Origin of the sequence: Aquimarina aggregata (assembly GCF_001632745.1) — a bacterium.
GTDB classification, from domain to species: Bacteria; Bacteroidota; Bacteroidia; order Flavobacteriales; family Flavobacteriaceae; genus Aquimarina; species Aquimarina aggregata.
Map to the genome: position 1 here is coordinate 57,672 of NZ_LQRT01000001.1, position 57,671 is coordinate 115,342.

Genomic DNA, 57,671 nt, shown 5'->3' on the forward strand with positions numbered 1-57,671 from the left:
TGGTGTTTTGGGGCGCAGCGGTACTCCTATCGCATCATGGTTTATGAATGAAAGCGATTTACTAATCGTATTTGGTGCATCATTTTCTAATCATACCGGGATCACTCCTAAAAAACCTATTATTCAAGTTGATTACGACCCCACAGCACTAAGCAAGTTTCATAAAATAGATGCCGCTTTATGGGGTGAAATTTCTGAAACCTTATCTAGTATAAAAGAACAAATAACCGATAAGATTAACACTATAGATAGACGTCCCGAAATTGCAAAACGTTGGGAAATTTGGCAAGAAGAAAAACAAAGTAGATTACACGACACAAGTAACAAAGGAGTAAGCTCTATTGCAGTTTTTGATGCGATGAACAAAGTTGTACCCGAAAATGCGGTAATCGCTGTAGACGTTGGAAACAACACTTATTCTTTTGGCCGCTATTTTGAACCTAAAAATCAGTCCATTTTAATGTCTGGATATTTGGGGTCAATTGGCTTTTCTCTTCCTGCTGCTATGGGCGCTTGGGCCGCACAAGGTAATGAAAGACCTGTCTGGTCTGTATCTGGTGATGGTGGTTTTGGACAATACTTAGGGGAAATGATGACCTTAGTCAAATACAATATGAATATAAAACACGTATTACTAAACAATTCTGAACTAGGAAAAATATCTAAAGAACAAAAAGCTGCAGAATTAGACGTGTGGAAAACCTCCTTGCATAACGTAAGTTTTGCCAAATACGCAGAAAACTGCGGCGCATTAGGTATTCAAGTTACAAAACAAGAAGAATTAATCCCTGCTTTAGAAAAACTTAAAGCTCACAATGGCCCTGCTTTATTAGAAATCATTACCGATGTTACATTAATATAAAATTAAAATGATTCGACATTTAACAAATGAAGTTTCAACTCTTCAATCTTAATCAATAAGACTAGTTCTGAATATTGGGCATTTTTATTTGACAATGGTAATTGGTTTATCTGCAGGAAAATATATCAATGTAAAATCTTAGAAATTATGTTACAATCCTTTAGTATTATTTTTGCTATTGCTACTTTTTTCAATTTCATAAACTATAAATGGATTAAGTTACCCACAACAATTGGTCTCATGTTAATGAGTCTAGTAACGGTAATATTTATTACGCTTAGCAAAGGTATTTTCCCTCAATTCTACATGTTTTTTTGTGATATTGTCACTAATTCTGATTTTAAAACTTTATTACTAGACGGAATTCTAAGTTTTTTACTTTTTGCAGGTGCACTTCATGTTAATATTGATGCACTAGCCAAAGAAAAATGGTCTATCTTACTATTTGCTACCATAGGAGTTCTTTTATCAACTTTTATAGTAGGAACGTTAACTTTCGGAACTGCAAAACTCATTAGCCTTGACCTTCCATTTTTAGATGCATTACTTTTTGGGGCATTAATATCACCAACTGATCCTATTGCAGTAATGGCGATTCTTAAAAAAGCAAATATTGCCACTAGTCTAGGCATAAAAATAGAAGGTGAATCTTTATTTAATGACGGTATAGGAGTAGTCGTTTTTTCGGGTATCCTAATTCTATCTGGTATGGGTGAACATCATAACGAAACTTCAATTGGGTTAGAGATTGGAAAATTATTTCTTGAAGAAGCTATAGGAGGTATTTTATATGGAGGACTACTAGGTTTTATTGGATATAGGTGTATAAAATCTGTAACAGAAAACCCTCAACTATCTGTCATGATTAGCTTAGCAATTGTAATGGCAGGGTATGCCATAGCGTCACTCATTCATGTTTCTGGTCCACTTGCAATGGTAGTGTCAGGAATGATTATTGGTCATAAATTAAATATTACAACCAATAAAGGAGCCGCTAGGAAAATGATTAACGAAATTTGGGAAGTGCTTGATGATGTATTCAACGGTATTTTATTCGTCCTTATTGGATTAGCTATTCATCTTCTAAAGTTTGATAGCAAACACTTAACACTAGGGATTACAGCTATTTTTATTGTTCTTATCGCTAGGTTTGTTTCAGTTTTTATGCCTTATTCACTTTTAAAACATAAAGAAAATAGTCCTATTAAAACAGTTTCTGTTTTAACATGGGGAGGGCTTCGAGGAGGTATTTCAATTGCATTAGCACTAAGTCTAGCAAACAATTCTTCTTCAGAAATTATTCTTTATATTACCTATGTTGTTGTCATATTTTCAATAATCATTCAAGGGCTTAGTATAGGGAGCTTTGTTAAAAAACTATATCGTTAAACTACATTTCATTTTAAAATAACCTAAACCTAACTTTTGACTTTATCTTCTAGTGTAGATTATTCACAAATTCAATACATTTAACCAAGAACTTATATTTAAAAAAATGGCTTTAATCTCCAAAAAATATTATAACAGGGATCTTTCCTGGCTTCGTTTTAATCATAGAGTACTCCAAGAAGCAGCAGACAAAAGTAATCCACTTTATGATCGAATCAAGTTCCTAGCTATTTTCTCATCAAATCTTGATGAGTTTTTTAAAGTTCGTGTTTCTGATATCAGAAAAATTAAAGATTTAGATAAATCTTTACGAAAAAAGTTAATTACTAAACCAAATAAGCTTTTAAAAAAGATAAAAAAACAGGTTCTGCTTCAACAAGAAGAATTTGGAGAGCTTTTTAATCAACAGATCATTCCTGATTTAAAAAAAGAAGGAATACAATTAGTGTATTGCGAAGATTTTTCTGTAAGTCAAAAAAAAATAGCGCAAGAATACTATAAAGAACATCTTGAAAGTAAACTTACATTAGGAATTATTACCGATGGAGATCATGAAAACATCTTTATAGAAAATGAAGAGCTTTATTTAACTACTTTACTCGATACTAATGAATTGATTGTAGTTAAAATCCCTTCCGAAACACCTAGGTTTATATCTTTCCCAATAGAAGAAGGTATACATTACATTACCTTTGTAGACGATATTCTAAAATATAATTTATCTAAGTTTTATGCTCAAAGTGATATTTCTTCATTTCATTCTATTAAAATTTCTCGTGATGCAGAATTGTATATCGACAATGAATATTCTGGAGATCTGCTCACTAAAATCAAAGATTCTCTTAGTAATCGAGATACTGGCCAAGTAACTAGAGTATTAATAGATAATACAATGCCTTTAGAATTACTAAATGCCATAAAAAAGATATTAGATGTAAATGAAACTGATATTTCTGAAGGAGGTAGATATCATAATTTTAAGGACTTCTTCGGTTTTCCAAATCCAACAAATAAAAAATTAGTTGAAGATGCTATTGCGCCTATTCGAGATCAAAGTCTATTAGGTTTCTCGAATATGTTTGATGCTATTTCAAAAAAGGATCGACTGTTTTATTATCCTTACGAATCTTTTCAAGATGTAATTCGTTTAGCGCAAGAAGCCGCAACAGATAAAAACGTTACTAAAATAAAAGTCACACTATACCGCATAGCGAAACAATCAGGAATCGCTGATGCATTACTCTTGGCTGCAAAAAACGGAAAAGAAGTTTTTGTTTTTATTGAAACAAAAGCTCGATTTGATGAAGAAAATAATATACGATGGGGTAAAATTTTAGAAAATCATGGGGCAAAAGTAACCTATAGTTATGCGGGCATAAAAGTACATTCTAAAATACTGTTAATAGAACGTTTAGAAAATAAGCAAACCGTAAGATACAGCTACATTAGCACCGGTAATTTTAATGAAAAAACTGCTAAAATATATACCGATTTTGGGCTAATGACAGCTAATAAAGACATTACTTCAGAATTAAGTCAAGTTTTTCAATTATTAGAACGAACCATTATTATTCCGAAAACTAAAAAACTATTAATATCACCATTCACAACTAGAAATACGTTTAAAAAACTAATAGAGACCGAAATCGAGAACGCCAAGAAAGGGCAAGAAGCCTATATCATACTAAAGATGAATAGCCTACAAGATCCAAAGATGATAGATTTACTATATGATGCAAATAATGCCGGTGTAAAGATTAGATTAATAGTTCGCGGTATTTGTTGTTTAGTTCCAGGAATTCCAGGCCAAAGTGAACATATATATATCACTAGTATTGTAGATCGATTTTTAGAACATGGACGTGTTTACATTTTTGCTAACTCAGGAAAAGAAAAAATGTATATAGGCTCTGCCGATTGGATGACACGTAACTTAGATCATAGAATCGAAGTGATAACACCAATTTTAGATATTGATGTGTATTCTAAAATTAGAGCTATGATACAACTACAATTAGACGATACCGTAAAAGCAAGAGTTATAAATGAAGATCAAAACAACATATATGTTAATTCTACGCAAGTACTCAGGTCTCAATTAGAAACTATAGAAAAAATCAAAAACCTTACAGTAACTACTGATTAACAACTACTTATGTTAAAATTATTTTAAATAAATATTGACCATCTGGTTTGGTTCTGTTTTAAATTATCTTAGTAATAACTTAAAACCTCACCACATGAAATCTTCTAAAAATAATACACTAAAAGCTCATTTTTTGGTGTGCCTTACTATATGTATTTGCACAGTTTGCACATCACTATCAGGTCAATCTATTTTTAAAAATGCCTCTAATCAAATCCCACAAGTTACACCAACAGGTGCAGACTCTTTTGATTCGGATCTTGTAGATGTTGATGGCGATGGAGATTTGGATATTTTTATTGCTGAAGGTACTGCTGGATTCTCTGGTCGTGCCAATCGACTTTTGATAAACAATCAAGGATTTTTTACAGATGTTTCAGAAAGTAATTTACCCATATCCCTTAATCCTGCAAATAGTATAAGTGCAGATTATGGTGATATTGATAATGATGGAGATGTGGATATTGTAGTAACTAATCTAGGACCAACACAATTACTACTAAATCAAGGTAATGGTATATTTTCTGATGAGAGTATCAACTTATTACCACCTCCTCCTATCAATATATTTGAAGATATTTCTACCGAAATAGGTTTTGAAGATGTAAATAAAGATGGACTTCTAGATATTTTTATTGCTAATGAAATACCTCCGATACCAGATATAGGACCAGCAGGAGCGCAGAATTTTCTATACATCCAAAATACAGATGGAACTTTTTCTAACGAATCTTTAAGTCGTTTACCAAATGTAAAAAATCAAACAGGAAGCTTTGTCTTTGGCGACATTGATAGCGATGGCGATAATGATCTTATTATAGCTAATGTTGGTCAAAATCAAGTTTTGATCAATGATGGAAATGGTTTTTTTACTAATGAGACCGAATTGAGAATCTCTCAACAAAATACAGCTAGCCGCGCTATGGTGTTAGCAGACATTGACAATGACACAGATCTTGATCTCATTATTGCAAACAGTAATTCAGAACAAAATCAGGTTTTTATAAATGATTCAAAAGGTTTTTTTCAAGAAAACACGACAAATGCATTACCAGAAAAAATAGATACAAGTACCGACGTAAAACTTTTTGACTTTAATTATGACGGTTACCTTGATATCATTTTTGCCAATTCTGCTCCTAATCCGATGGGGCCAGCTGGAGGTGGTCACCCTTTAGCTCCTGCCCCAGATATACTCTACATAAATGATGGTTCAGGAATCTTTACTGACGCTTCTTCTATTTTCTTACCGCAAAACAATGATATTAGTTTTGATATTGAAATTGCCGATGTTAATGGTGATTGTTTAGACGATATATTAGTATCAAATGCAAATGATGGGATCGAAAAATTATATTTACGAGATAGTACTCCTCAAACTCAATTTACCAATATAGTACCATTTACCACTTGTATTACTGATAATCATGATGGTACTTTAACAGCGACCTTTGGATACACTAATTCAACTCAAAACACAGTATATATCCCTAAAAGTAATAGAAACAAATTAATTGCTGCTACCAGAAACCCTCCGGTTATCTTTTTCCCTGGTACGCATACAGATGTATTTTCTGCAACTTTTAGAGTAAGTATGGCGTGGATAATTAATAAAGATATTGCGATCGCCACGAGAAGAAACTCAATGTGTGATACTGATATATTTACCAAGAATAATGACGAAGATTTTAATTTAGAGATCACGAATTACCCTAATCCATTTTCAGGATCCACAACAATTAAATATACTATTCCACAAGCAGATATGGTTGAAATACTATTATATGATCAATCAGGAAGAATTATTAAGATTATACAAAAATCACATCAAAGCAAAGGTTCACATAGCATACAACTTAATGCTACTACTCTTGGACTTAAAAATGGTATGTACTTTTATAAAATTACATCTGGACAAAGTAGCTCAATTAAATCTCTTATAAAAAATGGATAATAAATTCATTAATTTTGTACATGTTTTTAGTTCTTTAAAGCTGCTTTACTCTTTTTAATACCAAAATAAATAATAAAGCCTCCTGTAAAAAACATTAATAAACTATATACTGCGGGAGCTATTGCAAACGAACTGTTTTCTAAAATAACGACTGCTACCGTAATTGCTAAGGTTCCATTCTGAATTCCTGATTCTATTGCAATAGAAATAGCACTTTCATTTCTAAGCTTGAAAATTTTAGCAGAATAATACCCAATCATCATGGTACCAATATTCAAACATAAAGCAATAAGACCCGCTTGTTCAAAATATGAAATCATATTGTCTTTTTCTTTAATCGAAATACCTATAATTACCAGAGCAAGCACTATTCCAGAAGCTATACGAACCGGTTTTGCCATGTTTAAAGCAAATGACTCTTTGTAATGTCTTATTACCATTCCTATGATTACGGGGATAATTGTTATTATCATTATTCGAATTATAGTTCCCGGGATATCTAAGGCAATCGTTCTGGATTCATCCAAAAAATGTAATAATGCAATATTTACGATAAAAGGAATCGTAAAAATAGACACAAAACTACTTATCGCCGTGAGCGTTACTGATAAAGCTACATCACCTTTTGCTAAGTGAGAAATCAAATTTGACGTAGCTCCTCCGGGGCAAGCAGCCAAGATCATAATTCCGATAGCAATTTCTGGTCGTAAAGAAAATGTAGAAGCTAGCAAAAATCCTAATAAAGGCAGGATAATTAGCTGATTAGTTAACCCAATAACTATCGCTTTTGGATAAATTAAAATTCTTTTAAAATCATCAACAACAAGAGATAACCCCATCCCCAACATAATTATTATTAATGATGAAGCTAAAATAATTGTTGATACATTATCCATAATAAATAGTAGTTATTTTTAAAGCAATATAAAACATTTAATATAAATTTTAAGAATACCTCACTATTCACAAAAAAGAATGTTTAAAATTTTGATAAATAAAAGGATCTAAATGCATATTTTAAAGTAATATTTTTTAAGTTTGACAAATTATGCTACTCTGTGCTACATACAGGTAACTATTTTAATCCTGATTCTTTTAAAAAAGTATCACCTTAATACTCTTCGAAACTATGCTGGCTGTTTCTACATTTATACTATTCACCTTGCTTGTTGCGTATATATCTTATCGTAAAACCAAAGGAGAAGCTCTAAATACATCTGATGGATACTTTTTAGGAGGAAGAAGTCTCGGATGGTTCGTTATTGGTGGATCACTCTTTTTAACCAATATGAGTGCTAATAACTTTATCGGAGAAAATGAACAGGTATATAATGATAGTGTTGCTGTAATGGCTTGGGGGATGACCTCTATATTATCCTTAATTATAGTATCCGAATTTATTCTACCCATTTATCTCAAAAATGGATCTGTAACCACACCCGACTTTTTAGAAGATAGGTTTGATTCGAGTATAAAAAAATGGATATCTATTATATTTCTAGTTGGGTATGTTATTAATATGATGCCACCGGTTTTATATGCAGGTGCAGTAGCTTTTAATGGAATGTTTGATCTCTCTGGCGTTTTTGGATTAAGCAATTGGGCTACAATATGGATTCTTGTGTGGTCTATTGGTATCGTAGGAAGTATATATGCCATTTTTGGAGGATTAAAGGCAATTGCTGTTTCTGATGCAATCAATGGTATAGGCCTTGTTATTGGTGGTTTGTTAGTTCCGTTTTTTGGATTACTATACATAGGAGAAGGTAGTTTTTCTGTAGGTCTCGACATGATCTTAACACAAAACACAGAGCACCTTAATGCTATAGGCAAACCCGATTCTCCCGTTCCCTTTAGCACATTATTTACAGGTATGCTATTGGTTAACTTAAATTACTGGGGAACCGAACAATATATCATGCAACGTGTTTTAGGAGCCAAAAATTTAGCTGCAGGTCAAAAGGGTATTGCACTGGCAAGTGTGTTAAAAGTAATCTCTCCGATTTTATTAAATATTCCAGGACTTATAGCCTTGCATATCTATTTTAACGTAGAGAACACTGCAGAGATTTATCCGCGTTTAATTGGGGATGTAATGCCAGAATATTTAACAGGGTTTATGGCAGCCATCATTTTTGGGGCAGCACTTACTACATTTAATTCTGGTCTTAATAGTTCTAGTACTTTATTTATGTTAAATATTTACAAGCCATACCTAAAGGATAAAAACAAAGAAATTGGAGATTTAAAACTAATCAAGAAAAGTAAATATTTACAGGTATTTCTGGCTATGACCGCTATGTTTATCGCTCCTTTTATAGCTTTCGTAGATGGTGGTTTTTTTGACTATATCCAAAAAGTGGCCGGATTTTTTAGTGTACCTATATTCACAATTCTATTCGTAGGATTTGTCACTAAAAAAGTACCTCCAATTGGTGCTAAAGTAGCTCTGATATTTTTTATCACCTGTTACGGACTTACGCAATTGGTATTCGATACAGGTCTACATTTTCTTCATATAATGGCAATTTTGTTTCTAACAAGTACGGCAATCATGCTATTCTTTGGTAAATTCTATCCTATGAAAGTGCCGTATAAACCAATAGATAAAAAAATAGTAGATATTAAACCCTGGAAATATAGACACCTAATATCCTTATTACTTATCATTATTGTAATCGCAACTTATATTTTCTTTTCCCCATTAGGTGTGGCATCGTAACAAGAATAACTCAATATCATTATGGCTAACTTAACAACAAAAGGCTGGTGTTTTTTTCAAGAAATAGGCAAAGAACAACTTCCTTATGATGGAATATCACTATATACAAAGGAGGAATACTTTGATTTTAGCATATCATCTCAAATAAACCAATTAGAAAAAGAGCTATATGTTACAACTGTAAAACTAAGCTCATCTACTCCTAAAAATACAAAACCTGTTAAACTAGTATGGAAAATCCCTGCTATTAATCTTAAAGGAACCTGGTTATCAAATTATGAAAGTGATCGACGTGTGTTTGCAGAGTTTGATGCAGAACGCATGCTTGTTTCAAGAACTGCTTACGAGGCACCTATACTATGTCTTTATGGTCATAATGATCAAAACTTACATACATTTGCCTGTTCTGATGCTATTAACACCTTATCATTAGGTGCAGGACTTAGAGAAGAAGATGGGTGGGTATATTGTAATGTAATCTTGTTTACCGAAAATGTTCCTGATTTTAAAGATTATGAAATTAGCATCTTATTAGATTATAGAAAACATCGATATGAACACTCTTTAGGTAAAGTTTCTGATTGGTGGGAGTCTTTTACTAAATATACTCCCATGAGCGTTCCTGAAATAGCAAAACAACCCATGTATTCTACATGGTACTCCTATCATCAAGAAATTAGTAGTGACACCCTTCTAAAAGAATGTACAATAGCATCAGAAATGGGTTACCGTACTATAATCGTTGACGATGGTTGGCAAACAAATGATAATAATCGTGGGTATGCATATACCGGAGATTGGTTACCAGAACGTTTTCCGGAAATGTCAAATTTTGTTTCTGATATTCATGGTTTAGATATGAAAATAATGTTATGGTATTCTGTCCCCTTTTTTGGAAAATACTCTAAAGCATATGAGAAATTTAAAGGAAAGTTTCTTCATTTTTCTGAAGAGTTTCAAGCCGCTATTGTTGATCCCAGATATCCTGAAATAAGAGAATACCTCGTTACTATTTATTCAAATGCACTTAAAAACTGGAAACTAGATGGTTTTAAGCTTGATTTTATTGATCATTTTATACCGTATCCAGAAACCATTTTGACTTTAGAAGATGGCAGAGATTATGCAGCAATTGGTCCAGCAGTAGACCGATTAATGACAGATATAAAAGAGGCCTTAATAGCAATTAATCCTAATATTTTAATTGAATTTAGACAACATTACATAGGACCTGCATTACGAAAATGTGGTAATATGTTAAGAGCACATGATTGCCCCAATGATGCTGTTACTAACCGAAGACGTATAATTGATCTAAGGTTACTTTCTGGAGATACCGCTATACATTCGGATATGTTTATGTGGAATTATGATGAACCTGTGGCATTAGCTGCTTTGCAATTTGTAAATATTTTGTTTTCGGTTCCTCAGGTATCTGTTCGTCTTGGTGAAATTTTAGAATCTCATAAACAAATGGTTTTGTTCTACACTTCCTATTGGATACAAAACCAAGACATACTATTAAGTAGAAATTTAACGGCAATAGGGCCTTCAGAAAATTATCCTGTGGTGAGAACTATTACAGAAAAAAAGGAGATTATTGCAGTGTATGCAGATGTTGTAATTGACCTCTTTAGTGAAGCTCAATATATTGATATAATTAACGGAAAAACATCAGAAAAAATAATTCTTAATACTGTATCTAGTCAAAAATCTTATAAAATCTCCATCATAGATTGTCAAGGGAATATAATTAAAAACACTACAAATTCATTTCAAAAAGGACTCATATCCATAGAAGTACCTATTTCAGGAATGATAACTCTATCAGCAGTTTAACATGAAATCAGAAATCAATTTTGATAGCGCCCATTTTTGGGAAAACCCTAAAGTATTTGCCATTGGCCAAGAAAAACCACACGCCAATATGTTTCCCTATGAGGATTTTAGCTTTTCTAAAGAAAATAAAAAAGAATATTCCTCTAGATTTAAATCTTTAAATGGCCTATGGTATTTTAAATATTCTGATCGTCCAGATCGTCGACCTAGTAATTTTCAAAAGCAGTCTTTTGACACTTCTGCATGGGATCAAATTAATGTCCCCGCAAATTGGGAATTAGAAGGGTTTGGTGTCCCTATCTACGTCAATGATCGCTATCCTTTTCCTAAAAACCCTCCTTATATTCCACATGATGACAACCCTGTTGGTTCCTATAAAAAGACATTTACCGTTCCAGATAATTGGCAAGGACAGCAAGTTTTTATTCATTTTGGATCTGTAAAATCCGCAGCTCATTTTTGGATAAATGGGCAATGGATAGGCTATAATCAGGATTCGATGACTCCTATAGAATTTAACATTACAGAACACCTTATAAAAGGTGAAAATACTGTGGCCGTAGAAGTATATCGATGGTGTGATGGGTCGTATCTAGAATGTCAAGATTTTTGGCGTTTAAGCGGTATACAACGAGAAGTTTATTTGTTTTCAAGAAATGCAATATACATTCAGGACTATTTTGTGAAAGCAGACCTAACTTCAGATTATAATGATGGAATATTAGATCTTAATGTTTCAATCCAAAACACAAACAATCAATTATGGAACGGCACTGTTGAATGTGAGATATTCGACAATAATAATGATCTTTTCTTTACGAAAACAATAGGTATTCAATCTACTTCAGAAAATTCTCTCTTTTCTATTAAAGAACATCTTCCTAAACCATTAAAGTGGACTGCAGAAACACCAAACCTCTATCAATTTTCATTAAAATTAATAGATCAAGAAAAAAACATTTTAGAAGTTATACACTCCAAAATAGGATTTAGAAAAGTAGAAATAATGAATGCTCAACTCTTGATTAATGGAAAAGCAATAACCATAAAAGGTGTAAATCGTCATGAACATGACGAAGTGACTGGACGTGTTATCTCTGAAGAAAGTATGATTCTTGATATCAAATTGATGAAACAATATAACATCAATGCGGTACGAAATAGTCACTATCCAAATAAGGCTAGATGGTACGAGTTATGTGATGAGTATGGATTATATGTTATCGACGAGGCTAATATAGAAACTCATGGTATGGGGTCAAATTATTCAACCCCTTATGACACATCTGTTCACCCCTGTAATTTATCCGAGTGGAAATCTGCTCATTTGGATAGAGTATCTAGAATGTTTGAGCGTACAAAAAATCATCCTTCTATAATTATCTGGTCTTTGGGCAACGAAGCTGGAAATGGTCCAAATTTCAAAGCAGCATATCAATGGATAAAATCTAAAGACACTACCAGACCCGTGCAATATGAGCAAGCAGGAGATGAAGAAAATACGGATATCGTATGCCCTATGTATCCGACTATCGAAGAGATTGAGAAATATGCTAAAAAAAATCCAAAAAGACCCTTTATCATGTGTGAATATGCACATGCTATGGGAAATAGTGCAGGAAACCTAATAGACTATTGGAATTTGATTCAGAAATACCCCACTTTACAAGGTGGATTTATATGGGATTGGGTAGATCAAGGTATTGCAGCATATACAAAAGAAGGTGAAAAATATTGGAAATTTGGCGGAGACTTTGGCGCTACACATATTCCTAGTGATGGTAACTTTTGTATTAATGGATTGTTATTTCCAGATCGTACACCACATCCTGCCATTTGGGAAGTAAAGAAATGTTACCAATCTATTAATTTCAAAGTCATTGATTTAAAAAAAGGTATTATAGAAATTAGCAATGATTTTGATTTTATCTCTCTTTCAGACTTTCATATTAATTGGGAAGTATCTTCAGAAGAAGGGAATATTTGTTCTGGGTTACTTAAAGACCTTACAATTGATGCCGGTTACTCAAGTCAATTTCAAATTGATTATCAATTTGATCTTAATCCTAGTATAGAATATTTTTTAAATCTTCAGGCTATTTTTAGTAAAGAAGACGATAAGTCAATTCCCTTTGGTCATGAAGTAGCAAAAGAACAATTTTTACTCCAATCTCCTTCCAGAAAAGAATCTAACGACTTCTTTTCAGAAAAAGAACTTTCTATTTCAGAGATAAAAGAATCATACCAAATATCTGGTGAAAATTTTGTTATTCAGATAAGTTTAGCAACTGGATTACTAACCTCATTTTCCTATCGCGGGACACAGTACATTGATGAACCTATGCGCCCTAATTTCTGGAGAGCTCCTAATGACAACGACTTTGGCAATACTATGCCTGAACGTACAAAAATATGGAGATATGCTGGACAAAATCATACGTTAAAGGATATCAAACTTGTCAAACAATCTAAACATCAAGTTATTATCAATACCACTTTAATACTACCTGATGTCGATTGTTCTTTTAAAATGAAATATTCTATCACTAATAATGGCGTATTATCTATTGATTGTTATTTTGAACCAGGCTCTATGCAGTTGCCTGAGTTACCCCGATTAGGGTTATACTTTAAAACCAACAGCTCTTTTACTAAGATTAAATGGTTTGGCAGAGGTCCTTTTGAAAATTATATCGACAGAAAACATGCTGCACATATAGGTCTGTATGAAAAAGAGGTAGATCATATGTCACATGATTATATAAGTCCGCAAGAAACTGGTAATCGAGAAGATACTAGAAAACTAATTCTAAAAAACACTAATGGAGCACAATTAGAAATTTCAGGAAGCCCGAAATTCAGCTTTAGTACATTGTATTATAGTCCAGAGACATTAACCCAAGAGAAACGGGGAATTTTACATCATATTGAGCTTCAAAAAGAAAATGCAGTATCTGTATGTTTAGATCATTTTCAAATGGGTATTGGGGGTATCGATTCGTGGGGAGCCTTCCCTTTAGACAAATATCGATATTCATTAGATCATTACACTTTCTCTTTTACCTTAAAAGCAAGTAAAACGCTTTAGCCATCTTAGACTATTTTGTACAGGATACTGTTTTTCAAGTTAAGATAACCTTAAGAGTTACTGTTTTTTAATTTATTTATATTTAGGGACTAAATTAATTCAACATTCTCAGTCAATGAAATTTTACACTAATCAGCATAGGATTGTCTATGCCCTTTTTTTTCTAATCTCTTTTATTGGAATATCTCAGGAAAACAAAACGCAAAATGATACTATTAAAAAAGCTACAAAAGAGCTTCCTCTAGAACCTGAACGAACTATTTCTTTCACCACAGAGAAAGGAACTTGGATTTCTCTAGATGTAAGTCCCGACGGAAAAACTATTGTCTTTGATCTTATAGGTGATATTTACACCATACCCATTGCAGGAGGTAATGCTACACAAATAACAAAAGGAATGGCTTATGATGTACACCCTAGATATAGTCCTGACGGTAAATCATTAGTTTTTATTTCTGATAAAAGTGGATCAGATAATATTTGGACTTTAGACCTTTCTACCAAAGAGGATAAACAAATCACCAAAGAAAAAAAGCATAATTTCTATTCTGCAGAATGGACTCCTGATGGAGAATATATCGTTGGATCAAAAGGACGTGGTAGTATTAAATTACATGTTTATCATAAAGAAAGTGGTTCAGGAAGTCAATTGTTTGATAAGCCAGAAGATGTAAAAGCTATTGACCCGGCTATTAGCCCCGATGGTAAACTACTATATTTCTCAAGACGTAAAGGTTCCTGGGATTATAACGCCCAATTACCACAATATCAAATAGGAACTTATGACATGGAAGATGGAGATGTTGATATCATAACATCTCGATATGGATCTGCATTTACTCCAACACTCTCTAATGATGGCAATTGGTTGGTATATGGTTCTCGTTTTGAGGACGAAACAGGACTTATGCTTAGAAACTTAAAAACAGGAAAAGAACGTTGGTTAGCCTACCCTGTACAAAGAGATGAACAAGAATCTATAGCACCACTAGGCGTCTTACCAGCAATGTCTTTTACACCTGATAGTAAAAACCTTATCGCTTCGTATGGTGGTAAAATATATAAGATTTCTTTAGAGAATAATGCCGCAACAGAAATTCCTTTCAAAGTAGATGTTAAACTCAATCTAGGACCTAGATTAGATTTTAAATACCCTATAAAAGATGACAAAAATGCTTTAGTGACTCAGATACGTGATGCAAAACCGTCTCCAGATGGTTCTAAACTCGCGTTTACAGCATTAAATCGTTTATATCTTATGAATTTGCCTAACGGTACTCCTAAAAGGCTAACTACAAACAACTTTACCGAAGCGCAGCCAACATGGTCTCCTGACGGAAAATACATTGTATATACAACCTGGAAACAAGGAGGAGGGCATTTGTTTAAAGTTAATATCGAAGGGAGACCTAAACCAATACAGTTAACAAAAGAATCAGGTATATATACTAAACCATCTTGGTCTTATCGCTCTAATCGAATTGCATTTCATAAAGGATCAGCACAGGTCTATGATGATGCAATAAATCCATTTTCAAATGGAGTTCAGGAAGATTTAGTCTGGATACCCGCAGCAGGTGGTGATATTAAGATGATCGACAAAACTAAAGGAAGACAAAACCCTCACTTTACCAAAGTAGATGATCGTATTTACTTAACTAGCAATAAAAAAGGGCTAATTTCTATTCGATGGGATGGATCTGACGAAAAACAACACTTAGAATTAACTGGAATTACCACTTATGGTTTTCGTGATAGCTCTGGTAAAGACGATCATCATCATGTAATGGATGCTTGTTTTGCTTTGTTATCCAAACAATACGGTGCTGCAAATAAAAATGCTTCACGGCCATCTGAAATACAAATTTCTCCTGACGGAAAAACAGCCTTAGCACAAATAAATAATGATATTTATACCGTCATTATTCCAAGATATGGTAAAACACCATCTATATCCCTAGCAAAAGCTGATCAAGCAGCTTTTCCTGCTATGAAACTAACAGTTATGGGAGGAGAATTTCCTAGCTGGTCTACAGACAGTAAAAAAATTCATTGGTCTTTGGGAGCAAGTCACTTTAGATATGACATTGCAGCTGGAAAAAAGTTTGCCGATAGCTTAGCTGCTGCTAAAAAGAAAGAAAAAGAACTTAAGAAAACTGAAAAAAAATCTGATTCTACAAAAACCGACGATAAAGAAAAAAAGAAGGAACCTAAATTTGAAGCCCAAGAGTTTAAAGTAAAAGTCACGTATGAAAAAGACACTCCAAAAGGTAATTTATTATTAAAGGGAGGACGACTTATTACAATGAATGGTTCTGAAGTAATTGAAAACGGAGATATTTTAGTAGAAAATAATAGAATTAAAGCTATTGGAGTTTCAGGAAGCTTAACTGTACCTTCCAATACAAAAACTATAGATGTTTCTGGAAAAACTCTGGTGCCTGGATTTATTGATACCCATGCACATATGAGACCCACTTGGGGCATTCATAAAAATCAAGCTTGGACATATTCTGCTAATCTTGCTTACGGGGTAACTACAACCCGTGACCCTCAAACTGGCACTACAGATGTCCTTACCTACTCTGATATGGTAGAAGCTGGTACACTGCACGGACCACGTATATATAGTACTGGTCCAGGTGTCGGATTCTGGCAATATCAAATAGAGAGTCTGGATCATGCAAAAGATGTATTAAAGCAGTACAGCCACTATTACAATACCAAAAGTATCAAAATGTATATGGTTGGTAATCGTCAGCAAAGACAATGGATCATTATGGCGGCAAAAGAATTGAAATTAATACCTACAACAGAAGGAGCTCTTAATTTTAAATTAAATATGACGCAATTATTGGACGGATATCCAGGTCATGAGCACTCGTTACCTATCTATCCTATTTATAAAGATGTCGTAAAAACTATTGCCGATTCTAAAATGGCATTAACACCAACTCTATTAGTTTCTTATGGAGGGCCTTGGGCAGAAAACTATTATTACTCACGAGAAAATGTGTGGGGGGATCAAAAAATACAATACTTTACTCCCTACGAAGAATTAGCACGTAAATCTAGAAGAAGACCAGGATGGTTTATGGATGAAGAACATGTGTTTAAAAAGCATGCAGAATTTATGAAAGATTTAGTTGAAGCAGGAGGTCTTGCTGGTGTTGGAAGTCATGGACAATTACAAGGCCTAGGATTTCATTGGGAATTATGGTCTGTAGGTAGTGGCGGAATGAAAGATCATGATGCGCTTAAAGTCGCTACAATACTAGGAGCGCAGGCGTTAGGCCTAGATAATGACCTAGGAAGTCTTGAAAAAGGAAAGCTTGCCGATATATTGATTCTAGCAAAAAATCCATTAGAAAATATTCGTAATACAAATACACTTACGCGAGTTATAAAAAATGGTAGAGTATATAATGCCGATACGTTAGATGAAGTATGGCCTAAAGAACAAAAAGCTGAAGTTTTTCATTGGCAAACTAAAAAACCAAAGGGAATCCCAGGGATCAAAAAATAAGTGTTTAAATTATTCAAATAATACCGTTTATATAAAATAAATTAAAAGTGCTAGTATCTTGCTAGCACTTTTAGTTTTAAGAAAAAATAGAAACTTCAATTATAATTCTTTAATCTATTTTAAATGTTAAGGCTTTTTAATTACGGTACATTAAAATGCGAAATCTAGTTCATTACATTTTAATGGAGTATTAAGTGTATTTTAAACGGAAAAAGGCTATGCTTTCTCCGTATGTTTTAGCTTAAAAAACACACTAACCACTAACAATCAAGTAGTTGAATTCATATTACTCTATATAAATCTATTTGTGGTATTAAACAAAATCAACCAAATTCAATGTTTTTAAAATCTAGAAATGACTATTTTTGTACATTCTTACAACCAAAAATCACTTTTAGACCCCCTAACTAAAATGACCAATCATTTATTTAAAACACCAAAACACTTATTTTCACTCCTTTTATTTTCAATAATTTTTTCATGTTCACCAATCAAATTAGATACTACAAAAAATGAAGAAAGCAGTAGTCTAAAAGATCCTAAAGACATGATCATTTCAATCATTTTAAATGTCTATAAATCGTCCAGTACAAAGAAGGACTCACTCTCTCTTTATGAAATCAGTATTGTAGATGGTCTTTTAAAAAAAGACATTACGCCAGCTCCTAAACGTGTTTCAGGAAAATGGATGTTATCTTTTTTAAACGCAGAACATGAACTAATTAAAAACACGATACTCGACGATCCATTGACCATAGAACATGAATATGTTATTGGTAACGAAGATGACCTTAAATTTGAGCACGTAGAAATGCAACTTGAAAAGGCTACCTTAACCGTTCGGGCCAGATATTCACCAGACATGAAAGCTATTTTAATTGAAAAAACCGATTCTTTAGGAAACCCCGGCGCAGCTAAACTATTTAAAATTCGAGAATAATTCTCACTCATATTTTATCTTAAAACCTAAATCACATGAAAAAACAATTACTACACATTATTTTGTTACTATTTCCACTTTTGTTTGGATCTCTAGTAGTCAAAGCACAATCTTTTCCTTATGAATATATCATACGAAATGGCGCTCCATCGTCAAAAATAAATTTGGTATTTGTTGGTGATGGATATCTGCCTAGTCAAATGAATAGATATATTTCGGATGTAACTTCGGCGACAAACAAGATGTTTCAAATGGAACCTTTTAGATCACTTAAGGGTAATTTTAATGTAATTGCTGTTAAGGTGCCGTCAAATTCCCAAGGAGCGGCAAGTTCACCAAATAATCTAATTAATAATTATTTTGGTAGTACTTTTAATTATAGCGGAATACAACGGCTTCTAGTTGCAACAAGAAGTGGAAGAATATCCAGTGTAATTAATAATTCGTTTCCGCAGTCTGATCAAGGAATAATTATAGTTAATGATTCCAGATATGGCGGATCAGGAGGAGCTTATGCTACACTTTCAACCAATAGTGCGGCTCCTGATCTTCTTGTGCATGAACTAGGGCATAGTTATGCTGATTTGGCCGATGAATACTGGTTCAGAGCTCAAGAGAAAGCAAATCAGACTTCTAACGGAAGTTCTTCTACTAACAGATGGCGCCAATTTATTGGACGAGCTGGTGTAGGAATTTATCGCTATGAAAGCCCTGGGAGCAATTATTACAGACCTCATCAATCCTGTAAAATGCGTTATCTATCCAGTAATTTTTGCCTAGTTTGCCAAAATCATATCCGTAAGGTTACCAATAACCTAGGCGGAGATGGTGGTGGAGAAACCCTCGCTATTCCAGCAAATTTAGTAGCGCAAAATGTTGGAGCTACCTCATTTGGAATTACTTGGTCTAGTGTATCAAACGCATCTTCATATGACATACAATTATGGAATGGAAGCGATTGGATAAATAAAGGCAACACTAGTACTACTTCATTTTCATTTTCAGGTCTAGTGCCCAATGGTACAGAGTATGCAAGGGTTCGTGCAACTAATTCTACAAGTGCAAGTGAATGGACCAGCTATGTTACCGTTCAACTTAATGGTACCGATGTAGCGACCCCTGCCCGACCTACAGATTTAAAATCTTACAATATAAACCCTACTTATTTTGGGATTTATTGGACCACTGTAGACGAAGCTACATCTTATGATATTCAAAGATGGACTGGAAGTGAATGGGAATTTCATGGAAATACTAGTTCTTATTATTATTATTTAAATGACCTTCCTGCTGGCAGTACCCAGTATGTTAGAGTTAGGAGTAAAAATAGTGTAGGAACTAGTGACTATACAGAATATATTACTGTTGTACTTGGCAGTGCTGGATCTTCGGCTCTTAGACCAGAAGAAAATCTACCTAATTCAAAAGAAGTAAAAAACCAAATTGCCTTATTTCCAAACCCAGTAACTCGCGAACTGCATATACAAGGCCCACCAGATCAAAATACCGGAGTAATTTCTGTTTTCGCACTATCCGGAGAATTAATTTTAGAAGAAAAATTTAATACAGATACCCTAATGTTAGACGTGTCTGTATTACAATCAGGAACTTTTATTGTTATTGTAAAATATGACGATGGCTCTTCTATAGTCAAAAGATTTGTAAAAGAATAAAAAAAGAGGCAGTCTAAAAAGATAATTTTTCTGTCATTTCGAGCGGAGTCGAGAAATTGTATATCTTGATTTTCAACACATTTCGACTCCGCTCAATGGGACAGATTACAACTATCAATAATTTTCAGATATTTTTTTTAAAATCTATCAATTCGATATCCCAAAAAAGATTAGTTTTCTAAAACTCTTCAAATAAGTAATCCTGGTTTAAGTTAGATGTCATAAATTGAACTATTTGTAATTTGAACATTATATTTCTCTTTTTAACATGAATAAGAATCAATCTGAAGAAAGCTCGTATTGGACAAAACGATATGCCGAAAATCGAACTGGTTGGGATATTGGATATGCAGCAACGCCCTTTAAGAACTACATCGATCAATTAACTGACAAAAGCATTAAAATCTTAATTCCTGGAGCTGGAAATGCCTATGAAGCCGAATATTTATTTCAAAACGGGTTTTATAATGTATACGTACTAGACATTTCTCAAACCCCGTTAGACTCTTTTTCAGAAAGAGTTTCTAATTTTCCAAAGTCACAATTATTACTAGGTGATTTCTTTACCTTATCTGGAGACTACGATCTAATTTTAGAACAGACTTTCTTTTGCTCATTTGTTCCTACCCCTGAAAATAGGTTTGCCTATGTAAAACAAATGGCAAACCTCTTAACAACAAATGGTAAACTTGTAGGGCTTTGGTTCGACATACCACTTACAGGAGATATGGAGAAACGCCCTTTTGGCGGAGATAAACAGCTTTATCTTTCCTATTTAGAAACCTATTTTAATACCGTCACCTTTGAAAAATGTTACAATTCTATTCCTGAAAGACTAGGAAATGAATTCTTCGGAATTTTTTTAAAAAAATAGCTGTTCTAATATTTTAGTAATTCCTCGATTTTAATTTTTACTTTTTCTGTTGAAGGAATCATTGTTTGTTCTAACGTACTATTTAAAGGAATTGCAGGCATATTTTCTGATCCAATGGTTACTACTGGAGCATCTAAATACCTAAAACATTCTTCTTGAATTTTTCCTGCCAAGGCTCTTGCAAATGAATTATTACTTGGTTCTTCTGTAACAACAAGGCACTTTTTACTTTTCTTTACAGATTCCATTATTGTTTCCTCATCCAGAGGGTACAGCGTTCGCAAATCAATTATTTCTACTGTTTCTTTTCTGTCTTTTGTAGCATTTAAAGCCCAATGTACTCCCATACCATAAGTAACTACAGTAAGTGTTTCTTTTTCATCTTGTGGCCATATTTGTTGTACAATATTTGCTTTTCCAAAAGGTAAGACATAATCTTCTGAAGGTTCTATTGTTCTGGCAGCATCTGTTCCTTTAACTTTAGACCAATACAATCCTTTATGCTCTAAAATGACTACAGGATTAGGGTCGTAATAAGCAGCTTTCATTAACCCTTTTAGATCAGCACCATTACTAGGGTATGCAATTTTAATTCCGCGAATATTTGTAATTACCGACTCTACTGATGAAGAATGATATGGCCCACCACTACCGTATGCTCCAATAGGAACTCTTAATATCATTGAAACTGGCCATTTACCATTTGATAGGTAACAAGAGCGGCTCACTTCGGTAAATAATTGATTAAGACCTGGCCAAATATAATCGGCAAACTGCACCTCTACAATTGGTTTTAATCCTACAGCCGACATCCCAACGGTAGACCCAACAATAAATGCTTCTTGAATTGGAGTATTAAATACACGTTCATCACCAAACTTTTGAGCCAATGTAGCTGCCTCTCTAAACACACCTCCTAAACGTCCGCCTACGTCCTGACCATATAAAAGACATTCTTTATGTTTCTTCATTAATTCTTCTACCGCAAATAAAGCGCAATCAACCATAACAACTTCTTCTTTGTCAGATGGTGATCTTTCTCCTTTTTCTTCGGTAATTGGTGTTGGCGCAAAATCATGAGTAAACAGATCTTCAGGTTTTGGATCTTCTGCTTTAAGCGCTTCTTCAAGGTCTTTACTTACCTTATTTTTTGCATCTTCTTCTAACGCATTAATTTCATCTTCTGTAAATCCATTTGATAATAATTGATTTCTTAATACTGGATACGGATCACGAGAACGTGCTTCTTCTAAATCATCTCGATACCACTCCATTCGCACTCCTGATGTATGGTGATTTAATAAAGGTACTCTTGCATGTACTAAGATGGGTCTTCTTTCTTCGCGAATTGTTTTAATAACCTCTTGCAAAGCAAGATAACTCTCTGTAAAATTGGCTCCATCAATAGTAATCGCATCTAATCCATTAAACCCATTAGCATATTCAAAAGCGCTTTGCGCTCTGGTTTCGGCCGCATTAGCCGATATATCCCAACCATTATCTTGTACTAGGTACAATATTGGTAACTGTTTTAAAGCCGCCATTTGAAAAGCTTCTGCTATCTCTCCTTCGGTAACCGATGCATCACCTAACGAGCACACGACCAGAGGCGCAGCCATAGGCTGTTTTACTATCTCACTCTTATCTAAATCATCTTGCGAAGTGTGATCAATTCCTATTATTTCTTTATACTGCATTCCCATAGCAACCCCGGTAGCAGGAATTGCCTGCATTCCTGTTGCAGAGGATTGATGAGGAATTTTAGGCTTATCAGCATCCCGCAAACTAGGATGTGAATAATATGTTCTTCCACCAGAAAAGGGATCTTCCTTTTTAGCCAATAACTGTAGCATTAAATCATATGGTCGCATTCCTATACCTAGCAATAAAGAATCATCACGATAATAAGGAAATGCATAATCTTGAGGTAGCAACTGCATAGCTAATGCTATCTGAATTGCCTCATGCCCTCTTGATGTAGCATGTACATATTTTGATACCGTTTTAAAATTCTCTTCATAAAGCTCTGTCATACTTTTTGCAGTACACAATGTAGAGAATGCCTTTTGTAATATTTCTTTTGTTATTGTTTTTTGGGCTAACATATTTTTCAATTTTTGACTTACGATATTTCAGTATTGTCTTCTTGTAAGTCGCAAGTTCAAATTATCCTACTTTTTCTTCAACATCTACTGGTATTATCCAGCCATGGATATCATCTCTCTTTTGCACTTTAATTTCATCCAAAGTATTTTTTACATCGATACTTACTGGATTAGTTTCGGGTAATGTAATCACCTCATCCTCATAACCTATTGCCTCTACCATTGCTATTGCAACTGCAGTTCCTGTCCCAAAAGCTTCTTCAAGCTTTCCTTCTTTGGAATATGCAATAACTTCGTCGATCGTAATCGGTCGCTCTTCTACTTCAAAACCTTTATCTTTTAGTAATGTGATTACACTATCTCTTGTAATTCCTTTTAGTATAGAGCCATTGGTACTTGGTGTAATAAACTTACCAGCTACTTTAAAAAAGATATTCATTGTTCCTACTTCTTGAACATATTTATGCTCATTGGCATCTAACCATAACACTTGGTCATATCCTTTGGCTTTAGCCTTTTCTGTAGGTAAAATAGCTGCCGCATAATTACCCGCCGCTTTTGCTTCTCCTGTTCCCCCATCGGCTGCCCGTATATATTCTGTTTCTGCGTATAGTCTAATTTTTTTTGTAAAAAATGGGCCAGCAGGAGAGCATATTACAATAAACTTGTAGCTTGTTGCGGCTCTCATTCCTATAAAAGGTTCATCTGCATACATAAAAGGGCGCAAGTATAATGCACTTCCTTCTTGTGGTGGAATCCAAGCCTGTTCTATACCTACAATTTGCTTTACCGCTTCAACAAATAGTTTTTCTGGCACTGCCGGCATTCCCATTCTGGCTGCGCTATGATTAAATCGTTTGGCATTCTCTTCGGGTCTAAACAACAACGGTGTATTATTATTTCCAACTGTTGCTTTCATTCCTTCAAAAATGGCCTGTCCGTAATGTAACGCCATTGCCGCAGGATGTGTGGGAATTAATTCTAAAGGTTCAATTCTTGGGTTATTCCATTTTCCGTCTTCATATTCACAAATAAACATATGATCCGTAAAAGTTCTTCCTAAAGGAATAGTAGAAAAATCGATATCCTTTAGTTTAGAATTTGTGGTTCTTGTAGTTTTAATCTGCATTTCCATTTTTTTTATTTAGTGCACATCCCTTTGGGTCGGGCTATTCGCTATATCTTTTTTAATTTTTCGCACTTCGACAAGCCTAGTGTGACAATTAAAAAGGATACCACTTCTATCCCTTGCGCATTTAATTTATATTTCTCTATTGCTATCAAAAGCTTCTAACTCATCTCCTACTTTACGTAAAAATGATCCTCCTAAGAAGCCATCTACAACTCTATGATCAAAGGATAGTGATAAATACATCATACTTCTAATAGCTATCTCATCTCCTTTTTCTGTTGTAATCACTTCTGGTCGTTTTTTAATAATCCCTAAAGCTAGTATCGCAACCTCAGGTTGATTTATGATTGGTGTCCCCATTAAGCTACCAAATGTTCCTACATTAGAAATTGTGAAGGTACTTCCCCCGATCTCATCAGGTTTTAATGCATTATTTCTTGCACTATTTGCCAAGTGATTTACATTTTTTGCTAACCCCAAAAGATTCTTTTCATCTGCATTTCTTACAACAGGAACAATTAGGTTTCCACTTGGTAATGCTGTCGCCATACCTATGTTTATATCTTTACGGACGACTATATTTTTATCATCTACAGAAACATTGATCATTGGGTATTCTTGAATAGCTTTGGCAACTGCTTCAACAAAAATGGGAGTATATGTTAGTTTCTCACCATGTTTCTCTTGAAATTCAATCTTCACTTTATTTCTCCAATTAACAATATTGGTGACATCAACTTCGATATAACTGGTGACATGTGGCGATGTATGTTTAGAATACACCATATGATCTGCAATCATTTTGCGCATACGATCCATTTCTACAATGCGATCTTTTCCTTCTGTAAATGGGATCTGTGGTGCAGCATAGGTTGATTTTTGTACCTGTGGTGCTTGAGGTATGCTTTGTAGCGGATATTTTCTGTGCTTTAAGTATTGCATCACATCACTTTTGCGAATTCGTCCATCTACTCCCGTTCCAGGGATACTTTGCACTTCTTCTAGCGATAAATTTTCTTTTTGGGCAATACTTATAATTAACGGTGATAAAAATGCATCTGGATTAACTACCAATTTTTGTTGAACCACACCTACCTTTACGGCATTATTATTACTCTTGACAATATCTCTTTTAGGAGTATCTTTTTTAGAAATAGAGGTATTCTCTTCTTCTTTTACTTCTGTAGCTACTTGGCTAGCATCTGCATGTATTAAAGCAATAACTTTTCCTATCTCGACTACTTCATTAGGCTCAAACAATATTTTAGCAATTACTCCAGTACAAGGAGAAGGAACTTCAGAATCCACTTTATCTGTAGCCACTTCAAGGATCGTTTCATCTTCTTCTACAGAATCTCCAACCTTCTTTAACCAATTAAGAATGGTAGCTTCTGATATACTTTCACCCATTTTGGGCATTTTTAATTCTACTGTTGTCATTTGGTTAACTAATGTTCGTTAGTTTATGATTTATATATTGTCTATAGACCTCATACGCTTTTAAAACCTATTGGGTCTCTTCGTTATTTGTTTCTAAATTCTTCTAATGTTTTATAAAACGCTTCTTGAGTAGATCTTTGTTTTGGTACTTCTTGCAAAGGCTCTACTTCTTTTAATGATTCAAAACAATCCGCAGGTAACTGTTGATACAACTTAGTTCCTTTTGTTTTCCAGTCGATCATATCATCGCTTACCTCTTTGATTACTTTGGCTGGATTACCTACAATTAAACTTCGAGCAGCAAAGATGGTTTTAGCTTTTACAAAGGACATCGCTCCTACAATACATTCATCTCCTATTTCTGCGTCGTCCATAATTACCGTATTCATACCAATCAAACAATTACGTCCTAAATTGGCTCCATGTACTACCGCTCCGTGTCCAACATGTGCACTTTCTTTTAATATAATTGATTTACCAGGAAACATATGCACTGTACAATTTTCTTGTACATTAACACCATCTTCAAGAATAATTTCTCCCCAGTCTCCTCGTATTGCTGCACCAGGACCTATGTAACAATTTTTACCAATAATTACATTTCCTGTTACTGCAGCAAGAGGATGCACAAAACTAGATTCGTGCACTACGGGTATATATCCTTTGAAGCTATATATCATTTAAACCTTTTTAGTGTTTCTTTTGTAAATTCACTTAGCACTAATCTGCCACTGATTACAGCCCTATCTGCTAATAAAGTATCCCAATTTTCTGTACCCGCCCAGAACGCTTTTTTCATCTCGGCCATAGCTTCAGGATTATAAGAGCATAAATGTTCTGCAAAAGTTTTTACTTCTTCGTCTAATGTTTCTATATCTTCAAAAACTTTAGTGAACAACCCTTTATCTTTTGCCCACTCGGCATCATAAAACGAATTTGCATCTATGGCAATCTGGGTCATTGCTGATAGTCCTATTTTACGTTCGACCGCAGGTCCAACTACAAATGGGCCAATACCAACATTAAGTTCACTTAATTTTATAGACGCGTATTTTGTTGCCATACAATAATCCGTAGCTGCTGCAACTCCTACTCCACCTCCAACAGTCTTTCCTTGGATTCTTCCGATAATAAACTTTGGACACTTGCGCATCGCATTAATTACGTTAGCAAAGCCTGAGAAAAATACCTTTCCTGTTTCGGCATCATCAATCGTTATAAGTTCTTTAAAACTAGCTCCTGCACAAAAGGTTCTGTCTCTTCCACTTTTTAAAACAATGACTTTTATATCCTCATTTTCTCCGGCATCGGTAATCGTTTGAGCTAATTTTGCCAGAATATCTCCTGGTAATGAATTATGAGCAGGGTGAAAAAACTCTATAATCCCTACTTGATTTTCTATAGTTATGTTAACGTATGGTTGTGTCATAATATTTGTTTTGTTATAACATACATCTGTATAGTATGTACAACACTTAATTAGTATTTAATCAAAAAGTCCAAACTGCTCGAAATGATGATTTAAATGCTTTACATTTAATAAATCCCATTCAAATTTATTCATATCGCCAAACACAGCATTTTTTGTAATCGCCTCAGGATTCTCTTTAAAATATGCTTCAAACTCATCAAAAGCTTCTAACAATTTTGTTTTGGCAGCGATTAAATTTTCATGTACCAAATCCTCTACAATTCCTTCTTTCATTAAGGGGTGTTGATGCCCCTCTGGCATTGGTTTATGGTTATACACCATTTCCTGTACTTTCTCTAAATATTTTTCTGGAGTAGCGATTTCAAAATCTTGAATTTCCCCAGCTCCTATTCTAATGGTCTTTTCTACATGCTCTATCATATGTTGAGCAGTCATAATTCCCCATTTAGGTTTTATACCTTCATTAAGTTTGGATAAATATCCCTCTATATTTGATCGATTCACTTGTACAAATGGAGATTTTTTTTGTACCATCGTTAAAATGGTGGCAATTGCAGTTAACTCATCTTCTTGATCAAATACTTCTACAAACCATTTTACAATTCCGCTTGGCAGTTCTTTACCACGGTGATCACGATCGATTTTTTGTTTGCAAGTTAATCTAACATATACCGTATCATTATGATATATTGGTCGTAAAAAACGACATTCTTCTAACCCATAGTTTGCAGCCACTGGGCCTTTATTAGGGTATACAAATAGACCAGCCGCCGCCGCCAAGATAAAGTATCCGTGGGCAGTACGTTTTTCAAAAATACTACCGTCTAAAGATGTAATATCCGTATGGGCATAGAAATGATCCCATGTTAGATTTCCGAAATTAATAATATCAGTATCTGTTACCGTACGCTTATGGGTTTTAATCGACATCCCTGGTTGGATATCTTCCCAGTGATACGAAAATGGATGTTGTTCTGATTTTTTATAAGCTGAATTTGCTTGATAAATTCCTGTAACTTCTGTTAAAGTAGTTGGTGTACCTTGAATAGCACATCTCTGCATATAATGCTTGATACCTCGCATTCCTCCCATTTCTTCACCGCCTCCTGCTCTTCCGGGTCCTCCATGTGTAAGCATCGGTAGTGGAGAACCATGACCTGTACTTTGCCTTGCATTTTCTCTGTTTCCTATCAAAATACGTCCGTGATGAGACGCTGCTCCAACCACATATTCTTTTGCAATTTGATCATCATACGTAAAAATAGAAGACACCAATGAACCTTTACCCATTTGAGATAATGTAATTGCGTCCTCTAAACTATCATAAGGCATAATCGTAGATACAGGTCCAAATGCTTCTATTTCATGAACACCTGTATTCTTAAATGGATTATCTTCTCGTAACAAAACAGGAGATACAAATGCTCCTTTTTGAGCATCAGCACCAATAGTTTCTATTTTATCGAGATCCCCATATACTAATTGTGCAGTTTTGGCAATCTCTGCTACATTATCCTTAAAACTTTCGACCTGTTTCTTGCTTGCCAGAGCTCCCATTCGAACTTCTTTCAATCTTGGATCTCCAATAGTTACTTTATCTAATTGCTGACCTAATGCTATTTGTACATCTTCAACTAGATCTGAAGGCACAATTATTCTTCGAATCGCAGTACATTTTTGACCAGATTTTACGGTCATTTCTTTTCTAACTTCTTTGATAAACAAATCAAATTCTGGTGTCCCTGGCACAGCATCTTTTCCTAATACAGACGCGTTTAAAGAATCGGCTTCCATTGTAAAGGGTACAGATTCTTCTATCAATCTTGGATGTGCTTTAAGAATTCTACCGGTATGTGCTGAACCTGTAAACGTAACAACATCTTGAGAAGCTACTGTATCTAATATTGTTTTGGTCATCCCGCTTAATAGTTGCAATGCTCCTTCTGGCAATATCCCTGAATGAATAATTACACGAACTACTGCTTCTGTTAAATATGCGGTTTGGGGTGCTGGTAGTACTACTGCTGGTACTCCAGCCATCCAGTTTACTGCGCACTTTTCTAGCATCCCCCATATCGGGAAATTAAATGCATTTATGTGTACGGCTACACCTCTTTTAGGGACTAAAATATGATGTGCCATGAATCTTCCTCCTCGGGAAAGATCTATAGGATCCCCTTCTACATGATATGATTGATTAGGAAATAATTTACGCAAGGATGCGTTTGCAAAAAGGTTACCAAACCCTCCTTCTATATCTATCCAACTATCAATTCTAGTTGCACCAGAACGATAACTTAATTCATAAAACTCTTCTTTGCGTTTAGTAAGGTACAGTGCAAGTTTTTTTAGCATGTTACCACGTTCTTGAAACGTCATTTTACTTAAAATCTCACCTCCTTTTGTTCTTCCGTATTGTAGAACTTCAGGAATATCGAGACCTTCTGTAGTCGACATACCTATAACTTCTCCAGTTACGGCATCATGCATTATGAGTCCATCTCCAGAACCAGCAACCCATTTACCATTAACGTAATTTTCTAGTTTTTTCATAAATTAAAGGTTAACGTTTTCTATAATACAAGCATATCCTTGTCCTACACCCACACACATAGTGATAAGCGCGTATCTTTTATTTTGTTCTTGTAATTCTAAGGCGGCAGAATATGCAATTCTAGCCCCCGTAACACCCAAAGGATGTCCTATAGCAATGGACCCCCCATTTGGATTAATTCTTGGATCATTGTCTTCTAAACCCCACTCGCGTATGCATGCTAAAGCTTGAGAAGCAAATGCTTCGTTAAGTTCTATAATATCAATATCCTTCATTGTTATTCCTGCTTTCTCTAAAGCTTTGTTTGATGCTTGAACAGGCCCTATACCCATAATTCTTGGTTCTACTCCTACAACCGCAGAACTTACTATTCTTGCTAAGGGTTTCAAGTTATATTTTTGTACTGCTTCTTCTGAAGCAATTATTGTAGCGGCAGCACCATCATTAAGTCCAGATGAGTTACCCGCAGTAACACTTCCATCTTTTTTAAAAGCTGCGCGTAATTTTCCTAATACCTCTTTGCTCGTATTTGGTTTAATAAACTCATCATTAGAGAATAGGATAGGGTCTTTTTTGCGTTGCGGAATTTTGACAGTCGTAATTTCTTTTGCTAGTCTTCCAGATTTTTGAGCAGCCGTAGCTTTCATTTGACTCCAATATGCAAAAGCATCTTGATCTTCTCTTGAAATATTATATTTTTCAACCAAGTTCTCTGCCGTATTTCCCATTCCGTCTATTCCATACAATTCTTGCATTTTATGGTTTACAAAACGCCATCCAAAACTAGAATCATACATTTTAGAATCGTTACCATAAGCAGATGAAGGTTTGGCTATCACATATGGCCCACGTGTCATATTTTCTACTCCTCCTGAGATGAAAAGATCTCCATCTCCTGCTTTAATAGCACGATTAGCATGAATTATGGCAGACAATCCCGAACTACAAAGACGATTTACAGTTTCTCCGGGAACCGTAAATGGCAAACCAGCCAATAACAATGACATTCTTGCAACATTACGATTATCTTCTCCTGCCTGATTAGCACATCCCATTATTACATCATCATATGCTTCTTTGGGAATATCTGGGTTATTTTCTACCAATTTCTCTATAACCAAAGCTCCTAAATCATCGGTCCTAACTGCTGATAAGGTTCCTTTATAATTGCCTATTGGAGTTCTGACTCCATCAATAATGTATGCTTCTTTCAAAATTTTTAAATTTTTAAATGTAAATGCAAATCTGATTAAAACTTGTTTATTTAAAATTTTACGTTTTACAATATATTTATTCTTTCAGTTTTGCTGACAATACCGACTTTTCTATTACTGGTAAATATTTAGATTCTTCTTTTTCCAAAAAATAAGAAGATACCATAATTGTTTTTTCTCCTGCAGGAAAGGCATGCATCATTAATATAACGTTATTACCTTTTTCATTTACTGCCAATAACTTCTCAACCAAAACTTTCTTCCCTTGTATTTCTACTTCTTCTAGTTTCAAGGTTTTTCTTCCATCTTGGTTTTTTGGTTTTTCCTCGGCTTGCCTTTTAAACTCTTCATAAGAATCTGAGGCTAACATTTTCATAATCCCTGCCGTCTTTTCCTCGTTTTCTTTGTTAATGGCATTATCCACTACAAAAACAGTTTCGTCAATTTCCATCTCAATATTATCATTGAAAGCTTCATTAAGTGCTGTTTCTAAATCTTCTGCTGTGTAATCTCCTTCTTCGCTTGTTATCTCAAATTTTGATGGATCGACACCAGAGGGAGTTTCTTTTTTAGTCTTCACCTCTTTTCCACAAGAAATAAGCAGTAAAAAAGAAGCCATTATTAAAATTGTTTTCAATTGTTTAGAGTTTGTGTTTAGTTATGGTTAATATGGTTTATTTTATATTTATTCCCAGTCTTTACCGGTTCTATATACTACTCCTTTAAATAGGGCAACAATATCATTTTTTCTTTTTACCTCAACGATATTAAACCCTATTTTAGTTTTAGTTATATCGGTTACAGCTTCTGCTATGATATAATCTCCTTCTTCAAGCGCTTCAATATGATTAATTGATGTTTCAATAGAAACAGCATATTTACCATGTGTATTTGCTGAAAAACCAAATGCTGTATCTGCTAATGAATAGCTAATTCCACCATGCGCTTTCCCCATGCTATTAAGCATTTCTTTTCTAATTGTCATACCCACTTTACATCTTCCAATCTCGCATTCTAAAATTTCAATTCCGAGCCAACTGCTGTATGCATCCTGACGTAACATTTTATATGGAATATCTTCTGCTTTAATCATACTTTATGGTGAATTACTACTTCTTATTTTTCTGGGATTAAAAAAAGGTTTTGTTTTCTTTATTCATTTTTCTAAGAATCGGACTACATCGATATCTATCTTCATGATATTCGTCATACAAATCATCCAGCATCGTAACACACCAGTTTATACTCTTTTCGTCTGCCCAAGCCAAAAGACCTTTAGGGTAATTCACTCCTTTGGTCATTGCATTATCAATATCTTCTGCAGATGCAATATTCCAAAACAATGTATCAGCCGCCTCGTTAATTAACATGACTAATACTCTATTAAAAATATACTCTGATAAGGCTGTATCCTTATTTGGTTGCGGTTGCACTATATCATCACCATATTCGTAATACCCTTTTCCTGATTTTCGACCGAGATATCCCGCCTCAGACAATCTTTTTTGAGTAAATGAAGGTTTATATCTTGGATCACAATAAAAAGCTTTAAAAACAGTCTCGGTAACGGTATAATTAACATCGTTTCCTATAAAATCCATGAGTTCAAAAGCTCCCATTCTAAATCCTCCCAGAGTTTTAAGACTCCAATCTATTGTTGCGATATCAGCAAAGCCTTCTTCATAAATCCTTAAGGATTCTCCGTAAAATGGTCGTGCTACTCGATTAACAATAAATCCGGGAGTATCTTTTGCGATAGCCACTACTTTTTTCCAGTCCCCAATAATTTGAACAACTTTCTCTGTCGTATGAGTTGAAGTTTGTACTGCTGGAATTACCTCTACCAATTTCATTAAAGGTGCTGGATTAAAAAAGTGAATTCCAATACAACGTTCTGGTTTATCTAAAGACGAGGCTATTGATGCAATTGACAAGGATGATGTATTTGATGCAATTATCGTCGTAGCAGAAACATAGCTCTCTAATTCTGAAAACACCTTCTTTTTAATATCCAGATCTTCAATAATTGCTTCTATAGTAAGATTAGCATCATGTAAGTCTTTTAAGGAACTTACATAGGAAATATTAGATTGAATACGGTTTTTTTCGATTTCATCGATTCTACCTTTTTGGGTCAATCGAGTTAGTATTTTCTCTAAAGCTTGTTTACTTTTATCGAGTGCTTCTTGTCTGGTGTCGAATACTTTTACCACGCATCCAGCAGTAGCTGCAACTTGTGCTATACCACTACCCATTGTTCCAGATCCTATAATACCTACAATCATATTTCTATTTACCTTTAAAAATCGGTTTTCTTTTTTGAATGAATGCATTTACTCCTTCTGCATAATCTTCGCTTTCTGCTGCTTCTATTTGTAAATCTGATTCTACGCTTAATTGTTCTTCAAGAGTATTCACCATAGATTGATTTAACAATCTCTTTGTAAGTCCTAATGCTTTGGTTGGCATCTGTGCTAATTTTAAAGCTAGTTTATTTGTTTCCTCGATAAAAGTATCGGCGGAATATACTTTGTATAACATTCCTAATCGCTCAGCTTCTTCTGCAGAGACTTTATCCCCTAACATCATGAGTGCAGAAGCTTTTTGAAAACCAATTAACCTAGGAAGAAAAAACGTACCTGCACTATCAGGAATCAACCCTATCTTACTAAATGCCTGAATAAAGCTCGCATTTTCTACAGCCACTACAATATCACAGGCCAATGCAATATTTGCTCCGGCTCCTGCTGCTACTCCATTTACTGCCCCTACAATAGGTTTTTCTATCGTTCTTATTCTTTCTATAATTGGATTATAATGTTCTTCTAATATTTTTCTGAAACCAGGGTTCAACTCTGGTGATGTAACTTCATTTAAATCCTGACCTGCACAAAAAGCCTTACCGTTACCTGTTAAAATAATTGCTCTTACTTCTTGGTTAGTATCACATTCATCTAAGGTATTTTGAAGTAATAAGGCCATTTCTCTGTTGAAACTATTAAAAGTTTCTGGGCGGTTTAGCGTCACTTGCGCCACACCATTCTCAATGTGTAATTGTATTGAAGGCATAGTTCTTTAATTCTCTATTTTAAATTCTGGATTATAAATAATTCCAATGATATTGTTCCAAGGGCACTTTACTGATGCTACCACAATTTCACCTCCTACATTTGTTGGTTTTTCATATTCGGAAGCCCCTAAATCCAATAATTTTTGATATGTATTATTAATATTATCTACACCCCAATAAGAAATTGCAGCTTCTGTTTTTTGATCACCATCATTATCTCTTGGTTGTAATCCTAATTCAAACCCTCCGATATTATATCCGATATAAAAAGGCTCGTCGAAATAAGGCTGTTTATCAAAAGCCTTAGCATACCAATCTTTTGCTTTTTCCAGATCACTAACTTTATAAATTGTGGTTCTTAGGCCTAACATTATTTTATAGTTTTGTTTGTACTCTGTATTTTACGATTAAAATCGCCTACTATCATTTAAGACACTTAAAATAATCAAAGGGTTCAAGGCAATCATCACACTGAAATAGCGCTTTACAAGCCGTTGATCCAAATTGACTTATTACCTTAGTATTTGGTGAACTACATTGCGGGCATTTTACTATTCTTTTACCTCCCAGTAGTACTTCTTTATCCGCTTCAGCTTCTAAAGGAGCAGCGATACCATATCTTTCTAAGGCTTTTCTCCCTCTGGGGGTAATCCAGTCTGTTGTCCACGCTGGAGCCAATACTAGTGATACTTCGGCTTTAATATTTACTTTCTCAAAAGCATGAACAATATCATCTCCTATTACATCCATAGCTGGACAACCACTATATGTAGGCGTAATAGTCACTTTTACAATATTATCTAGGACTTTTGCAGTTCGAACAACACCCATATCCAAAATTGACAAAACAGGGATTTCAGGATCATGAACTTCTTCCAGAATTGGAATTAGTTCAGGATCTATATGTTGTTCTAATTGTATTGTCATTTTATAGTAGTTGTAGTCAAAAAAATACGTACAATAGAAAAATCATAAATATAAAAATGCAATTAAATTACCATTTCATATTAGGATATGTTCTTTGCATATATTGTAAATCTGAAAGTAAATACCCCATGTGTTCGCTATGGATTCCTTGTTTACCACCTTTTTGAAACCATTTGGTTTCGGGCACTTTAAGAGTAGCTTCTTCAAGAATTTCACTTACTATCTGGTAATATCTATCTTTTAATGTCTTTACATCGATACCAATATGATGTTCTACTGCTAAAGTATCATCTGCTGTCATATGAAATAGCTCGTCTGTAAATCTCCATAAATCATCTACGGCTTCTTGTACTTTTTCATGACTCTCTTTTGTTCCATCTCCTAATCTCTTCATCCAATCTGATGAAAATCGCTGATGATAACTCACTTCTTTAATTCCTTTTTTAGCTATTGCAGCTAAAGTTGAATCGGTACTATTTTCTAATTCTCTTAAAAATAGCAGATGAAAAACATCATAAAAAAATTGTCTTGTAATGACATACCCAAAATGCCTATTAGGTTGTTCTACTAGAAGTACATTTTTATATTGTCTTTCTGTTCTTAGAAAAGCAATATCATCTTCGGTTTTTTCTCCTTCGGTAAGTTGAGCAGCATATTGATAGTAGCTACGCGTTTGCCCTAATAAATCTAACGCCATGTTGGTCATAGCAATATCTGTTTCTAGATTTGGCCCATGTCCACATAATTCTGATAATCGTTGTCCCAGAATCAAGGCATTATCAGCTATACCAAAGATATATTGTACTTTATTTTCGTTTTTCATTGTAAAATTTGCTTTAATTAGAAACATTACATTTTATTGAAACATTTCTTTGGATGCCTATCACATATGTTTCACTTCATCTGGTAACGTATAAAACGTTGGATGTCTATACACCTTATCGTGAGCAGGGTCAAACAATTCTTCGCTATTATCTGGATTAGAAGCTGTAATATTTTTGGATTCTACCACCCAAATACTTACACCTTCATTTCTACGTGTATATACATCTCTTGCATTTTCTAAAGCCATTTCAGCATCTGCAGCATGCAGGCTTCCAAAATGGCGATGTTCTAAACCATTTTTACTTCGTACAAATACTTCCCAAAGGGGCCAATTATTTTTCACACGTTTATGTTTTAGTAATTATTCTATAATTTGTCTTATGATTAAGAACTTCTCTGATCAAAAAATCAGATTGCCTTTTTAAGTTTCTTATCCTCTTCTTTTTTGGCATATGCCATTGCAGCATCACGAACCCATTTTCCCTCTTCCCAAGCATTAACTCTTGCTGATAATCTTTCTTTATTACAAGGGCCATGACCTTTTACGACTTGCCAAAATTCATCCCAGTCTATTTCTCCAAAATCATAGTGATTTGTTTCTTCATTCCACTTTAAATTTGCATCAGGAATTGTTAATCCTATCAAGTCTGCTTGCGGTACTGTTTGATCTATAAACTGTTGACGCAATTCATCATTAGTTTTTCTTTTTAGTTTCCATTTCATTGACTGTTCGGTATGCACCGATTCTGCGTCTGTAGGTCCAAGCATCATTAATGCTGGCCACCACCATCTGTCTAAAGCATCCTGAGCCATTGCTTTTTGCTCTGGCGTTCCCTTAGCAAGAGTCATCATAATTTCATATCCTTGTCTTTGATGAAAACTTTCTTCCTTACACACTCTTACCATAGCCCTTGCGTATGGTCCATAAGACGTGCTGCAAAGTGGTACTTGATTGATAATAGCGGCACCATCTACCAGCCAACCAATGGCTCCTATATCTGCCCAAGTAATCGTTGGATAATTAAAAATACTAGAATATTTTGCCTTACCTGTATGTAGTTGATCGTATAACTCATCTCTAGAAATACCTAAAGTTTCACAAGCACTGTATAAATACAAACCATGTCCTGCTTCATCTTGTACTTTAGCCAATAATGCTACTTTTCTTCTCATCGATGGGGCTCGGGAAATCCAATTCCCTTCAGGAAGCATTCCTACAATTTCAGAATGAGCATGCTGAGAAATCTGACGAATATGGGTTTTTCGATACTTCTCGGGCATCCAATCTTTTGGCTCGATCTTTTCATCTCTGGCAATCCTTTGATCAAAGATCTCCTCTAAATTTTTTATTTCTTTTTCGCTCATAACAATCTGTTTTTATTATGAAAATGAATTCTATTGTATACAATCAAAATGATGTAAAAACATCATTACACGTCAAAATCTACAACTACTTTTTCTGTTGTAGGTACTGCTTGGCACGATAGAACTAGACCTTTTGCTACTTCGTCCGGTTCTAACGCATAATTTATTTTCATTTCTACCTCTCCTTCGATAACTTTACATTTGCAGGTACTACAAACACCACCTTTACATGCATAAGGCAAATCCGCTCCTGATGCTAGTGCGCCATCTAAGATGTTGTCATAATCATCATCCATTGCAAAGTGAAATTCTTTTCCTCCATCAATAATTGTGACTTCGGTACCGTCGAATTTATGCTCTGCTACTTCTGCTGCCCGTTTTTGATCTTCTTCTGTTCCTCCAGAAAAGAAGAGCTCATAATTCACTTTATCTTTTGACAAACCTGCATTTACCAACTCATCTCTTATTAAAAAAATCATTTCTTCTGGACCGCAAACGAAACATTCATCTATACTTGAGACATCAATAATTTTACTTGTTAACTCTTGTATTTTTTCTGCAGTAAATCTTCCATTAAGCAATGGTATATCTCTTTGTTCTTTAGTTAAGAAATAAAATATCTCTAACCGGCCAAAGTACTTATTTCTAAGTGCTTCTATCTCTTCTTTAAAGATAATTGATTTAGCGTTTCGATTCAAATAAAACAGTTTAAAAGTACTATTTGGCTCTTTGGCCAAATGGGTTTTAATAATCGACAACACAGGAGTAATACCACTACCAGCAGCAAAAGTTATGTAGTTTTTTGCTTTCGCAGGCTCTACTTCAACAAAGAAATTTCCTAAAGGAGGCATTAAATCTATAAAATCACCTTCTTTAAGAATATCATTCGCGTAATTCGAGAACACTCCTCCATTTATTCTTTTAACAGCAACCTGCCATTTGTTTTCAACAGGGCTTGAACATAGAGAATACGATCGTCTAACCTCGTCACCATTAATCAAAGTTTTTAGCGTAAGGTGTTGACCTTGCTTATACAAAAACTGTTCTTTTAACTCTTCAGGAATGTCAAAAGTAATCGAAGTGCAATCCTTAGTTTCTTTTGTTAATCGAGAAACTCGTATGGGATAAAAATCAGTCATACAGTTTATTTAACTAAAACGTTATAGTAGAACAAAACTAACAATTGTTAGTTTTATATACAAACTAATTGTTTGTTAATTTTTTACCGCAGCGGATTATTACCTATACAATCCCCTTAAGTAGAACAGACATCATATCACGTTTAAGTATGTCTGCATCGATATTTTTTTGTTTGGGATACCATAAATAAAGAGTTCTAAGCGTTGACAATGTTGAAAACACCATTATCTCAATATTATACGATTTAATATCCCCTTTATCTACACCTTTATACACTATGTTTCTAAAACTTTCTTCATATTCATGCCTCATTTTTTCAAAATATTGAAGGTTTTCTTCTTCTAAATGCATCCAATCATTATTTAGAGAAGCTAATCCATCTGAATTCCTTAACGTAACATCTATATGCAGGTTTATTATGTTTTGTAGTTTCTGAATTGCATTTTGATCAGAATTTGCAATTTGATTCATACCTGTTGTAAATTCTTCTGCTAAATCAATAATGATCGTAGAGAGTATCTCTTGTTTTGATTGTATATGATTGTACAAACTTGCAGCTTTAATCCCCATAGCTTTAGCTAAGTCTCTCATGGTAACTGCACTGTATCCTTTTTCTTTAAAAAGTATTGCGGCTGCATTAATTATTTCTTGCTTTCTGCTTTCGGGTCTCATTGATTGTTAAGTATTAGTTTTTATAGAATATAGGGTTGTTCATATCTTATTTTTAAACCGCATGACTATATCATTTTGACGAATTATACTACAACATAGTCTTTATCACAATTACCAAAAATAAATTTTAATCTCTTATAATACATATTTTTACAAATAAAAACCTAGATTATCGTAATTTAACTGCTTTAACCATATCTTAATTATTCATTAACCCTATACTACACATGAAGCACTTATTTATTATTTTACTTTTCTTCACTTTCTCAAATACGAAAAATTGCAACAATAAAAAAACTACTGATATTCATAAAGACCAAACAATCCAGGAAACAATACCATCCAAATTTTATATTATCACTCTTAATGGAAAAGATATTTCAGAAGAAAAACTTCATATTACATTTGACAAAAAAAGTAATTCAACCTATGGGTTTAGCGGCTGTAATACTTTTTCGTGCTCATACACCGATAATAAAGAAATAGTTTCTTTTGAATCTCCGATTAGTACCAAAATGTATTGCGAAAAGAAAATTAAATTAGAAGACAGTTTTCTTAAGAGCATCATACAATCAAAAAGCAAACATATAAAACAAGACTCTTTATTTTTAAGAGATAAAAACAAAAAAGTTTTAATCAGTGGAATACGCGCAAAAGAAGAATAAGGAATCAATCCTAAAATTAGCGCAACACTTTTTTTGTAAAAGACGTTCTATTAGAAGTATTAGTAATATAAACAAAATACATTCCAGGAGCCCTATCTGTCATATCGATAATTTTTTCGTCAGTTGATAATTGACCTGTCTCAATAGTGCGTCCTGCTATATCAAAGATACTAAAACCTAGTACTTTTCTAGCGCCATTCTTGATGGTGACTGTAGATCTAGAAACATCAAAAAACACATCAACTTCTCCAGCTTCGATAGGAGGATTAACTCCTCCTCCGTTTTCTATTTCCTGAGTAAACGTATCTAAAGTAGTTTTTCCGGTATTCGTAGGATCTAACCAATTTGAAAGTCTTGTTGCATCGGTTGTTCCAAAATCCCAAGAAACATCAAATCGCCCATAAAAATCCGGATCACCATTATCATTTACACCATCGCATGCCGCAGTACCACCAGAAAGCTTTCCTATAATCCTACCTTGTGGATCAAAAAGAGCAGACCCTGACGAGCCTCTTTCGGTAACTCCAAGGTCCCAATCTGTTATATTCCAAACTTCTGTGGTAGGGTTACCATTAAAATTAACAACTCCTTGGGTAGGTGCTTGATCATATCTACATACTTTCATAATATCTCCTGAAGGGTGATGTATCCCCACCACAAAACTTGGAGCTGTACCGCTACGATCCCAACCTGCCCATTCTAGATCCCATGCTGGATCTAATCCTCCATCCAGATTTAATAGTTTCATATCAGACTCACTATTAGATGCTAATAACGTTGCACCACTAGTCGTCTGATTAACCGTGGCATCAGGACTATTTGCTGTTGTTGAACAAGAAGGAGTTGGACTTATCCAATTAAAACGAAATGCCCAAGTCGCTGTTGATCCTGAATCACAATGATTTGCCGTTAGGAAATACGGAGCCTTATCATTTCTTGTATTATTTATCAATGTTCCAGTACAAACAAATCCATTAAGAACAATAAACCCTACCGACTTCTTTAATTCATTTTTTAAAGCTTCAAAATCAGAACCTACAGGACAATCAACATCTTGATTACAATCCCCAGAACTCCCAAGGGCCTTTGCCTGTACTTCGGCATCTGTTACAGATCGATAACCGTGTATTACTTTAGAAATATTCAACATTCCTTTTCCTCTCACTTTTCTAGGCTCATAATACTCTACCCAAATATCATCTCCTTCAACCAACCAAGTTCCTAGCATTTCATCAGGCCGATTAAATATATTTGTATACGCCCCTAAAAGATCTGTTTTATCATCATTATATAAGTATACTGTACCTCCTCTAGGGATTTTATAGGTATTAAAAACAACATTTATTGTTTTGGCCCCATCAGAAACAATATTAATTCTCCAGATTCTATCTCCATTTGGAAGTTCATCCCAAACCCCAGCATTTTTAAACCCTAAATCTACCTGGAGCTCATGTCCAAATCGAAAAGGCACACCCTGTTTTTGATCATTTATTGCATCTTCTGCTTTGATTTTATCCATATCAAAAGTCTCCATTATCTCTGGAGTTATACTCTTTTTGCTTATTAGATTATAACTATGCGGGACTCCTTCATTAGTGATTTGTGCATCAACCATTCCAAAAGCAAAAAACAATACTATTATCAAAACATTATATCTCACAACTCTATTTTTATCTAAATCAAATTTAATCATTTAAAAATAACATGAAATTATCTTAACTTTTAATTTTGTAAATTCTTGTATGTTATAACAGGATATTTTACAGAATTAAAATTACCAACTACTACATCTTGATTGTCTTGTAGTATAACGTATAATTTTACTATTTAAGTACATCTTTCTATTATATAACACATTAACACCAAAACACCCTACTCTTTTTTTAATTTTTTAATCAGCCAGTTATGTATTCTGTCTGGATAAAAAGACAGAATAACGCAAGGGTAGTTTCAGAAATTCACTAAAGATTAACATTTATGATGAAATTCTAGATCATTTCTACTTTTATATTCGCCATATTAAATAAAACCACTATTTTCCCATTCTATTATAGTTGAATAAAACATTTTTTTATGTCGCAAACCATAACTTCTAATCCTTTAATTGATAGGTTACCTGCACACTTGAAGCAATTCATAAAGCCTCAAAATTATGAAGAGTACACCCCAATTAATCAAGCTGTTTGGAGATATGTAATGCGTAAAAATGTTACTTCTCTCAGTAAGGTTGCACATAAATCATATTTAAAAGGTCTTGAAAAAACTGGAATTTCAGTAGATGATATCCCAAGTATGTATGGCATGAACAGGATTCTAAAAGAAATTGGGTGGGCTGCTGTGGCTGTAGACGGTTTTATTCCTCCTAATGCTTTTATGGAGTTTCAGGCTTATAACATTCTAGTTATTGCATCTGATATAAGACAATTAGAAAATATAGAATACACTCCTGCTCCTGATATCATACATGAAGCTGCAGGACACGCACCTATTATTGCGAATCCAGATTATGCTGAGTATCTAAGGCGTTTTGGAAAAATTGGCTGCAAAGCTATTTCTTCTAAAAAAGACTATGAGATGTATGAAGCAGTTCGTAAACTTTCAATTTTAAAAGAAGCATCAAATATTGATCAAAATGATATTGACAATGCAGAAAAAAAAGTAGAAGCGTTGCAAAATCAAAAATCAACACCTTCTGAAATGGCTTTAATTAGAAACCTGCATTGGTGGACAGTTGAATACGGATTGATAGGTACTACAGAAGATCCAAAAATATATGGTGCTGGACTCTTGTCATCTATTGGAGAGAGCGAGTGGTGTATGACCGACAATGTAAAAAAAATATCATACTCTCCAGAAGCAGCTTTTCAGGATTTTGATATTACAAAACCCCAACCGCAATTATTTGTGACACCTGATTTTGCGTATTTATGTCAAGTCTTAGAAGAATTTGCAGATACTATGGCCTTACGGAAAGGCGGACACAGGGGACTTGCCAAACTTATTGAATCAGAGAATCTAGGAACTATAGAATTAAGCACAGGGTTACAAGTTTCGGGAATATTTAATCGAATGATTAAAAATGAAGACAATGAAGTCATCTATTTTGAAACCAAAGGTCCAACAGCAATATCTTTTAGAGAAAAAGAACTTATTGGACACGGAGTTGATACGCATTCTAATGGTTTTAGATCTCCTATTGGAAAATTAAAAGGCATTAACCTTGCTATCGAAAACATGTCTCCTCGAGACCTAAAAGCATATAACTTTTACGATGGTGAATATATAGAATTTGAGTTTGAAAGCGGAATTACTGTAGCAGGGAACAATATCACAGGAATGAGAAACGTACAAGGCGAATTGATTTTGATTCAGTTTAGTGAATGTACCATTAAATACAAAGACGAATTTTTATTTAAACCTGAATGGGGAACTTTTGATTTAGCTGTTGGTAAAGAAATTGTTTCTGCTTTCTCGGGACCAGCAGATGATAATTCTTTTGACTTGGTAACACATGTTTCAACTACTACGACTGTGAAACAAGAACATAGCTCTGAACAAAATGAATTGCATGAACTCTATGCATCGGTGCGGAACATTCGTAATGGTGAAAATTCAAAATTTTCGTTAGAAGCTATTTTTGAAATTATTGAAAAAGATCATCAAAACGACTGGTTACTATCGTTGGAAATCTATGAATTGGTTCATGATAGGGATCCAAAATTTACGTCTCAAATTTTAAAATATCTTAATGAATTAAAACTCAAAAGAACTGAAATAAAACACCTAATCGACAGTGGTTTAGAAATAATTGATAAAGATCTTACAATTGCCTAATTAAGGTTTCTTGTTAAAAATCCATAAAAGGATATTCAGCTTGGAGCTGATTCTTTTTTGACCATAATTTTTCCAAAAACATATTATGTTGTTTACTGTTAGGATTAAATGCACGATGCGCTAATCCTTTTTGGATTTCTTCGACTTCGCGCATTGTTTTTTTCACTTTTTCTTCGAACCAAACTTCTAAAAAACGTTCCCAAATATACTGAATAGCAGTTTCACTAGGGTGAATCATATCTGCATTATAAAAACGATAATCACGCAATTCATCCATCACAATCTCGTATGAAGGAAAATAAACCAACTCATCAATAGCATCCTTTACTCCATGAACAGCAGCTATCAGATGAGATTTACTTCTATTATTCTCTATAACTCCATCTTTAATATGTCTTACAGGAGAAACTGTACATATTATTTTGGCCTTAGCATTTACACTTTTTATTAAATTGATACTATTCTGAAGGCATTGTTCTATTTCAGAAACAGATAATAATTGTTTTTCAAATTCTCTTTGCGGTATTTTATGACAATTAGCTACCACCATATCCAAAGATTTTAATCTATATACCCAAGAAGTGCCAAGAGTGATAAAAATATGTGTAGATGACGCTATTTTTTTTCTTGCTTGAGTCAAGGCAGTATTTAAACGCTTACATAATGCATCTTGACTTGAGTCACTTAAAGACGAGTGCGCATCAAAACAGTGCCATTGCTCATTATGATAAAACAAATCTGTTTCTGTATATATTTCACCTTGGGTAGCCATCCAAAGAAAAGTTTCTATGGCTTTAGGGTGAAACAAAATCCCAAATGGATTGATTTCATTCTTAAATTTATAATACTCAAATTTCTCTCCAATATTCTCTGCAAAACAAGAACCGAGCATAAACAATTCTGACTCGTAATCGATTTTTTGATCTTGGGGATCTACTTTTATTTTTGTCTGTAGGTTCATAGTATTCTGTTTCTCGCTAAGTCACTAAAAAGATACATATAATCTGCTAAGGACTTAGCGTGAATTTAACCTAAATATTGTCTCGCATTTTCTAGTGCTTCCTGAATACCCTTAGGATTTTTACCTCCGGCAGTTGCAAAAAATGGTTGTCCACCTCCACCTCCTTGGATATATTTACCAAGTTCGCGAACTACCTTGCCCGCATTTAGCCCTTTCTCTTCAACAAGGTTTTTAGAAATGTAACAGGACAATAATGCTTTTCCTTTTTGCTCTGTCCCAAATATGATAAATACATTATTTAGCTCTCCTCCCAGTTCAAAAGAAATATCCTTAATTCCGGCAGCATCAAGATCTACTTTTTTTGCAAGGAAATTAACTCCGTTAATCTCTTCAAATTCAGATTTAAGATCGCCTTTTAAATTTTTAGCTTTATCCTTAAGTAGGGCTTCAAGTTGTTTTTTAAGCTCTGCATTTTCTTCTTGTATTGCCAAAATAGACTTTATAGGGTCTTTCGTTTTCAGTATACTGGTTACCTCTGCATACGCTTCAGATTGTGTTGTAAAATATTCTTTTGCAGCATCACCTGTAATTGCTTCTATTCTTCGTATTCCTGCAGCGATTGCGCTCTCTGAAGTAATTTTAAAATGCCAAATATCACTTGTATTCGTAACATGGGTTCCTCCACATAGTTCCATTGACTCTCCAAAACGTATTGCCCGCACAGTATCCCCGTACTTTTCTCCAAATAATGCAATTGCACCTTCTTCTATAGCCTTATCATAAGAAATATTACGTTGTTCTTCTAAAGGAAGTTGCTCTCGTATTCTAGCATTTACAAAATCTTCGACTTCTTTCAATTCTTCTGCCGATACTTTTGAAAAATGTGAAAAATCAAATCGCAAATTACCACTATGTACCATAGATCCTTTTTGCTCTACATGCGTGCCTAGAATTGTTCGTAATGCCTGATGCATTAAATGTGTAGCCGTATGATTAGAAGCTGATCTTGATCGTTGCTTTGCATCAACAACCGCGGTTAGAGTTTCGTTGATATGTTTTGGTAAATTTTTAGCAAAATGAATAATCAGATTATTTTCCTTTTTAGTGTCTATTATATATACGACATCTCCATTAGGAACTTCTAAATATCCTTTATCACCAACTTGCCCTCCTCCTTCTGGATAAAATGGTGTTTTATCAAAGACCATTTGATATAACTCACCATCCTTTTTACTATTTACCTTGCGGTAACGTGTTAATTTCACATCTGTAGTAAGCGTATCATATCCTATAAACTCTTCGGTAGCATTATCTAACAGGATTTCCCAATCACCAGCAGACACTTGAGAGGCTGCTCTAGACCTATCTTTTTGTTTCTGCAATTCTGACTCGAAACCTTGTTCATCTAACTCATAACCTTGTTCACTTAATATTAAAGCTGTAAGATCAATAGGAAAACCAAACGTATCGTAAAGCTCAAATGCTTTTTCACCAGAAATCACGTTACCTTTTGTGTTTTTTATCACATTATCTAACAACACTAATCCTTGATCTAACGTTCTTAAAAAAGACTGCTCTTCTTCTTTAATTACATTAACAATTAAATTTTTCTGAGCTTTGAGTTCAGGAAAAGCATCGCTCATTTGATTACTTAAGGTTTCTACCAATTTATAAATAAACGGTTCTTTAGTATCTAAAAAAGTAAAACCATATCGAATTGCTCTACGTAAAATCCTACGAATTACATAACCTGCTCCTGTATTACTGGGCAATTGACCATCGGCAATAGAAAATGAAACAGCTCTAACATGATCAGCTATCACTCGAATAGCAACACTCACTTTACCATTTTCTTCTGTTGGCAAGCTATTTTTATCATATTTTGAGTTTGTAATGGTCTCTATCTCGCGTATTAAAGGCGTAAAAACATCTGTATCATAATTTGACTTTACACCTTGCAATGCCATACACAGGCGCTCAAACCCCATACCAGTATCTACATGTTGTGCTGGTAATTTCTCAAGAGATTTATCTGCTTTTCGATTAAACTGCATAAAAACCAGATTCCAAATCTCTACAACCAAGGGATCATCTTGATTTACCAAATCACGCCCGGGAATTTTAGCTTTTTCTTCTTCAGACCTTAAATCCACATGAATTTCGGAACACGGACCACAAGGACCTTGATCTCCCATTTCCCAGAAATTATCTTTCTTATTCCCCATGATAATTCTGTCTTCGGGTACAATTGCAGACCACAAGTCATAAGCCTCTTGATCCATTTCTAGATTCTCATCCTTTGCTCCTTCAAAAACTGAAACATAGAGAATATCTTTATCAATACCATAGACATCTGTTAGTAATTCCCATGCCCATTCAATAGCTTCTTTTTTAAAATAATCTCCAAAACTCCAGTTCCCCAGCATTTCAAACATTGTATGATGATAGGTATCCATACCTACTTCTTCTAAATCGTTGTGTTTACCGCTTACACGAAGACATTTTTGTGTATCAGTTAATCTATTATTTTTAGGTGTACCATTGCCTAAAAAGAATTCTTTAAACTGATTCATCCCTGCATTGGTAAACATTAATGTTGGGTCATCTTTAATCACCATTGGTGCAGATGATACAATATCATGTTTCTTTGATTTAAAAAAGTCTAAAAATTGGTTTCTAATTTCTTGGGATTTCATCCGTTTAAGTTTACTATTTTTCAAGGTCTGATATAGTTGGCATAGATAATCATTTTTGATAAATTATTGAAATCTTCAGTTATATTAGTTCAACACTCTTAAATGCCGAATAAAAATCTAAAAATCAACCTATTAAATACCACTTGTATCAAAATCATTTTTTCAATATCTGTCAGTTTTTTCGGCACTTTGCAACATTTTATTATATTTGTTGCGATGTCCGATAAAAAAACAAGTTTTTTTTGACTGATATCCTGCAAAAATAGCATATTTTAGATTATGTCAAAGGTTAAATATTACTATGATAGTGAGACACTTTCTTATCGAAGAATCGAGCACAAGAAAGGACGAAAATTCGGTTTAGCTGCAATTGGTGTTGTTGGTACTTTTTTGGCAGGCTTCATTTTACTACTTATTTATTTAAATATCCCTCAGTTAGAGACTCCTAAGGAAAAAGCATACAAAAGGGAGCTCGAAAATATGCAACTGCAATATGACTTAATGAATAAGCGCTTGAAACGTGATGAAGATATATTAAAAGAAATTGCAGAGCGAGATGACAATATTTACCGTCTTTATTTTGGAGCAAATCCAATACCTGAAGAACTTCGTAACGCTGGATTTGGTGGCGTTAATAGATACAAAAATCTAGAAGGGTTTGACAATTCGAAAATGATTGTAGAAAGTAGTGAACGAATTGACAAATTGACTAAACAGATTGTTGTACAATCAAAATCTCTTGATGAAATAGCCGCTTTAGCAGAGAAAAAAGAAGAGCTTCTAGCTACAATCCCTGCTATACAACCGATACAAAATTCTGATTTAAAACGTATGGCTTCTGGTTACGGTTGGAGAAGTGACCCTTTTACTAAAGCTCGAAAATTTCATTATGGCATGGATTTTTCGGCACCTACGGGAACCCCTGTATACGCATCAGGTAATGGTGTTGTAAAAAGAGCAGATGCAAACTCTACAGGTTACGGAAGACATATACGCATTGATCATGGCTTTAACTATGTAAGCCTATATGCACATCTTAGTCGATATAATGTAAAAAAAGGACAAAAAGTGAAACGTGGAGATGTTATAGGTTATGTTGGTAATACTGGTAGATCTGTAGCTCCGCACTTGCATTATGAAATTTTCAAAGATGGCAAAAAAATTAATCCAAGAAACTTCTATTACGGAAGTCTAACCCCTGAGGAATTTGCCGAAATGCTTAAAGCATCAAACTTAATTAATGAAACTCTAGATTAAATCGTTTATGCGTAAACTCCTTCTTCTTCTTGTTATTTTTGGGTATAGTTTTTCTGTTCAAGCCCAAAAATATTCAAAAGAAGTATTAGACTCGATGTACGTTATCGTACAACAAACACAACAAAAACTTGCTAAACCCTCTCAAATTAAAATAATGGCCGTTGGGGATATCATGATGGGAACTGATTTTCCAAATGAAAGCTACTTACCTCCTGATGGTAAGGGTCCTTTTGACGATGTTAATACAGTTTTGACTAAAGCAGATATTCTTTTTGGAAATTTAGAAGGCACGTTAACTGACGAAGGCGAAAATGCAAAACGGTGCTCTGACCCATCAAAATGTTATTCATTTCGATCACCAGAAAAATTTGGAAAATATCTTGAAGAAACCGGTTTTGATGTTATGAGTATTGCAAATAATCATATTGGGGATTTTGGTGAAATCGGTATTAAAAACACCTCGAAAACACTAAAAAAACATAATATTGCATATGCTGGAGTTTTTGCTCAACCCTCTATGGTTTTTGAAAAAAATGGCATTACTTATGGATTTTGTGCTTTTGCTCCTAATAAAGATTGCCTAAAAATTCATAACTTAACAAAAGCAAAAAAGATCGTAACCGAACTAAAATCAAAAGTAGATATTGTGATTGTTTCTTTTCATGGCGGTGCCGAAGGACTGGATCACACACATGTCCCCAGAAAAACTGAACGGTTTTATGGAGAAGACCGTGGTGATGTTTATCTCTTTGCTCACACAATGATAGATGCCGGAGCAGATATGATTATTGGCCACGGACCACACGTATCTAGAGGTTTTGAAATTTATAAAAATAAATTTATAGCCTATAGTCTTGGTAATTTTTGCACGTATTCAAGGTTTAATCTTAGTGGTATAAAAGGATATGCACCAATTGCTGAGATTGATATTGATCTAGAAGGTAATTTTATAAAAGGGATGCTGCACTCAGCTAAACAAATCGATGAGATTTATCCTTTTATGGACGATAAGAAAAGGGCCTTAAAGGAAATTAAAAAACTAACCGCAGAAGATTTTCCTGAAAGCAAGCTCATTTTTAATGATGATGGAAGTTTTACACAACAAAACAACTAATCTATGTATGTAGACTTACCGAAAAAAATGTATTACGGAATTGGTGAAGTTGCCGAGGCCTTTGATGTAAACACTTCTCTAATTCGTTTTTGGGAAAAAGAATTCGATATCCTTAAACCAAAAAAGAATGCAAAGGGCAACCGAAAATTCACTCAAGAAGACATTAAAAACCTAGAATTGATTTATCATTTGGTTAAAGAACGTGGTTTTACCCTTGAAGGTGCTAAAATTCGATTAAAAGAACAAAAACAAGACGCACTAGATAGTTTTGACATTATTAGAAAACTCGAATCTATCAAAGGCCAATTACTTAAAATAAAAGAACAACTTTAAGCCCTTAATGGGTATTTAATATAGTTTTATCATGAAAAAACTCTTAATTGTATTAGCTGTTATTTTTATACTTGGCGGTATTTTATATTCTCTATCTGCTGGAAGATATAATTCGGCTATAATACTTCAAGAAGATGCACAAACTGCCTGGTCTAATGTAGAGAGCGCTTATCAAAGGCGTAGTGATCTTATCGGAAATCTTGTAAAAACAGTACAAGGAGCTGCAGATTTTGAACGCTCTACACTAGAAGAGGTTATTGAAGCAAGATCCAAAGCTACTTCTATAAATATTGATCCTAGTAATATCACTCCAGGGCAAATGGCTCAGTTCCAACAAGCACAAAGTGGATTATCCTCTGCGCTATCACGATTATTAGTTACAGTAGAACGTTATCCTGACCTTAAGTCTAATCAAAACTTTTTAAACCTACAAACCCAATTAGAAGGAACAGAAAATCGAATTAACGTAGAACGTAATCGATATAATGAGGCAGTTGGACTGTACAACAAAAATCTTAGAATATTCCCTAACAACATCATACTTGGCATGCTTGGAAATTTTGAGAAAATGACTAGGTTTAAAGCCGATGAGGGAGCAGAAAAAGCACCAGATGTAGATTTTGATTTTAAATAATGTCAAACACAATTGAAGATTTTTTAACCGCAGATCAGGAGCAACAAATAGTTGCTGCTATACGACGTGCGGAAAAGACTACCTCTGGAGAAATACGTGTTCATATTGAAAGGCATACTGATTTAGATGTATTAGAAAGAACAAAAGAAGTTTTTCACTCTCTAAAAATGGATACTACCGCTCAGCAAAATGGTGTATTAATCTATGTTGCAGTAGATGACCATATTTTTGCGATTTATGGAGACGAAGGAATTAATAAAGTTGTTCCAAATAATTTTTGGGAAAGTACCAAAAATGCAATCCAGCACAAGTTTAAAGAAGGTAACTTTACCCAAGGATTAATCGATGGTATTTTACTTGCAGGAGTACAATTGCAACACTATTTTCCATGGGATCATGATGATATTAATGAACTTTCTGATGAAATCTCAAAAGGATAAATGAAAAACACCAAAGGCACCCTTACTTTATTTCTGGTTCTTGCAATCTCTCTGTTTTGTAATATTATTTATGCGCAAAGAGCAATTCCTCCTAAGCCAAAATTACAAACATCGGTTTATGATGAGGCAAACATGCTCGCCCCTTCACAGGCAAAAAGTTTAGAAGAAAAATTAATACGATACAGTGATACAACATCCACTCAAGTCGTTATTGCCACTATACAGTCATTACAAGGAGAATATATTGGGTTATACGCGGCAGAATGGGCTCACCAATGGGGTATTGGTCAAGCAAAAGAAGATAATGGCGTATTTATACTTGTTGCCAAAAACGATAGAAAAATCTGGATCGCTACTGGTTATGGTGTCGAAGAAAAGCTTACCGATTTTAATTCAAAGACTATAATTGATGAAATTATCACTCCTGCATTTAAACAAGGGAACTATTACCAAGGATTAGACCAAGGCACTACAGCTATTTTTGAGGTACTAAATGGTACTTTTAAAGGTTCTCGTAAAAAAAGCAACGATATCCCGATAGGACAATTGTTCTTATTACTTATTTTCTTTATTATTATTATCAAGGCATTCTCTAAAAGTAATCACGGAAATAATGGCCGAGGAAATCGAGGAAACCGATCAAGAAGTGGCAGCCTTTTGGATGCTATTATTCTAAGCAATATGGGACGAGGTAGTTATGGCGGAGGTAGTTTTGGAGGTGGATCCAGTGGTGGTTTTGGAGGCGGCTTCGGAGGTGGCGGCTTCGGAGGCGGTGGAGCAGGTGGTAGTTGGTAAGATTAATTTTTTATTACCCCATTATTTTGAAAAATGATAGAAGCTGCCTAAAAAGATTTAAACAGCTTCTTTTTTCATATTTTCAAGCAAAATTCTGAAATAGAAACTTACTCTAATTTTCATGTTTTTCTGCTTCGGAAAGCAACTTGTTAATTCCCAAAAAAATTAGAAACACCATTAAAACTTTAAACATAAAATTAAATACATTTATTTGTTCCAAGTAATTTTTAAAATCGTTTTCAATTAAAAATGAAATACTATCCCATAGAAAAACTAAAAACATAATAAATACAAATTTCTTTACTAAGTCCATAGCGCTTAAATTTCGAATTATTCAAAAGGTCTTGAAGCTCCTAGTTCGGTTGTAGGTCTATCTTGAAACAATCTTTTACCAATTTCATTAATATAACCCAAAGCATAAAAAAATGCTTCTGTAATTCCATCTCCACCATTTATAGATTTTGCTTCTTCAAATGATAAATCTTGAGTATTGTATTTTTTACTTTTCATTTCTGTTAGTTTTTTAAGATTATTCAAATAATGCTGCTCCCGCTTCTGATCCACTATTAAATGCTGCTACATTTTCTTCCCAATCTGCAACAACATTATATAAGAATGTAGCCACAGCAGCTTGCCATAACCATGGTGGCACTCCGGTCCCTCCATTTACATTAATTTGTTCTTCAATACTAAGTGATTGAACACCTGATTTCTCTACTTTTTTCATGACATTTTAATTTTAAATAAATATTTGTTTTATGTCTGCGAAAGTAAAAGCACCTTGTCTCATAATCTGAGACACTATAAAAAAACAAATTATAAATCTACTTGTTTCTATAACACATAAAAACTAGCACTTCATTGAAATCAAATTCGGAAAAAATTATTTTCTAAACACTCTTTTATGAAAGTCTCAAATATATTGAAGTAGAATATAAAAATGTAAACTGAAATTATAACGTAAGTAATTTTTTAATTAAAGTAAGTAGACTGACAGAAACCTGTGCATATCATATCGAATATAAGTTGATAAATGACTTTCCTCATTTCACTTAAAAACTTAATAAAGGCAACCCTAATCTAAAGATTAAACGTTCATTCTTTAAAATGAAGGATTAAAAAATCACACAAAAGCTTTAATCGAAATACTGTTTAATTTAAATGAATATTTTTCTAGTGTGTGAAGTTTCCAAAATAAACCATATTGATATCTAATTTAGTATTCCCTAAAGTTGATCCATCGTGAAAACAGTTGTCTGTTGGTGCTATGTAATATTGAAAAGGTTCTTGCTTAATTTTAATCACAGGATAATCTGGGTAATATTTAAAAAAAGTTTCTGCCACATTATACACATCAACTTTTGTAACATCTGTCTTTTCTTTTAACATATTATGTACCTGTATCATAGAAAGATTAACATATAAAAAATAACGTGTTTCTTCTCCTATATTGATGCATATTCGATTTCCGAACTTATGCGTAGTATGTAATGTCATGTATTGCGTACCATCATTATGCAATCCCATATACTTTTTCTCATCAATCGTGAAATTTGGATGCAACCTTGTAATATCACATGCTACCATTTCAATATTTGGTAAATTTGCAGTTATACAATGTAAATGGAAGGGTTTAGCATTTGATATTGTTTTCAAAAAATCAGTAAGTTCTTCATTCAAGGCTTTTGTCAACGCTTCTGTTTTGCCAAAGCAACTCATAACATCATCTCTATCTTTACATTCACTAAAATCTATTTTTTTGAATAGGTTCTTCACTTTTTCAGGGAGTTCGCCAAGATAAATGTTATTATGATCTTTTAGATCAGCACTTGAATTTAATCTTCTTTTTTCATTATTGCTTAAAGTCCTCCAATCTCTCTTTGGTATGTACGCTTCATCAATATATAATGGCATAAAAGAGTATTGTTCAAAATTTACCCTAGAACCTTCATGGTCTGTATGATGCACGACACCAGAATTAATTTGTATACTTTCATATCCTTTTGGTAATCTATTGTGAATACTAATTCCTTTTTTAATAGTAACTGATTGTGTCATTATATTTACTTTTTAATATTGAAAACTCCCAAAATATACTATACATACATCTAAGTACCTACTTCCTAATGTAGAACCGTCATGAAAACAATTATCGGTTGCAGCAATGTAATATTGATAGGGTTTTTGTTCTACTCTAATCACTGGATAATCTGGGAAATGTTTAAAGAAATATTCTGGAATATTAGAGATATTTACAAGTGCTAACTCACTGGTATTCAGCTTCTCTTTTAGCATTGCATATACTTCTTTTATAGGCAGGTTTACGAATAACAAATAACGTGTATCTTTACCTAAGTTAATGCTAATTCTGTTTCCGAACTCATGTGCAGTATCAATTGTCATAGACTGTGTTCCATCATTATGCAGTCCTAAAAATTTTTTATCTGCCTGCTTAAAACCATTTGGCAGCATGGTAGTATTTGCAGCCACTAATTCTACATTTGGATAATTCACACCAATACAGTGAAAATGAAACTTTTTATCATTAGATAGAGGGAGCAAAAATTCATGAAGTAATTGTGTTGCTTGTTTAGTCAACTCTGGATTCTTTTCAAAATTACTAAAAACCTCATCTCTACTTTCACTTTCTTGCAACTGTAACTCTTTAAAACATGCTTGCAAAGGTTTAGGAATCTCACCTAAATACACAGTATTAACATCATTACAACTCTCGTCTGGTTTTAAACATTCAAGTTCTTCTACCGTTAATTCTCGCCAATCTCTTTTGTTTACATATGCATGATCTAGGTATTCTGGAGTAAACTCCTCATCTAAATAATGAACTAAAGCTGCTTTGTGTTGCTTATGGTAAACTGTTCCAGAATTTATAGCCAGTGCACCTGTCCCTTCTGGAAGCGAATTATGAACCATTATATGCCTTTTGATTTTCATATATTACTTTTTAAAACGATGATTAATATTGAAATTTGCCAAAATATATCATTAGCACATCAAGTTTTGTCATTCCAAAAGTTGATCCATCATGAAAACAATGATCTGTTGGAGCGATATAATATTGATATGGCTTTTGAGGAATCTTAATCACAGGATAATCTGGAAAATGCTCAAAAAATAGTTTTGAAATTGTAAACAAATCAACATCTTTGATAGCTAGGCCTAATTTTGTTTCAAGCATAGTATAAGCTTGGGGTAATGAAAGGTTCATATATAAAAAATAACGTGTTTCTGACCCAAGGTTTATGGTAAAACGATTTCCTGATTTATATGATTCATGAACAGTTGTAGGTTCTGCACCATCATTATGAATACCCATATATTTTTTATCTTCTTCAGTATGGTCTGCAGGAAGCACAGTCGTATCACACGCAACCATATCTACATTTGGGAGATTTGCGCCTATAAAATGAAAATGAAATGGAGCCGCATTGGCAAAGCCACTAAGATATGTTTGCATCGTATTACTTAGCTTTAACGTCATATCATGATCTTTTTTCATGCATTCATGCACATCTTCTGGTCGTAAACATTTATTGAATTTTAGGGTTTCAAAAATATCTCTTAATTCATTAGGAATATCACCAACATAGATCGTGTTGTAATAATTCCTATCAGAAGAAGCTTTTAATGCCTCTAATTCTTTTTTTGATAATTTTCTCCAGTCTCTTTTAGCTACATATGCATCTTCATTATACTTGGGTACAAAAGACCAATCTAAATATTCTATTTTGCTTATTTCCTGATTTAAATGATGTGTTGTTCCTGAATTAATACTAATATCATTAAAAAAGTTTTCGTCTGTACTATGTAATCGTATTCCATTATTTATTATTTCCATCTGTTATATATTAAGTAATTACAATTAAGGAAGTTGATCAAATAAACCCGTATAGACGATAGTCATATCTATATCTTTATTTCCTATAGTAGACGCATCATGAAAAAAATTATCTGTTGGTGCTACATAATACTGATACGGTTTGATTTCTAGCTTAATAACTGGATAATCAGGATAGTACTTGAAAAAATATGCAGCTATATTATCAGGATCTAATTTTATTCTTTTTAGATCTATTTTTTGACTTAGTAAATTATACACTTGGATTAAGGTAAGATTCGTAAAGACTAATGTTCTTGTCTCATTACTTAAATTTATAGAGATTCTATTGCCAGATTTATGAGCCGTATGAATTTTGAAATGCTTACTTTGATCAATATGCAAGCCTATATACATAAAAATTTCATCTATATAATGACTTGTAATCGTTTCTCTATTGGGCATTGCTCTGGTGATACGATGAAATTTATAATTCCCTATAGAAGAGCAGTCTTTTAGGAATGCATGTAATTCTTCATTTATCTTTTCTACAAGTGCCTTGTTATCCTGAAATTTTGGATATACCTGATCTGGGTGTGTGCAAGTACCTAAATTAAGTGATTTAAACAAATCTCTTAATGTATTTGAAATTTCTCCTAAATATAAATTTTTACTGTAGTCAGAAAATTTTGTTTGATCTTCTATTACCAGTTTTGATTCTTGATGTGTTAACAATCGCCAGGTATGCAATGGTACATATGAATCCTCAAAATATTTCATGCCATTATGCTCATCTACAGCTCTCACACCAGTATTGACAGAGATTTGTTCTAAAATCCCTTCGATATGCCCATAAATGCGCATCCCTTTTTTTAGTTTCATACGTGAATTTCCTTTTTAAATGAAGCTAATTCTTCTTGAACTTCTGGGTTAATTTTTACATTATTTTCTTCTTCGAACCCATTAATGATATCTTCATATTTTAATTCCTCTATGTTTAATTGTTGGACAACATCCTCTGGTAAAGAATTCAAAATATCATTTTGGATAAAAGAGATCAATCGTACCATATCTTTACAATACATGGTAGGATTGTCAAAACCATTTTCATTGGAGTATCTATGTCCTAAGAACCCGCCGCCACAAATATCAAACACTGGGCAATTCAAGCATTGTTCGGCTACATTATCATGAGCCCTATAATAGATCTGAAACGTTTTATCTTCGAATAAATCTTCAAGATTGTTTTTATGGACATTAATCTCATTACGGGTAATTCCTTCAAAACATGCCCTTAATGAATCTACCACTTCAATACTCCCATCAGATTCTACAACCACTACTCCATTAGTACGTCTTCCGATCAATTGATTTCCTATCCCTTCTTCTCCCATTACCATCTTTATTAAGGTTTCAAAGAAGTAAATTTTTGATCGCTCTTTGTCATTTTTCCACAGTTTGTACAAATCAATAAACCAATCGGCATATGGCGTATAATGTTTATCATTCCATCTATTTTCATCTAATCCTAAAGGTGCCTGATCATAATGACCATCTGGTAATAGCAAATTTAAACTTGAAACATCTAGACGTTTTATTTCGGCATACAATTCTTTTACCGGAATATTAATATTCACGACAAGTAACAAACCTGCTAAATTGTTATTTTTACCTAATTGAACGGCTTTTGCTACTTTATTATAGGATCCTTTTCCGTTGTGAAAAACACGATATTCGTCATGGTATTTTTTTGGACCATCAATACTAATTCCAACAGAAATATTGTTTTTTTGAAATATCGAATACCAATCTTGATCTAAGGTTACTCCGTTTGTCTGTACCGTAAAAACAAATTCCAATGCTGGAGCTGTATTTTTAAAAATAGTAACACTTTTTTCAAAATAATCAGGTTTCAATAGTAAAGGTTCTCCCCCATGAAATACTATTTGAACGTATTTAATATCGGCATTTTCGCAATAGCTCTTTAATCTATCAGCAAAATTTTGCACTGTTTCTAAAGCCATAAATTTAGGCTGCTTTAAGTATGTTTGATCCCCCATATTGTACATATAGCAATACGAACAATTGAGATTGCACCTACTGGCAATTTTCAAAACAAAAGAAGTGACTTTATACATAGTTAAAATTTAATCTGAATTTTAAAAAAACCAGATAACCTCTTTAGTTTAGAGGTTATCTAGTTAGTACTTTACTATAA

48 protein-coding genes (1 of these 48 only partly in view) are annotated in these 57,671 nt (G+C 33.9%); 19 read left to right on the top strand and 29 right to left on the bottom strand.

Annotated features, from left to right (window positions below):
* The 4 genes from AWE51_RS00245 to AWE51_RS00260 form a co-directional block, all read left to right on the top strand.
* Window positions 1-862: the 3' portion of a thiamine pyrophosphate-dependent enzyme gene (locus AWE51_RS00245; RefSeq protein WP_066307846.1), read on the top strand. It extends 1,094 nt beyond the left edge of the window; 862 of the gene's 1,956 nt are visible here — the last part of the coding sequence; its start codon lies beyond the left edge, outside the window; it ends in the stop codon at window positions 860-862.
* A gap of 147 nt (window positions 863-1,009) precedes the next feature.
* The gene (locus AWE51_RS00250) at window positions 1,010-2,251 is read left to right on the top strand and encodes a cation:proton antiporter (RefSeq protein ID WP_066307849.1); all 1,242 of its coding nucleotides are present in this window, start codon (window positions 1,010-1,012) and stop codon (window positions 2,249-2,251) included.
* A gap of 106 nt (window positions 2,252-2,357) precedes the next feature.
* Window positions 2,358-4,397: a polyphosphate kinase 1 gene (gene ppk1, locus AWE51_RS00255; protein WP_066307851.1), complete on the top strand. Its 2,040-nt coding sequence runs from the start codon at window positions 2,358-2,360 to the stop codon at window positions 4,395-4,397.
* A 94-nt stretch (window positions 4,398-4,491) separates the two neighbouring features.
* Entirely contained in the window at window positions 4,492-6,351 is a 1,860-nt protein-coding gene (locus AWE51_RS00260; protein ID WP_066307853.1) for an FG-GAP-like repeat-containing protein, read from the top strand.
* A 26-nt stretch (window positions 6,352-6,377) separates the two neighbouring features.
* On the opposite strand, the gene AWE51_RS00265 is transcribed toward AWE51_RS00260, so the two are convergent.
* On the bottom strand, window positions 6,378-7,247 hold the full coding sequence (locus AWE51_RS00265) for a bile acid:sodium symporter family protein (protein WP_066307856.1): 870 nt from the start codon (window positions 7,245-7,247) through the stop codon (window positions 6,378-6,380).
* A gap of 233 nt (window positions 7,248-7,480) precedes the next feature.
* Between AWE51_RS00265 and AWE51_RS00270 the strand changes: the two genes are divergently transcribed.
* The 7 genes from AWE51_RS00270 to AWE51_RS00300 all read left to right on the top strand — a co-directional run bounded on the left by AWE51_RS00270 (window position 7,481) and on the right by AWE51_RS00300 (window position 21,013).
* A complete protein-coding gene (locus tag AWE51_RS00270) occupies window positions 7,481-9,073 on the top strand; it encodes a solute:sodium symporter family transporter (protein ID WP_066307863.1) in 1,593 nt (530 codons plus the stop codon).
* Between the two features lie 21 nt (window positions 9,074-9,094).
* Window positions 9,095-10,912: a glycoside hydrolase family 36 protein gene (locus tag AWE51_RS00275; protein ID WP_066307865.1), complete on the top strand. Its 1,818-nt coding sequence runs from the start codon at window positions 9,095-9,097 to the stop codon at window positions 10,910-10,912.
* A gap of 1 nt (window position 10,913) precedes the next feature.
* Window positions 10,914-14,000, top strand: a complete 3,087-nt coding sequence (locus tag AWE51_RS00280) for a glycoside hydrolase family 2 TIM barrel-domain containing protein (protein WP_066307868.1) — start codon at window positions 10,914-10,916, stop codon at window positions 13,998-14,000.
* Between the two features lie 115 nt (window positions 14,001-14,115).
* Window positions 14,116-17,526, top strand: coding sequence for an amidohydrolase family protein (locus tag AWE51_RS00285; protein WP_066307871.1), 3,411 nt, complete (start codon window positions 14,116-14,118; stop codon window positions 17,524-17,526).
* A gap of 355 nt (window positions 17,527-17,881) precedes the next feature.
* Complete coding sequence (locus AWE51_RS00290; RefSeq protein ID WP_066307874.1) at window positions 17,882-18,466, top strand: hypothetical protein; 585 nt, start codon at window positions 17,882-17,884, stop codon at window positions 18,464-18,466.
* A gap of 35 nt (window positions 18,467-18,501) precedes the next feature.
* Window positions 18,502-20,139 (top strand): M64 family metallopeptidase, encoded by a 1,638-nt coding sequence (locus AWE51_RS00295; RefSeq protein WP_066307876.1) that lies wholly within the window; start codon window positions 18,502-18,504, stop codon window positions 20,137-20,139.
* A 268-nt stretch (window positions 20,140-20,407) separates the two neighbouring features.
* Entirely contained in the window at window positions 20,408-21,013 is a 606-nt protein-coding gene (locus AWE51_RS00300) for a methyltransferase domain-containing protein (protein ID WP_066307878.1), read from the top strand.
* 5 nt (window positions 21,014-21,018) lie between these two features.
* Here the strand turns inward: AWE51_RS00300 and AWE51_RS00305 are convergent, their stop codons facing one another.
* The 18 genes from AWE51_RS00305 to AWE51_RS00390 all read right to left on the bottom strand — a co-directional run bounded on the left by AWE51_RS00305 (window position 21,019) and on the right by AWE51_RS00390 (window position 38,889).
* Entirely contained in the window at window positions 21,019-23,118 is a 2,100-nt protein-coding gene (locus AWE51_RS00305; protein WP_066307881.1) for an alpha-ketoacid dehydrogenase subunit alpha/beta, read from the bottom strand.
* Window positions 23,119-23,179: 61 nt separating this feature from the next.
* Window positions 23,180-24,247: a branched-chain amino acid aminotransferase gene (locus AWE51_RS00310; protein WP_232517313.1), complete on the bottom strand. Its 1,068-nt coding sequence runs from the start codon at window positions 24,245-24,247 to the stop codon at window positions 23,180-23,182.
* A gap of 132 nt (window positions 24,248-24,379) precedes the next feature.
* The gene (locus AWE51_RS00315; protein ID WP_066307888.1) at window positions 24,380-25,690 is read right to left on the bottom strand and encodes a dihydrolipoamide acetyltransferase family protein; all 1,311 of its coding nucleotides are present in this window, start codon (window positions 25,688-25,690) and stop codon (window positions 24,380-24,382) included.
* An 83-nt stretch (window positions 25,691-25,773) separates the two neighbouring features.
* Window positions 25,774-26,370 carry an acyltransferase gene (locus AWE51_RS00320; protein WP_066307890.1) on the bottom strand — a complete coding sequence of 199 codons (597 nt, stop codon included), beginning with the start codon at window positions 26,368-26,370 and terminating at the stop codon, window positions 25,774-25,776.
* Window positions 26,367-27,119 carry an enoyl-CoA hydratase/isomerase family protein gene (locus AWE51_RS00325; RefSeq protein ID WP_066307893.1) on the bottom strand — a complete coding sequence of 251 codons (753 nt, stop codon included), beginning with the start codon at window positions 27,117-27,119 and terminating at the stop codon, window positions 26,367-26,369. Before AWE51_RS00325 ends, AWE51_RS00320 begins: the two co-directional genes overlap by 4 nt.
* A gap of 57 nt (window positions 27,120-27,176) precedes the next feature.
* Window positions 27,177-29,675 carry a phenylacetic acid degradation bifunctional protein PaaZ gene (paaZ, locus tag AWE51_RS00330; RefSeq protein ID WP_066307896.1) on the bottom strand — a complete coding sequence of 833 codons (2,499 nt, stop codon included), beginning with the start codon at window positions 29,673-29,675 and terminating at the stop codon, window positions 27,177-27,179.
* A gap of 3 nt (window positions 29,676-29,678) precedes the next feature.
* Window positions 29,679-30,890 (bottom strand): 3-oxoadipyl-CoA thiolase, encoded by a 1,212-nt coding sequence (gene pcaF, locus AWE51_RS00335; RefSeq protein WP_066307898.1) that lies wholly within the window; start codon window positions 30,888-30,890, stop codon window positions 29,679-29,681.
* A 76-nt stretch (window positions 30,891-30,966) separates the two neighbouring features.
* Complete coding sequence (locus AWE51_RS00340) at window positions 30,967-31,527, bottom strand: hypothetical protein (protein WP_157765992.1); 561 nt, start codon at window positions 31,525-31,527, stop codon at window positions 30,967-30,969.
* Window positions 31,528-31,575: 48 nt separating this feature from the next.
* The gene (locus AWE51_RS00345) at window positions 31,576-31,953 is read right to left on the bottom strand and encodes a PaaI family thioesterase (RefSeq protein WP_394332223.1); all 378 of its coding nucleotides are present in this window, start codon (window positions 31,951-31,953) and stop codon (window positions 31,576-31,578) included.
* A gap of 67 nt (window positions 31,954-32,020) precedes the next feature.
* Window positions 32,021-33,175, bottom strand: a complete 1,155-nt coding sequence (locus AWE51_RS00350; RefSeq protein ID WP_066308518.1) for a 3-hydroxyacyl-CoA dehydrogenase NAD-binding domain-containing protein — start codon at window positions 33,173-33,175, stop codon at window positions 32,021-32,023.
* Window positions 33,176-33,179: 4 nt separating this feature from the next.
* Window positions 33,180-33,959, bottom strand: a complete 780-nt coding sequence (locus tag AWE51_RS00355) for an enoyl-CoA hydratase-related protein (RefSeq protein ID WP_066307902.1) — start codon at window positions 33,957-33,959, stop codon at window positions 33,180-33,182.
* Window positions 33,960-33,965: 6 nt separating this feature from the next.
* Complete coding sequence (locus AWE51_RS00360; protein WP_066307905.1) at window positions 33,966-34,331, bottom strand: VOC family protein; 366 nt, start codon at window positions 34,329-34,331, stop codon at window positions 33,966-33,968.
* A gap of 52 nt (window positions 34,332-34,383) precedes the next feature.
* Complete coding sequence (paaD, locus tag AWE51_RS00365; RefSeq protein WP_066307907.1) at window positions 34,384-34,887, bottom strand: 1,2-phenylacetyl-CoA epoxidase subunit PaaD; 504 nt, start codon at window positions 34,885-34,887, stop codon at window positions 34,384-34,386.
* Window positions 34,888-34,954: 67 nt separating this feature from the next.
* The gene (paaC, locus tag AWE51_RS00370) at window positions 34,955-35,710 is read right to left on the bottom strand and encodes a 1,2-phenylacetyl-CoA epoxidase subunit PaaC (protein ID WP_066308522.1); all 756 of its coding nucleotides are present in this window, start codon (window positions 35,708-35,710) and stop codon (window positions 34,955-34,957) included.
* 60 nt (window positions 35,711-35,770) lie between these two features.
* The gene (paaB, locus tag AWE51_RS00375) at window positions 35,771-36,055 is read right to left on the bottom strand and encodes a 1,2-phenylacetyl-CoA epoxidase subunit PaaB (RefSeq protein WP_066307909.1); all 285 of its coding nucleotides are present in this window, start codon (window positions 36,053-36,055) and stop codon (window positions 35,771-35,773) included.
* A 65-nt stretch (window positions 36,056-36,120) separates the two neighbouring features.
* A complete protein-coding gene (gene paaA / locus AWE51_RS00380) occupies window positions 36,121-37,077 on the bottom strand; it encodes a 1,2-phenylacetyl-CoA epoxidase subunit PaaA (RefSeq protein ID WP_066307911.1) in 957 nt (318 codons plus the stop codon).
* 65 nt (window positions 37,078-37,142) lie between these two features.
* Window positions 37,143-38,216, bottom strand: a complete 1,074-nt coding sequence (paaE, locus tag AWE51_RS00385) for a 1,2-phenylacetyl-CoA epoxidase subunit PaaE (protein WP_066307912.1) — start codon at window positions 38,214-38,216, stop codon at window positions 37,143-37,145.
* Window positions 38,217-38,319: 103 nt separating this feature from the next.
* Window positions 38,320-38,889, bottom strand: a complete 570-nt coding sequence (locus AWE51_RS00390) for a TetR/AcrR family transcriptional regulator (protein WP_066307917.1) — start codon at window positions 38,887-38,889, stop codon at window positions 38,320-38,322.
* Between the two features lie 227 nt (window positions 38,890-39,116).
* On the opposite strand from AWE51_RS00390, the gene AWE51_RS00395 reads away from it, so the two are divergent.
* On the top strand, window positions 39,117-39,554 hold the full coding sequence (locus AWE51_RS00395; RefSeq protein WP_066307923.1) for an META domain-containing protein: 438 nt from the start codon (window positions 39,117-39,119) through the stop codon (window positions 39,552-39,554).
* A gap of 16 nt (window positions 39,555-39,570) precedes the next feature.
* Here AWE51_RS00395 and AWE51_RS00400 read toward each other — a convergent pair whose 3' ends face one another.
* Window positions 39,571-41,247: a T9SS type A sorting domain-containing protein gene (locus AWE51_RS00400; protein ID WP_082832255.1), complete on the bottom strand. Its 1,677-nt coding sequence runs from the start codon at window positions 41,245-41,247 to the stop codon at window positions 39,571-39,573.
* A 380-nt stretch (window positions 41,248-41,627) separates the two neighbouring features.
* On the opposite strand from AWE51_RS00400, the gene AWE51_RS00405 reads away from it, so the two are divergent.
* Entirely contained in the window at window positions 41,628-43,388 is a 1,761-nt protein-coding gene (locus tag AWE51_RS00405) for an aromatic amino acid hydroxylase (RefSeq protein ID WP_066307925.1), read from the top strand.
* 13 nt (window positions 43,389-43,401) lie between these two features.
* Here the strand turns inward: AWE51_RS00405 and AWE51_RS00410 are convergent, their stop codons facing one another.
* Both AWE51_RS00410 and alaS read right to left on the bottom strand, forming a co-directional pair.
* Window positions 43,402-44,349, bottom strand: coding sequence for a GSCFA domain-containing protein (locus tag AWE51_RS00410; RefSeq protein WP_066307926.1), 948 nt, complete (start codon window positions 44,347-44,349; stop codon window positions 43,402-43,404).
* A gap of 65 nt (window positions 44,350-44,414) precedes the next feature.
* The gene (gene alaS / locus AWE51_RS00415) at window positions 44,415-47,045 is read right to left on the bottom strand and encodes an alanine--tRNA ligase (protein ID WP_066307929.1); all 2,631 of its coding nucleotides are present in this window, start codon (window positions 47,043-47,045) and stop codon (window positions 44,415-44,417) included.
* Window positions 47,046-47,324: 279 nt separating this feature from the next.
* On the opposite strand from alaS, the gene AWE51_RS00420 reads away from it, so the two are divergent.
* Genes AWE51_RS00420 through AWE51_RS00445 form a run of 6 tightly spaced genes read left to right on the top strand, consistent with a single transcriptional unit; the run spans window position 47,325 to window position 51,618 of the window.
* Window positions 47,325-48,302, top strand: a complete 978-nt coding sequence (locus AWE51_RS00420; protein ID WP_066307932.1) for a M23 family metallopeptidase — start codon at window positions 47,325-47,327, stop codon at window positions 48,300-48,302.
* 7 nt (window positions 48,303-48,309) lie between these two features.
* A complete protein-coding gene (locus tag AWE51_RS00425) occupies window positions 48,310-49,416 on the top strand; it encodes a CapA family protein (RefSeq protein ID WP_066307933.1) in 1,107 nt (368 codons plus the stop codon).
* 3 nt (window positions 49,417-49,419) lie between these two features.
* Window positions 49,420-49,749: a MerR family transcriptional regulator gene (locus AWE51_RS00430; RefSeq protein WP_066307935.1), complete on the top strand. Its 330-nt coding sequence runs from the start codon at window positions 49,420-49,422 to the stop codon at window positions 49,747-49,749.
* Between the two features lie 31 nt (window positions 49,750-49,780).
* Entirely contained in the window at window positions 49,781-50,383 is a 603-nt protein-coding gene (locus AWE51_RS00435; RefSeq protein WP_066307937.1) for a LemA family protein, read from the top strand.
* Complete coding sequence (locus tag AWE51_RS00440; protein WP_066307939.1) at window positions 50,383-50,823, top strand: TPM domain-containing protein; 441 nt, start codon at window positions 50,383-50,385, stop codon at window positions 50,821-50,823. Before AWE51_RS00435 ends, AWE51_RS00440 begins: the two co-directional genes overlap by 1 nt.
* Entirely contained in the window at window positions 50,824-51,618 is a 795-nt protein-coding gene (locus AWE51_RS00445) for a TPM domain-containing protein (RefSeq protein WP_066307942.1), read from the top strand.
* Between the two features lie 330 nt (window positions 51,619-51,948).
* Here the strand turns inward: AWE51_RS00445 and AWE51_RS00455 are convergent, their stop codons facing one another.
* The 7 genes from AWE51_RS00455 to AWE51_RS00485 form a co-directional block, all read right to left on the bottom strand.
* Window positions 51,949-52,128 (bottom strand): hypothetical protein, encoded by a 180-nt coding sequence (locus tag AWE51_RS00455; RefSeq protein ID WP_066307947.1) that lies wholly within the window; start codon window positions 52,126-52,128, stop codon window positions 51,949-51,951.
* 19 nt (window positions 52,129-52,147) lie between these two features.
* Window positions 52,148-52,345, bottom strand: coding sequence for a hypothetical protein (locus AWE51_RS00460; protein ID WP_066307949.1), 198 nt, complete (start codon window positions 52,343-52,345; stop codon window positions 52,148-52,150).
* A 446-nt stretch (window positions 52,346-52,791) separates the two neighbouring features.
* The gene (locus tag AWE51_RS00465; protein ID WP_066307951.1) at window positions 52,792-53,676 is read right to left on the bottom strand and encodes a hypothetical protein; all 885 of its coding nucleotides are present in this window, start codon (window positions 53,674-53,676) and stop codon (window positions 52,792-52,794) included.
* A gap of 12 nt (window positions 53,677-53,688) precedes the next feature.
* Window positions 53,689-54,570, bottom strand: a complete 882-nt coding sequence (locus tag AWE51_RS00470) for a hypothetical protein (RefSeq protein ID WP_082832256.1) — start codon at window positions 54,568-54,570, stop codon at window positions 53,689-53,691.
* 22 nt (window positions 54,571-54,592) lie between these two features.
* The gene (locus AWE51_RS00475; RefSeq protein ID WP_066307957.1) at window positions 54,593-55,474 is read right to left on the bottom strand and encodes a hypothetical protein; all 882 of its coding nucleotides are present in this window, start codon (window positions 55,472-55,474) and stop codon (window positions 54,593-54,595) included.
* Window positions 55,475-55,498: 24 nt separating this feature from the next.
* Entirely contained in the window at window positions 55,499-56,335 is an 837-nt protein-coding gene (locus AWE51_RS00480; protein ID WP_066307960.1) for a hypothetical protein, read from the bottom strand.
* Window positions 56,332-57,591 carry a radical SAM protein gene (locus AWE51_RS00485; protein ID WP_082832257.1) on the bottom strand — a complete coding sequence of 420 codons (1,260 nt, stop codon included), beginning with the start codon at window positions 57,589-57,591 and terminating at the stop codon, window positions 56,332-56,334. Before AWE51_RS00485 ends, AWE51_RS00480 begins: the two co-directional genes overlap by 4 nt.
* Window positions 57,592-57,671 lie beyond the last annotated feature (80 nt).

Excerpts from the sequence above, each read along its gene's own strand:
- AWE51_RS00250 (WP_066307849.1), top strand. The coding sequence starts at position 1,010 with ATGTTACAATCCTTTAGTATTATTTTTGCTATTGCTACTTTTTTCAAT.
- ppk1 (WP_066307851.1), top strand. The coding sequence starts at position 2,358 with ATGGCTTTAATCTCCAAAAAATATTATAACAGGGATCTTTCCTGGCTT.
- AWE51_RS00260 (WP_066307853.1), top strand. The coding sequence starts at position 4,492 with ATGAAATCTTCTAAAAATAATACACTAAAAGCTCATTTTTTGGTGTGC.
- AWE51_RS00265 (WP_066307856.1), bottom strand. The coding sequence starts at position 7,247 with ATGGATAATGTATCAACAATTATTTTAGCTTCATCATTAATAATAATT.
- AWE51_RS00270 (WP_066307863.1), top strand. The coding sequence starts at position 7,481 with ATGCTGGCTGTTTCTACATTTATACTATTCACCTTGCTTGTTGCGTAT.
- AWE51_RS00275 (WP_066307865.1), top strand. The coding sequence starts at position 9,095 with ATGGCTAACTTAACAACAAAAGGCTGGTGTTTTTTTCAAGAAATAGGC.
- AWE51_RS00280 (WP_066307868.1), top strand. The coding sequence starts at position 10,914 with ATGAAATCAGAAATCAATTTTGATAGCGCCCATTTTTGGGAAAACCCT.
- AWE51_RS00285 (WP_066307871.1), top strand. The coding sequence starts at position 14,116 with ATGAAATTTTACACTAATCAGCATAGGATTGTCTATGCCCTTTTTTTT.
- AWE51_RS00290 (WP_066307874.1), top strand. The coding sequence starts at position 17,882 with ATGACTATTTTTGTACATTCTTACAACCAAAAATCACTTTTAGACCCC.
- AWE51_RS00295 (WP_066307876.1), top strand. The coding sequence starts at position 18,502 with ATGAAAAAACAATTACTACACATTATTTTGTTACTATTTCCACTTTTG.
- AWE51_RS00300 (WP_066307878.1), top strand. The coding sequence starts at position 20,408 with ATGAATAAGAATCAATCTGAAGAAAGCTCGTATTGGACAAAACGATAT.
- AWE51_RS00305 (WP_066307881.1), bottom strand. The coding sequence starts at position 23,118 with ATGTTAGCCCAAAAAACAATAACAAAAGAAATATTACAAAAGGCATTC.
- AWE51_RS00310 (WP_232517313.1), bottom strand. The coding sequence starts at position 24,247 with ATGCAGATTAAAACTACAAGAACCACAAATTCTAAACTAAAGGATATC.
- AWE51_RS00315 (WP_066307888.1), bottom strand. The coding sequence starts at position 25,690 with ATGACAACAGTAGAATTAAAAATGCCCAAAATGGGTGAAAGTATATCA.
- AWE51_RS00320 (WP_066307890.1), bottom strand. The coding sequence starts at position 26,370 with ATGATATATAGCTTCAAAGGATATATACCCGTAGTGCACGAATCTAGT.
- AWE51_RS00325 (WP_066307893.1), bottom strand. The coding sequence starts at position 27,119 with ATGACACAACCATACGTTAACATAACTATAGAAAATCAAGTAGGGATT.
- paaZ (WP_066307896.1), bottom strand. The coding sequence starts at position 29,675 with ATGAAAAAACTAGAAAATTACGTTAATGGTAAATGGGTTGCTGGTTCT.
- AWE51_RS00345 (WP_394332223.1), bottom strand. The coding sequence starts at position 31,953 with ATGTTACGTCAGGATGCATACAGCAGTTGGCTCGGAATTGAAATTTTA.
- AWE51_RS00350 (WP_066308518.1), bottom strand. The coding sequence starts at position 33,175 with ATGATTGTAGGTATTATAGGATCTGGAACAATGGGTAGTGGTATAGCA.
- AWE51_RS00355 (WP_066307902.1), bottom strand. The coding sequence starts at position 33,959 with ATGCCTTCAATACAATTACACATTGAGAATGGTGTGGCGCAAGTGACG.
- AWE51_RS00360 (WP_066307905.1), bottom strand. The coding sequence starts at position 34,331 with ATGTTAGGCCTAAGAACCACAATTTATAAAGTTAGTGATCTGGAAAAA.
- paaD (WP_066307907.1), bottom strand. The coding sequence starts at position 34,887 with ATGACAATACAATTAGAACAACATATAGATCCTGAACTAATTCCAATT.
- paaC (WP_066308522.1), bottom strand. The coding sequence starts at position 35,710 with ATGAAAAACGAAAATAAAGTACAATATATCTTTGGTATAGCTGATAAT.
- paaA (WP_066307911.1), bottom strand. The coding sequence starts at position 37,077 with ATGAGCGAAAAAGAAATAAAAAATTTAGAGGAGATCTTTGATCAAAGG.
- paaE (WP_066307912.1), bottom strand. The coding sequence starts at position 38,216 with ATGACTGATTTTTATCCCATACGAGTTTCTCGATTAACAAAAGAAACT.
- AWE51_RS00390 (WP_066307917.1), bottom strand. The coding sequence starts at position 38,889 with ATGAGACCCGAAAGCAGAAAGCAAGAAATAATTAATGCAGCCGCAATA.
- AWE51_RS00395 (WP_066307923.1), top strand. The coding sequence starts at position 39,117 with ATGAAGCACTTATTTATTATTTTACTTTTCTTCACTTTCTCAAATACG.
- AWE51_RS00400 (WP_082832255.1), bottom strand. The coding sequence starts at position 41,247 with ATGATTAAATTTGATTTAGATAAAAATAGAGTTGTGAGATATAATGTT.
- AWE51_RS00405 (WP_066307925.1), top strand. The coding sequence starts at position 41,628 with ATGTCGCAAACCATAACTTCTAATCCTTTAATTGATAGGTTACCTGCA.
- AWE51_RS00410 (WP_066307926.1), bottom strand. The coding sequence starts at position 44,349 with ATGAACCTACAGACAAAAATAAAAGTAGATCCCCAAGATCAAAAAATC.
- alaS (WP_066307929.1), bottom strand. The coding sequence starts at position 47,045 with ATGAAATCCCAAGAAATTAGAAACCAATTTTTAGACTTTTTTAAATCA.
- AWE51_RS00420 (WP_066307932.1), top strand. The coding sequence starts at position 47,325 with ATGTCAAAGGTTAAATATTACTATGATAGTGAGACACTTTCTTATCGA.
- AWE51_RS00425 (WP_066307933.1), top strand. The coding sequence starts at position 48,310 with ATGCGTAAACTCCTTCTTCTTCTTGTTATTTTTGGGTATAGTTTTTCT.
- AWE51_RS00430 (WP_066307935.1), top strand. The coding sequence starts at position 49,420 with ATGTATGTAGACTTACCGAAAAAAATGTATTACGGAATTGGTGAAGTT.
- AWE51_RS00435 (WP_066307937.1), top strand. The coding sequence starts at position 49,781 with ATGAAAAAACTCTTAATTGTATTAGCTGTTATTTTTATACTTGGCGGT.
- AWE51_RS00440 (WP_066307939.1), top strand. The coding sequence starts at position 50,383 with ATGTCAAACACAATTGAAGATTTTTTAACCGCAGATCAGGAGCAACAA.
- AWE51_RS00445 (WP_066307942.1), top strand. The coding sequence starts at position 50,824 with ATGAAAAACACCAAAGGCACCCTTACTTTATTTCTGGTTCTTGCAATC.
- AWE51_RS00455 (WP_066307947.1), bottom strand. The coding sequence starts at position 52,128 with ATGAAAAGTAAAAAATACAATACTCAAGATTTATCATTTGAAGAAGCA.
- AWE51_RS00460 (WP_066307949.1), bottom strand. The coding sequence starts at position 52,345 with ATGAAAAAAGTAGAGAAATCAGGTGTTCAATCACTTAGTATTGAAGAA.
- AWE51_RS00465 (WP_066307951.1), bottom strand. The coding sequence starts at position 53,676 with ATGACACAATCAGTTACTATTAAAAAAGGAATTAGTATTCACAATAGA.
- AWE51_RS00470 (WP_082832256.1), bottom strand. The coding sequence starts at position 54,570 with ATGAAAATCAAAAGGCATATAATGGTTCATAATTCGCTTCCAGAAGGG.
- AWE51_RS00475 (WP_066307957.1), bottom strand. The coding sequence starts at position 55,474 with ATGGAAATAATAAATAATGGAATACGATTACATAGTACAGACGAAAAC.
- AWE51_RS00480 (WP_066307960.1), bottom strand. The coding sequence starts at position 56,335 with ATGAAACTAAAAAAAGGGATGCGCATTTATGGGCATATCGAAGGGATT.
- AWE51_RS00485 (WP_082832257.1), bottom strand. The coding sequence starts at position 57,591 with ATGTATAAAGTCACTTCTTTTGTTTTGAAAATTGCCAGTAGGTGCAAT.